Here is a 43,721-nt window from a genome sequence, read left to right on the forward strand (position 1 = left end):
TGATGTTCACGTAGACATCGGATTTGATCTGGTAGGTCTGGTTGTAGATTGGACTCCAATTATTTGTTGGGTCTATTGCTGCGTATTTTAGTGTGGTTGTTGTGTTTATTGTGATTGGTCCGTTGTAGACGGTTCTTGTGCTGCTTGTGGTTGGGTCGCTTCCGTCTGTTGTGTAGTATGTTGTTGCATTTCCACTGTCATCAGTTGTATTTAGTGTTACAGTTTGTGTGGTGTTGAACAATCCGCCAATAGGTTCAATGGTTACAGTAGGTGGTATGACGTCTATTGCTGTGATGTTCAGTGTTTTGGTGCTGTTTCCTGCTGCGTTGATTGCTGTGAGTGTTACGGTGTAGTTTCCTGGTTTGGTGTAGGTGTGTGTGGGGTTTTGTTCTGTTGATGTGGTGCTGTCTCCGAAGTCCCATATCCATGAGGTGGGGTAGTTGCTACTGGTGTCTGTGAACTGCACATTTAGAGGTGCGTTACCAGATGTGGTGTTGGCTGAGAAATCTGCAACAGGAGTCACAGGGGTGTAGTTAACTGTGTAACCGCTAGATTGTGTGTCTCCAGATATAACTTTGTTTGTCCAGCTGATTCCCTCACCATCTTTTCCGCCTACTGTCCATGCGTATGTGTTGAATGAAGCTTTTGTGTTCAGATTGTTGAAAGTGTATTCAACTTTAACAGCACCGTTATCTATGTCTGCAGTTCTTATGTTTCCAAGGTACAGATCGATGAACATAAGATATTCTGCTGTTGAGGGATCGCTGGTGTTCTGGCCGTAGTAAAGTGGAAGAGACCATACTCCTAATGTTCCAGGACCAGGTTTGTAGACATGTGGTCCGTACTGGAAGTCAGACTTTGTGAAAGTCTCATTCACCGCACCATTTAAGTAATTTATAGCGTCAGTTGTGGGTGCGGCACCTGTAAGTGTCCAGTTGTAACCACTTGAAATGATGGTTACTGAGAAATCATCCGATATAGGTCCTTTCACTGATAAAAGAAGAATTATATCATCGTTGTATCCTCTACCCCCTGTGGTGGTTATGTAAAACACACCTGATGAGGATGTACTTGTGGCGTTGATAACGTTCACCTGTCCGTAAGCATTATTTGTACTGTTAGTGATGTGGAGCTGGTTCAGTCCTCCTCCCTCTGCTGAAATGTAGTAGGTACCGTTGGGACCGGAGTAATAGACGCTGTCATTGTTGTACTTCGCTCCTTCATAGTTGGACACGTTGATGAATATGTGCCTGTTGGACGGAAGATCGGTTGTGTTCATGTCTGACTGGCTGGAAATTGTAGTCCCACTTTCACTATCTGCTGATGCGCTTCCACAAAGGGCTAATGCTACAAAAAAAAGGATTACTAATGGTATTGTGTGCTTTTTCAATTTTTCACCTCCTATCATTTTTGTTGATATGCCTATATTTGCATATCACGGTTCAAATTTGTTGAACCTTCATATAAACATTAGTATTCTAACTATTTTCATAATAAAAATAGAAAAATATTTCATTATTTGGTAGGATATATAGATAATCAGAGAGTCTAAAAGCATTCAAGAGAGTGTTAAAAGATAAAAACTCATATAGAATTAAATGATCAACTTACAGATGTAATGCTTTCAAAATGATATTAAAAAATGGAAAAAAACATTAAATAACAAGTAACTTTGATTGTTATCTAATGATCTACATTAAATATTCTATAGAATCTGCAGTAACTGGTTTAATATAAGTAAATCAAAAAAATTAGGCATTCAAAAGAAATAAAAAAGAAAAAATGGGTTTAATTTTTCCTGCTTAAGGCTAATCCACTTCCTATCATGATTAATGCGGATATTAGGGCCGTTATTGGTATTCCGGTGGTTTTCATTGGTATTGTTTGCGTGGTTGTTGCTGCGTTTACTGTTTCTGTGTTTGTTGGTGATCCTGTGTTTGCTGTACTTGTTTTTGGTGCTGCGTTTACTTGTAATGTTTCGATGTTGTTGTTAAGTCCGGGGTTGTATCCTTCTACTGTGACGGTTGGTTGTATGGTGAATGTGCCTGGGTTTAGTATGTTGAGGTTGAGCCATAGGTATGGGTCTGTGCCTGCTGTTACGTTTCCTACGTTCCAGGTTAGTGTTCTGGTTGTTGGGTCGTAGTTTACTGTTCCTTGGTCCACGTTTGCTCCTGCGTATTCTACTCCTTCGGGTATTACGTAGGTGAATACTATGTTACTTGCGTCTCCTGGTCCATTGTTTCCTAGTTTGAAGGTGTAGGTTACTTTGTCTCCTACATGTGGGTTGGAGTTTGACGGTGTGATGTTCACGTAGACATCGGATTTGATCTGGTAGGTCTGGTTGTAGATTGGACTCCAATTACCCGATGCATCCACTGCTGCAAATAGTAGTGTAGTTGTGCTTTTGATGGTTATTGGACCATTGTAAACGTTTCTTGTGCTACTTGTGGTTGGGTCGCTTCCGTCTGTTGTGTAGTATGTTGTTGCATTTCCACTGTCATCAGTTGTATTTAGTGTTACAGTTTGTGTGGTGTTGAACAATCCGCCAATAGGTTCAATGGTTACAGTAGGTGGTATGACGTCTATTGCTGTGATGTTCAGTGTTTTGGTGCTGTTTCCTGCTGCGTTGATTGCTGTGAGTGTTACGGTGTAGTTTCCTGGTTTGGTGTAGGTGTGTGTGGGGTTTTGTTCTGTTGATGTGGTGCTGTCTCCGAAGTCCCATATCCATGAGGTGGGGTAGTTGCTGCTGGTATCTGTGAACTGCACATTTAAAGGTGCGTTACCAGATGTGGTGTTGGCTGAGAAATCTGCAACAGGAGTCACAGGGGAGTAGTTAACTGTGTAACCGCTAGATTGTGTGTCTCCCAATACAACTTTGTTTGTCCAGCTGATTCCCTCACCCTGGTTTGAGGCAAGTGTCCATCCATACATGTTGAAGGATGCTGTTGTGGTAAGGTTATTGAATACGTATTGCACTTTCACAGCGCCGTTGTCTATTAAACCTGGCACACTACTTGACTTTATGTTTCCAACGTACAGATCTATGAACATCAAGTACTCCTCAGTGGAGCTTTCACTTGTGTTCTGGCCGTAGTAGAGAGGTAGGGACCATACACCCAATGCGCCTGGACCTGGCTTGTAGATCTGTGGTCCGTACTGGAAGTCAGACTTTGTGAAAGTCTCATTCACACCTGTGATGTAGTGATAGTCTGTTGGTGCGGCTGGTTGATATGCACCAGCAACTACTGGAAGTGTCCATGTGTAACCATTAGAAATGATGGTCACGGAGAAATCATCTGATATGGGCCCCTTCACTGATAACAGAAGTATGATGTTATCGGTGAATCCACGGCCCCCAGTGTTGGTGAGGTAGAACACACCTGATGGGGACACACTCGTGGAGTTAACAACAGTTACTTGACCATAAGCATAGGTTGTAGCACTACTGTTACTGACGTGAAGCTCGTTAAGTCCACCTCCATCTGCTTTGATGTAGTATGTACCGTTGGGGCCAACGTAATAGGCACTGTCATTGTTGTACTTCACTCCGCCATCGTTGGACACGTTGATGAATATGTGCCTGTTGGACGGAAGATCGGTTGTGTTCATGTCTGACTGGCTGGAAATTGTAGTCTCACTTTCACTATCTGCTGATGCGCTTCCACAAAGGGCTAATGCTACAAAAAATAGGATTATTATTGGTATTGCGTGTTTTTTCAGTTTTTCACCTCCTATCATTTTTGTTGATATGTTGAGATTTGCATATCACGGTTCAAATTTGTTGAACCTTCATATAAACCTTAAGATTCATTATTATCATCTACTAGCAATTTGGCTATAATCTAAATGCCCATATATACATATCGAATATCCAATTTTTAAAGGGTAAGAAACAATTTAATTAGCTAAAATAATATTATACTAGTAAAAACTGATTCAAATTTTATTAAAAAAAGCTGGATTTAAATCTATATATTTAAGCAATGATTTTTATTCTTTAAATTGTATCTAAATGTTTAAATAGTCTATTATTTTCTCGAAATAAGATTAGTTAAAATAGAAATTAATTTTTTGTTATGTTCCTGTCTTATTTAATTAAATTTTTTCGGAATAAAAGCCAAAAACCAGAATTATCATTGATCAAGATATAATCTTCAATACCTACCTGGTTAACCTCATTTTCAATGGTATCCATCCATATCTGGTAATGTTTTTGACGGGAACCAAACACACAATCTTTAGTTTTGGCTTCAACATGGGTTCCATCTTCATAATTCAACCTGGTGTTTTCAGTGCATCCTCCAATATAAACCGCACCACATTTTTAAGTTGTATCATATATCCCGGCTTGTCTAATCCTGACTTTAAACAGAAATAAAAAACAATTTCAAAAAAATTGCATGTACCATTTTTTAGGTGCTGGAAGTATTGGATTCTAGCGTAGTTCCTATTCATATGGTTAATGCCATTTTTGAGCAATTATCCTTAACTTTCCATATCAAAACTGGAAAAGTCTCCGTAAAATCTGTTAACCACCAGTTTAACATTTTCATTGGCGCAGGATCTGCAAATAATATTGCCGTTTAAAACGAATTCTTTCCCATCCATAACATGCTCTCCACAGATGGAGCATACTGCTATGTGGTCTGGAAGGCCAGGAATATCATTTTCAGGTATTTCCAGATGAACATTCTCAAGGGATAGGAGTTCCTCCTCAGACATTTGAGATATTATTTCAGCCACAGTTTCCAGTTCTTCTCTTTGAGTGGTGGGGTCCGTGTATTTATCAGAGGTTAGAATATTCTCCAGTAAAGTCCAGAATCCAGTAAAAGAGCTAACTTTATCGTCACGGGTAGATACTCTGATTGTTTTCCTGTTTTTTATGTCTGTGAAATTCACTACAAATTTACCGTAATCATTGTATTTCAGTCTCCGATTACCCAGGCTGCAGCCGGTTATGGCTATTATGGCATCGGATATACATCGATCTATCTCTACATAAACTATGAGGTTTTCATTTTGCTCCAGGGGGTTCATACCCAACTTCTCCATGGCAGCCATACACATTTTAGTCCCAATAACTATGCCTGGACAGAATTCACCGTGTAATTGCATGGCTTTTTCCAGGAGAACTTCGTATTTGTCCATTTATACTCACCTGTGAAGTACTTACATAAACTAAGTGATCGATAAGTATATTTAAACATGTCGTCTTAGGGGATATACGTAAAGTTTTTAAGCTAAAACCTGAGTTCCTGATTTTTAAGGTTTATTACAAAACGGGAAATAAATTAAAAATGAAGAAGGAAATGAAATGGGGATTAAATATTCTACTGATTGGAACTGTTCAACCCGGAAGAACTCAGTATATTGGAAACATCACCATCAGTTAAATTGTAATGGTAAAATTCACTGTAGAATTCCTTGGTGAGATTTTTGAGATCCATATCCTTGAATTTATCTGGATAGAGTACCTTGGCAGTCCAGGGTATCCCAATAATGGTGTTGGCTCCTGGTGGATTTTCAAACCAGTTAAATGGGGATTGTGGTACCAAGTATACTTGCTTATTTTTCACTGCGTTTATGTTCTGCCATGACTGGTTGGTGTAGACGTTCTGATAGAACTGTGAATCATTTGTAATGATAACATCAGGATTCCACTGTGAAACCAGGTCCATGGAAACTCCCATACCTCCCTTACTCACCGGGGACTGAACCACATTCACCCCACCACAGATGGTTATAAGCTGAACCTGGGGAGAACCCGGTGCAAAAGTGGTTAAACCATTGGCACCCTTGGCATAGTACACCTTCTTTTTCTCTGATTCAGGAATACTGGATACAGTGTTTTTAACCTTATCTGAAACTTTATTGTAGAAACTGACCAGTTGGTTGGATTTATTTTCTTCTCCCAGAACTTTCCCCATGAACTGGATGGCAGGCACGATACTGGTGAGGTTGTTATCTCCTTCCACATCCACAACCGGAATCTGGCCAAATTTCTCCTGAATTTCATTGACTGTTTCCTTATCCTCCCCATGACCCACAAACACCACATCTGGATTCTGGGCTATGATTGAATCATAATTGGAGTTCTGCTTACCTCCCTTCATTACAGGTAGGTTCTGGTACTCCACTGGCATGTATTGGTTCTCGGAAGAGGTGCGGTTGGAATTCCAGGCAATCATCTTTTCAGGGGCGAGCATGTAAAGGGGTACAGTAACTGATTCTGACATGGCGTAGGTTTTATTAATTTCAGCAGGTAATGCCACGCTTCTGCCAATCATATCCGTGGTATTTCCAGAGAAATTAAAACCAGAAGTTAGGATGTAAATTCCGATAACACCAATGATAATTATAACTCCAATTATGGCTGTTGCCCTGATTTTTCGATCCATTTTGTTATTCCTTAGTATGACTATTTTTAAGATGATTTTAGTTAAGCGAGATGGTTTAATAAACCTATTGATTACATTTGTAATGATTTATCGTAAATAGTTATTACTTTTTATTTTAGAATATTATAGTTTTAATGTTTGTTAAATTCTTTTTTTTTAAAAAATATCCTAGAATATGTGAGTTAATGTGGGTATTAAATTCTAGAAAATTCCTTAGAAAGTCTTATATTATAAGAATTGTAAATGTTGACGTATCGAAGTTAATGTTAACAGTATTTATTACAATGGAGTGGATGAAAATTGGGAAAGAATTATGTAATGTTTCTGGCAATCACGTGTTTTATGGCTCTAGTTATATGTGGAAGTGCAGCTGCTGATCAAACTGTTATCCCAGCATCTATGGATCAGAATTTAACAGTTTCCAATGATAATGGGGCGCGGTTTAATGCCAACGAAAACATAACTGGCCTGAACAACACTTATAATTTCTTTAATTCATCCAGTCAAAGTGCACAGCAGGGCCAGAATGCTTTGCACCTATCTGCCAATAACAGCACTGATGCGGGGGGTGTGGTGTTTGTTAACTCGTCATCTGGTGTTTTCTACATGAGTGATACTGGTGGTCGGGGATGGAATGATAACGGTATACTAATGATTGCCATAAATGGTACAATTCCTGATAATTTTTACGTTATCATAACTGCCAGTGGATACCAGTGGGTTCCTCTGGATTATAATCTGCATCCTGACCCTGCTAACATGACCTACGTGATAGGGACAGTTAATGAAACCTTTACTAAAGAAGATTTCCTATACGGTCTCCAGACCTGGAAGCCCTGCCCGACCAGTAATTATCCCATCTATGAAGGTCAGGATACATCTAACCTGACCAACACATTTAGCATAATGTTCATTGATTTATGGGCAGGGTTCGTCGGACCCAACACTCGAAGCCTGTACCCTGATTACACATTTATTGACAATGGAATGATCAAGATCACCTATGAATTTTTCAACCTTCCTGAAGGATCACTGGCAGCATTCGGTGCCTATGCCTACTGCCAGAGTTCAAAACAGGGCGAAGGTGTTCGATGGGTAAATCGAGTAGGTGGTACCGGATCCTCCGGATACTATGTTAACGGTGTGTCCAGCACCCCTGAAGCAGATTTCACTGCCAACCCCACCAAGGGTACAGTACCATTAACTGTTGAATTCAATGACCAGTCAACTGGAACTAATCCATTAACCTACGCATGGGACTTTGGAGATGGCTCAACTTCTGCCGAACAGAACCCAACACACACTTATACAACTCCCGGAACCTACACTGTCAAGTTAACAGTCACCAATGCAGTGGGCAGTTCTGAAAAAACCATGACCATCCTCACCAGTAACACTGATATTGTGGCCCCAACACCCACCGCAAACTTACCCAGTGGCTCTTACAACACAACTATAACTGTTAATTTAACTGCTAAAGATGACCTTGACCCTAATCCAAAAATATATTACACTCTGAATGGGAATGACCCTACCACCAGCAGTACACTGTACAACGGGCCACTAACCATTGCCAATGAGGGTAAAACTACTCTGAAATTCATTGCAGTTGATTCATTACGGAACACCTCCCCTGTTTCTACTTTGAATTATATCATTGACAAAACAGCACCATCTGCCAATGCTACTCCTGTTGGGGGCACATTCAACACAGTTCAAAATGTAAATTTAACTGCCACTGATAATTTGGACACCAACACCACCATATATTACACCACAGATGGAACCAACCCTACTACCAGCAGCACTCGCTACACCACTCCCATAACAATTAATGGACTGGGTAATGTCATTCTGAAATTCGCAGCCCTGGATGCTGCTGGTAACTGGAGTCCAGTTTACACGGTAACCTACAACATGGTAGATGTTAAAGCACCAGTAGCTTCAGCGGACTTACCCAGCGGTCTGTTTGACAGGGACCAGATTGTAAAGTTGACTGCAGTTGATGAACTGGATCTCCATCCTAAGATATATTACACCCTGGATGGAACTGACCCCACCATTAACAGCACACTCTACACCTGGACAATACCCATCAACCTGGTTGGAACCACACTCTTGAAATTCATTGCAGTTGATGCTGCTGGACACGTTTCCAACATCACCACCATGACCTACATACTGGACAAACCAGGGGCAAGCGGGACTTGGGTAAGCACCCTCCTGGATACCAACAGTATGTACAATTCCATTGCCGTGGATGCATCAGGAAACCCTCACATAGTCTACTATCAGAAGGCAGATTCCGCAACTGAATACCCTGAACTTAAATACGCATACTGGACCGGTACCACCTGGCATATAGAAACCCTGGAATCAACCCAATCCGGTTCTGGGTATTATGTTTCACTGGTACTGGACTCCTCCGGCAACCCCCACATAGCATACAGTCAAAGCACTCCAGACAAACTTAAATATGCTTATAAAGATTCAACAGGATGGCATTTCTTTGACTTAGTCAACAATACTGATGTTTCATACGTAAACCTGGTTTTATACAATGACAACCCTCAAATAAGCTATTTTGAAAACTCAGAAGAAAGACTCAAATACATCTACAACAACGGTACTACTTGGGTTATAGAAAACGTAACACCCACCCCAACTGGTGGTCACTGGAATTCTTTGGCACTTAACCCTAATGGAAACCCTAGAATAGCATACTATGATTATTACAGTTCAACTACAGGTATTCTGAGATACGCCAAAAGAACACCAACTGGTATATGGCAGATTGAGACTGTGGATGACTCTGGGGATGTTGGTATGTGGTGTTCCTTGGTAATTGATTCACTGGGCGCCCCACATATTAGTTATAGCGCCGGGCTCAGTGGGGGAGTTTTAAAATACGCATACTACACTGAAACAAAATGGGTCATTGAAGTCGTGGATAGTTTAGACTCATTAGCCAGCAAACTGATACTGGATCCAGCAGGCAATCCTAGAATAGTTTACCAGGATGTTGTAACCAGCAATCTGAAATACGCTTACAAGGAAGGTTCAAACTGGATCATTAACAATATAAACACTTTAGATGGTGCCGGGCACTGGCTCTCCCTCACCTGTGATTCACAGGGGGTTCCTTATGTAAGTTACATGTCTGCCAACTCAGCCATAGGTTTCGCATACTTGGTACCATTCATCTCCAGCGCCACTCCTGCTGGTGGAGTTTACAATATGACTCAAATAGTCACTCTCACCTCCAACGCGGGAACAACCATATACTACACCACAGATGGCTCAGATCCAAGAACCAGCAGCACCAAAATCAAATACACCAACCCCATTCCAATAAGTAATACTATCATCCTAAAATTCGCTGCAATAGACTCTGCAAACAACTGGGGATCTATATACACAGAAACCTACAGTATAGTACCGCTTAATTTAACCAAAGATGAGATAATTGCCGCTGCGAATACTGTGAAGGCTTATATTGAGGCCAATAAATCCTTACCTGCCACGGTGACAGTGGGTGGCGTGAGTTTGAACATGGCACAGTTCCTTTATCTGGCTACAAAAGCCACAGTTGCGTTTAACGGTGGAGCAAATAGTTATTCTATGGTTCTAGGCGATTATTCATTGCCAAGTGGTAGTTATGAAAATTTAAACACTGGTACAATGAGTTTAGTGGATTATGTGAATTTCGCGGACCGTATTGCAAGTTATATTCAGAGTAATAATGAAGCCCCTATTTATGGTTTAATCGGGCTGGGACAAATTGGCTACAAATCTCAGATTTATCTTTACAGCCGGGTTTTGAGTCTTTATGGGGCGAATGGTGTTTTACCCGCAGTTGTAACTGTTAAGTCCTGGAGTTCAGATAATATTCCTATCAGTGAGCCAGTAGTGGTCTCGGTCACTGTTAATGAGATTTTGGATGCTGCCAATACTGTGAAAGCTTATATTGAGGCCAATAAATCCTTACCGAACACGGTGACGGTTGGGGGGCATGTGCTTAATATGGCACAGTTCCTATACCTTGCAACTTCCGCAACCGTAGCGCTCAACAACGGTCAAAATACATCAACCACCATTTCTGTGGGGAGTTATTCGCTGCCCTCTAGCAGTAGTGAAAACCTGAAAACAGGAGCACTGACCACAAATACCTACGCGGATTTTGCTAATAGGATTGCGCAGTATATGGCTGAGAATAATCAGGCACCGCCTTATGGTTTGATTGGTTTGGGGCAGATTAGTTATCAGTCGCAAATTTATTTCTATAGTAGAATTTTGGCTAGTTATAAGAGTAATGGATTGCTGCCTACTGTGGTGACTATCAAGTCGTGGGGTGCTGGTAATATACCTATTACTGAGGTTATTAGTGGGACTTATACTATTGCTCAAGTGTTAGATGCGGCGAGTGTTGTTAAAGCTCAGATTGAAAGTAACAAGGCCTTGCCTGCTACGGTAACTATTGGAACTAGCACTATAAACATGGCGCAGTTCTTATTTTTGGCCACCAGTGCAACTAATCTTCTTAACAGTGGTAAACCGTTGAATACTACTTTGACTGTGGGGAGTTATTCGTTGCCCTCTAGTAGTTATGAGAGTTTGAATACTGGGGCGCTTACTGTGGGTACTTATGTGGATTTTGCTAATAGAATTGCGCAGTATATGGCTGAGAATAATCAGGCACCGCCCTATGGTTTAATGGGTTTGGGGCAGATTAGTTATCAGTCACAGATTTATCTATACAGCAGAATATTAACCAGCTATAAAAATAATGGAACACTACCAGCCACCATAACTGTCAAAGCATGGAGTGCATCCAACATTCCCATAAACAACTGAACTAAAATTTAAAGGAATCAGTCAAACTCAGTCATGATTTAAACCCTTAAAAATATGTTATATGGGATAAAACAGTGTGGAAAAGATGAAATCAGAAAAAACTCTTATTTCAGTAATTGTCTTACTGGCTATTGTATCGTCGACTATGGGATTTGCATTCGCCCCTTTTAGTGGATATTTGACTGTAGAGTTCGATAAAACCACGGCAAATGTGGGGGACACAATCACCATGACTGTAACTGCAAGTAATGAAGGATTAGACAGCTGGTATCCAGTGGAGATCTATGTACCAATACCATCAGGAACGCAATATGTCTCCCATGTTGTCCCAGATAAAACTCTCCAGAACTACGATCCTGGTAGTGGTATATGGAACGTAAATCGAATGCGACATGATGAAAGGGGACATTTAAAGACCCTGATCATAACCCTCAAAGTACTCCCCGAAGCAGCAGGTGAGCCTATAACTGGTACTGCAAGTTTCCAGACACTAATGATTGAAGGAACAGGTGAGGATTTGGTGGCTTCGGGCCAGATTTCACCTACTAGAAGTCAAATCATACACATTTCTGAAACAACACCTGTTGCAAGTTTCACTCCTTCACCACGCACTGGAAATGCACCACTTACCGTGTATTTCACTGACACATCCAGTAACAAACCAACAAGTTGGGCCTGGGACTTTGGTGACGACCACACTGACAGCAGTGAACAAAACCCCACTCACACTTACAATAATCCTGGTACTTACATGGTTACATTAACTGCATCTAACAGTGCAGGTCAGTCAACTAAAACTATTCTCATTACAGTAAAGGATGGCACTGATCCTGGTACTGGTGGAGGTACTGGTGGGGGTAATGGTAACGGCACGGGTTTAGGCAACGGATCAAGCTCTGGTTTAGGATCGGCAGCTGGCCTTCTTAATCAGCAGAGTGGTGGAGGGGGAGGAAATGGAAAAGCATACGAAGTTTTCCAAGACACCCCTAAATCCGAAATATACTATGGTCTGGCAATCATATTGATCGCAGCAGTGATCATCCTTGGATACTTGTACGGAACCAAGAGAAAACAATGAAATGCCTCATAACTAGAATTTTCCATGCAGATATCTTTTATATAAACAGAAGTAGAGAAAAACAGTAACCGTATAATCAACAACATGTACATGTTTCAAAGGTGATCCAGTGGTAGCTTCCATCAACGATATGTTCAACAGTGTAATGCATTCAATTTCCCAGAGTCTTTTAACACCAGTAATGGTTATTCTGGCAATATTCTTTATATATGCTCTCGCCAACCTTGGAATTCTTTTATCTGAATATTACAAGCGGCGAAAACTTAAATTCGATATTAAACCATTAATTGCGCAGATGTTAGCAGTGAAGGATCAGCAGAGTCCTGATGAACTGATTAACATAATTAAAGCAAGCCAACTTCCACCCAGCCATAAGGAAGTTCTGATAACTCTGGCAGAAACTTCCAACCAGAGTCCAGAATTCAGAGAGTCCCTGGCCCTTAAAATGGTTGAAGATGAAGGCATAATTGCAGCTAAAAGGTTAGAAAAAACCGATATTATTGCTAAAATCGCCCCTGCAGTGGGGTTAATGGGGACCCTGATACCATTAGGTCCAGGACTCACTGCCCTGGGTGAAGGAGACATTCAAACCCTGGCTCAGCATCTTTTAATAGCATTCGATGCAGCAGTGCTGGGTATGGCTTCTGCAGCTATTGCATTCACCATATCTAAGGTAAGGCGCCGATGGTATGAGGAGGAACTTTCCAACCTGGAAACCATAGTGGACACTTTACTGGAGATCTTGAAATAGATGCTCTGGAGATCTAAAAAGGAGATTCTAATATGATAAAGCAGAAAATGCACAGACGCAGAAAGGAACTGCTTTCCAGTGATGAAGAGATCGACCCCATGATCTACGCAGTGAACATGGTGGACTGTATGCTGGTACTGGCAGTGGGATTTCTCATATTCACCATAATGTCCATGGGCCTGCAGAGTGTGGTGTTCAGTGAAATGTCCCCTCAGGAGAAATCAGCGGTTTCCCAGGCGATAAAAGAAAAAGTTCAACTGGAAATGGGTCAGCAAATCAATGAAACCATTGCCACTGGATCCGGGGGCCCCACAGGATATGAAAATGTAGGGAAGGTGTATAAAGATCCCCAAACCGGAAAGTTGATACTGATTCAGAACACTTGATAAACACATCCATTTACATTAATAATTTTTTTAATGAAATTAATGGATGTTTATTAATGTAATGGTTTAAAAGGGGAATTATCTCCTTGTGAAATATTTTTCATACAAAAGAAAGAATTTTTCGCAAAAGAAAGAATTTTTCATGTAAATAGAATTTCATGTGAATGGGAGATTAGATGGAAGAAAACATCATTAAAATGTTTCATTCTTTCAGAATTTAAAGGAGCTTTAAAATAATGACGATTTATGTATGTATGGATGACACAGACAATCTTAACTCAAGGGGAACTGGAAGATTGGCAAGGGCAGTAGCTGCGGAGTTAGGAAAAAAGTTCCCGGTAAGAGGAGTTACCAGACACCAGTTATACGTTCACCCGGACATCCCGTACACTTCTCACAATAGTTGTGGTGTTATCCATATTACTATGGATGGTTACCAATATCTGGACGAGATATTTGAAATTGCCAGAGAGGAAATGCTCAATGATTTCATTGAAGGTAGTGACCCGGGTTTATCTGTGGCAACCTCAGAACAGATAAAACCATCCCTAATTGCCTATGGAAGAGATGCCCAGAATACGGTTTTAACCCAGGAAAAAGCTCGAACAATGGCAAAAAATTTAGGAATACGATTAGAGGGGCTTGGTGGAACTGAAGATGGGGTTATAGGGTCCATGGCAGGATTGGCCCTTGCTTCCACGTCCAATGATGGTAGATTCCTGCAGATTGGCAATATAAGAGATTTACTTGGGTCCCAAACGGTTCAATCCTTGTTGGATGCGGGTATTGATGATATTTATACCCTTGATGGTCGAAGGGTAACCAGTGGAACCATCTGGAATGAAGAAACCAAATCAGTAAAACCGTGTCCCATAAATGAGAAGGCAATTCTTTTTGTGGAAGAAGTTGATGGAGAATTAAGGGCAGTTAAAAGAAATTAATAGTTTAACCTCCGCCCACTATTTTAAACCATCTTTTCTTAATTTTAATTCATGATTCTCAGTTTTAATCCTATAATGTAACTGATAGATACTTCTCAACTCTATATAACTGACAGATACTTCTCAAACTCTATAGTTCATATGAAATTTTTTTCTTTTTCTAATTTTTCTTATAAAGTCTGTTTGGTTAATTTTAAACCTCTCTGTTCTGGTTGATTTTAAACCTCAAAAATATTCACTGCTGAAGCTTTGAACTGTAACCAGACATTTGAACCTATTGTCAATTCCATATCTGCAAATGATTTCTGAGTCATGTAGATTGAGAATACTTCACCTACATCAATTTTAAGATCTAAAATTCCTCCAGAATCCCTGATCTCTTTAATTTCTCCATTAAATTCATTAAGTGCACTGGTTCGAACTTCTGATCTGGAAAGGGTTATTTCTTCTGGCCGTATACTCAAATAAACATCTCCCTCTAAGGTGGAGGTAGCATAAACTTTGATGTTTCCAGTATTGATTACAGTGAGGTTATCTTCTACTTTACTGGAGATTCCCTTCTTAACATTCTTCACACCTACAAATTCAGCCACGAATCTATTTTTGGGTTTCCTGAAAACTTCTTCTGGTTCACCGATCTGGAAAATTTTCTTATTGAGTATGGCGATTTCATCGGAAAGGTGCTGGCCCTGAATCAGGTTGTGGGTGGCTATAATCACGGTGGTTTTCCCTGTTTCACGTAGTTGTTCCAGGAACTTCTCAATCTTCTCTGTGGACTGTGGATCCAGGTTGGCAGTGGGTTCATCTAAAAGTAAAAGCTCAGGGGCAGTGATCAGGGCCCGTGCAAGGGCCATTCTTTGGGTTTCACCCCCTGAAAGAGTGGAAGCGTCCCTTGTTTCATAGCCCTCCAGGCCGAGTGATTCCAGAAGATCTTTAATTTTATCCTGATATTCTTCCTTGTTCTCCCCTCTGATCTTCAATCCATAGCATATATTGTCATAAACAGTTCCCTTAAAAACGATGGGTTTTTGATAGACCATCCCCATCTTCCGTCTAATATCCATTTGGTCCTTCTTATTTTTAGGAATCTCCAGGCCATTGAAAATAATTTTTCCAGAAGAAGGAGTTTCAATAAGGTCAATAATACGTAACAATGTGGTTTTACCACATCCTGTAGGACCTATAAGTCCTAAAGTACTTCCTTTTTTTAAGTAAAGGTTAATATCTTCGAGGACTTTTTTCCCGTCGTATTCTTTTGATAAATTTTGAATTTCCAGTAGATTCATGTTATTTCTCCTGGACGTAGTTTAACCCCAGATTTATTAACAGGGCAATAATCAGAAGAATGATCCCCAGGGCTATGGAGAGCTCTACATTACCTTTGGATGTTTCTAAGGACATGGTGGTGGTTATAACACGGGTGTAACCTCTGATATTTCCCCCGATCATCATTGCAACTCCCACTTCGGATATAGCCCGGCCAAATCCCAGGATAAGTGCACCTAATAAGGCGTATTTAGCTTCGTGCATAATGGTCTTAATAGACTGAAATTCACTGGCCCCCAGGGATAATGAAAGATCTCTAATTTCATCCTTCACACCACTTAATGCCAGGATGGTGAAACCAGTTATAATTGGGAGTACAAGTAAAGTTTGGCCCATTATCATCCCTCCTGGTGTAAAAAGTAGGTGTAAATTACCTAATGGTCCCTGATTGGATATTAACAGGAAAACCAGTAGGCCTATCAGGACAGTGGGCATGCTGTAAAGGGTCTGTATAATATTAATAATAGTTCTTTTCCCTCGAAACCTTCGAAAATGTATGTATCCCCCTACAGGAACTGCAATTAAAGCGGCGATGACTGTGGATGTTATGGAGATATAGAGTGTTCTTAGGGTAATTTCCATCACTTCCGGATCTAAAGTTACCAGTAGATGGATTGCCTCAAAGAAAGCGTTTATTATCTCGTTCACTTAACCACCAAAAAAAGAATCATAATAGGGGATTAAGATTCCCCTAAATAAAAAATTAACTATTTTTTTATCAGGTACTATTTCGTTGGTTCGGGTTGTCCTGCCAGTGGTATGAATAACTGTTGGCCGTACTTTTCTTTACCGTAGTTCCCAACGATGGTCTGACCTTCCGTTGAAAGCACAAAGTCTACCCATTTCATTGATGCGTTGTAGTTCACATTGGAGAACTTCTCGGGGTTTACTGGGATCATGGAATAGACGTTAAGAAGGTCTTTACCCTGTGTAACATATGGTACCAGAGTTATGTTGCCTTTGTATGCCAGGTATGTGCCTGAATCGGATAAGGTGTAGGCTGATTTTTCATTGGCTATATTTAGGGTGTCTCCCATTCCTTTACCTGATTCTATGTACCAGCTTTGTCCCTGGACAGTGGTGTTGTAGTTGGCTCCGCTCTTGTTCCAGAGTTGTATTTCCCTGGTATTAGTGCCGGAATTATCTCCCCGGGACACAAATTTAACTTGGTCTGGATTTGCTGCACCAGCAGCGCTGATCTTGGAAAATGCTTCGGTAGCGTTGGTTCCATTAATCTGGGCAGGGTCACTTGCGGGTCCTACAATATAGAAGTAATTGTAGGCAAATACATAGCGCTGGGTACCATAACCATCTTTTATGAATTGTTCTTCTTGGGTTTTGGAGTGAACCATTACCAGATCCACATCACCTTTTTTCCCGTATTCCAGGGCCTGCCCAGTACCGGCTGCAATAAACTGCACATCAATATTGGGATTTTGTTTTTCAAAAGCTGCTTCTAAAACAGGTAACAGACCAGTGTCTTCTAAGCTGGTGGTGGTAGCAATCTTAAGAGTTTGCTTCTGACCAAATCCGCTGAAAACAAGGCCTGCTATTGCTACAATTGCAATAATTATAACTACTAGCAATGCTATTTTTGTATTTCGCTCCATTTTTAATCTCCTTTAATAATTATAATTGTTATATCGATTTGTATATATAATCATATCGGTATATGAATTTAGCAAATTTTAGTATGTCTAACAGATATGCTATTTTTAAAGCAGAATGAGTCATATTAGGTTATAATATGCTATTTCAATCAGCATAATGTAATATAACTCGATATAAATGATTAGAATAGATCATAAAATTTATTTGTGTGTTTTAACATATAAACTGTTGATAAAAAATATCACTTCGGGGTGAAAGATATGAAAATAAGTGCCAGAAATGGGTTGAAAGGAAAAGTAGAAAAAGTAGAGGAAGGACCAATCACTGCTAATGTGAAAATAAAAATAGAGGCTCCTACTGAAATTACAGCAGTAATTACCAAAGAATCAGTGAAAGATCTAAACATAAAAGTTGGGGATGATGTGGTGGCAATTATTAAAGCCACTGAAGTTATGGTTGGTAAAGAATAATCTCTTGATTGATGTTTCATTCAAAATATTACGTCTAGAAACATCTAATTTTTTTTTTTACTTAAATCGTCATTTTAATGCTTTTAGTGCACTCAAATTACAAGAAAACCTCAAATTTTAAGTTAACCTCAATTCTCAGATAATGTTTATGGAATATATTTAAAGATTTTTTATACATTTAAAGAATTTTTAGATTAAATTAGTTAAATTTTTAGTGCAATCTTTCTAAAAACAGGTTCAATTTTGACTAAAAAAGAAAAAAAGAAAGGAGGAAGAAATTGAATTTGTTGATTTTAGGAAGTATTGATATTTTGGGCTAATTTTCCAGAAGATCTGCCAATCTATTGGTCCATGATTTAGATTTTATATTTTCCAAATTCATGTTTTTCCTTTTAAGAACTATACCTTGTTGTGGGCATGCTTTAACACAGGCTCCGCAGAGGACGCAGAAAGTCGGATTAATAACGGATTTGCCTTCCACTATGCTGATGGCATTGCAGGGACAGACATCAGCGCATGCATGGCAAGAATCACCTTTGCAAGTGAAATCGTCTCTAACACATATCTCGCCTTCAAATGGTTTTGTAACTTCTGCAGCATCAACTGGGCATACTTCCTGGCACCATCCACATTTTATGCAAGTGTCATTGTCCAGGATTATGTCTCCTTTGATCTCTGCATTTGCAATTTCATCTCGTTCCATGCAGGTGGTACAAACGATTTTAATGGCATCAACAGGACAGGCACGTCTGCAAATACCACAGTAGATACATTTCGATTCATCGATATCAACTGAATTGGCAATGGATGGATTGATGGAGTTGATATCGTTTCGATCCATGGTGATGGCCTCTGCAGGGCACATTTCTTCACATATTCCGCACTGGATACATTTTTCCTGATCAACTTCTGTTTCACCACGAACCAGTTCCTTCACTTCTGGCAGGGATCGCTGTAGGAATATGGCATCAGTGGGACAGGCAGTACTGCAGCGTCCGCAGTAGATGCATGTTTCAGAGTCAATGGAAGCATCATGAGTCCATAATGGGTAATTGTCCATTTCTTTGATATTTTTCCCATTGATATCTAGTTCTAATGCATCGAAAGGACATGATGATGCGCATAGACCGCATAGACAGCAATCATTTTTGTTGATAGTCAAATAATCCATTTTAACTAATCCACGAGCTATGGGGAGCAATGGTCCCATTTTAATCGCGGTGGTAGGGCAGACATCTGAACATATTCCACATCCTACACATTTTTCATTTTTATGAGTGAGGGAGCGAGTTTCCTTCCCTTCTCTTTCCACCGAGCTCATGTTATCACGCTTTGCTTATGGCTTGGTTTGGGCAGTTTTGAATGCATAAATCGCAGTCATCACAGTTTTCTGGGACTAGAACTGGCTCATTGTCAACCTCTTTTATAGCGCCTTGTTCGCAAAGTTTAATACATAATCCTTCTCCAGGGCAGTCTGTGATTCCACCACATTTTTCTTTGTCAATAATTACAACCATAAATTTCACTTCCCTTAATTTGTACTAGTAATCACTTGACGATATGTATATATAAACATATGGTTTTTATTCTGTAATGTACATATATGCTGATAGTTTCTTTCAGAAACTGAAATTCGAAAAATAAAAAAAATAATGGGGGAATTTCAATGAAATTTTATTTTTTTTGAAAAGTTATAGAAAATAAATATTATTCAGCTTTGCTTATGGCTTGGTTTGGGCAGTTTTGAATGCATAAATCGCAGTCATCACAGTTTTCTGGGACTAGAACTGGCTCATTGTCAACCTCTTTTATAGCGCCTTGTTCGCAAAGTTTAATACATAATCCTTCTCCAGGGCAGTCTGTGATTCCACCACATTTTTCTTTGTCAATAATTATAACCATAAATTTCACCTCGTTATTTATTAGCATTATCACATTGACGATATGTATATATAAACATATCGTTTATTTGCTCCAAGATATGTGGATATTTGATCTCCAATATAATTTAAAAATAATGGCTTAGGTGACAGTTTAAAAACATTTTTAATTTAATCTATCTGTAAATGTTTTTAAAAACTTAGTCATCCTTTGCTTCTATGGTACAGCACATACCGTCAGGGCATTCGTGTTCCAGTTCCACCAGGAAGTCTTTCATTTTACCAACATCAATTGTGCTCAATCCTTTGATCATTTCGCTTTCTATTTCGATCTGCATAATCCCTTCATTATTGGTAACTACCTTCCCGGGGATATAACATCTTCCCAGTGATAACCTAACAGTATCGCCAGGTTTAACCTCTTCTTCAATGTAATGGCAAATTTCATCGCAAGTAGCACATATTTGTTTGTTTTCTTTCATAGTTCACCTCATTAATTCTTATAATTTGGATCTCATATCAAATCAAATTTGTGTATATGTTATAAGTATCTTACTTATTATACATTGAATACCAGTGATTATTGAATTTTAGCAACATGTGAGTTAAATTACTAGATTCTGCGCCTAAAACTTAATTGATGGATAAATTGGTTAGAAAACCATAAAAATCAACTAATATGGGTATTACCTTTTTATTTACATTCAATTTTTATTTAAATTAAGTTATTAAATGGTGATAAACCATGGGACCCGTACAGTATAATCCAATTGGAATCATATATTCTCCCTTTAAAGAACTTCATGGGATGCCAATACAACCTGTTGGTGCCAGGGGAGTTAAAGGAACCATAAAACTTGAAAAAGACTATGAAACTGGTTTAAAAGATCTGGATGGATTTTCACACATCCTTCTCATCTACCATTTTCATCTATGCAATGGTCATTCCTTGGAGGTAAAACCATTCCTGGATAAAGTAAAAAGGGGAATATTTGCTACAAGAGCTCCTAAACGGCCAAATCCCATTGGAATTTCGGTAGTTCGTCTGGAAAAGATTGAAGGGTCCACTTTACAAATCAGTAATGTGGATGTGGTTGATGGAACTCCCCTTCTGGATATAAAGCCATATATCCCTCATTTTGATATGGTTAAAGGAGAAAATATATTCATAGGATGGTTCAAGGATAAAAAGCACGAAGTTAAGGATAAAAAGTCTGATAAGCGATTTGTAGATTAAGTGGTTTGTAGATTAATGGCGAATGGGTTAATTAAAAATCAGGTAAAAATTATCAAGAAAAGATTTAAAGATGGGAGTTGTTCGAACTTAAAACTCTTCCATCTTGCTTATATCCATTAACATCTCCACTGCCTTGGCTTCTATAGATATCCCTGCTTCTTTTATGGCAGCTATGGGATTCAAACCACCGGGTGCAACTATTCCCACATGGTAACGATCTACCTTGGCGTTGTAGACCAGTTCACTTGGTTTACCTACTTTCAGGATGGAAAAACCGGCTTCTTCTGTTTCATCCAACACGTCCAGGGTTTCTGGCCGGGCAACATAGGGAATTTCCCTTAAACTGGCTAAAATTCTGCCACCCTTTTTCAAAGACTTATTAACTGAGGTTAATCCCTTTGATAGGTATATTTCGTGGGGATCCAGGGATGATCCATTGTAGGCTGTTAGTTCAATGAACCGTGGTGATTTTCCCTCAGTTTCCAGGATACCACCGTACTGTGGTGTGGAGGCTATACCATTCTTGGTCAGTATGCCGTCGATGGTGAGACTGCAAACCGTGGCCAGACCTTTCTTCCCATCGGGTCCCGGGATGATCTGGAAGTATTTGCTGGTACAGTACTCTGGACGGGAGGCCATGATTTTATCAAATATTTTGAGCCCTTCTTCCAGGTCTTCATCCTTCAGGTAGGAAACATTCACAATTACTTGTCCTTTAAGGCTTTCCGGGTCAAAATCCACTTGATGTATGAGGTTCCATGCCTTGGAAAGAAGGAATTTAACCTTCTCGCCCTGCTCAGCACCTGCTTTTTTCATCACATTCTTGGGGTTGGCTACCCGTTCCATTTCTGAGAATTCAACGGTGTTTTCAGCCATTTTAATATCAACATCATACCCTGCTTCTTTAGCAGCACATAACGGTGAAATACCACCAATTACTGCGATACCCACCATGTCTTTATCCACTGGAATGCCCAAAATCGATTCACCGGGTTTACCAATCTTCAAAAGCCCGGATACCCCTATTTTCTGGAGGTTTTTGAAAAGTTTAATTGCTTCATCACGAGCAGTGGCTGGTATCAATCTAAAATTGGCCGGAATATTTCCACTACCTGAATCTGCTAATTTTAAAACTGAAGTCATTTCCTTATCTGTGAAGGCTTCCAGTGGGGTCATGGAAGTCTTTTTATAAGCGATAAGTTCGGTAAAAGTTTTGGGAACGTGATCTATTACCTCTACCAGTCCTCCAAACTTGGGAACCACTGGAATACCTGCTTTAAGTATCATTCCATCGATGGTGGTTCCGCAGATGGTTTCCATCACCATCATGTTTTTATCATCCTCAGAGGAGGGCTCGGTTATCTTTACATGAGGACTTACTGCTAGCCCTTTATTAAAGCTCTTTTTGATTATTTCCATTACTTCTTCATCGTACTGGAAGGTTGAGGAGTTTACCACCACCTTTCCCAACCCGGTTGTGGGATTCAGGGTGGTCTGGTACATCATATCTTCAAATTTAGCGAAAATGAAATCAACCTGATCGTAGATAAGACCTTTTTCGAGTTCTTTAATACCTTCGGGTGTTATCCGTCTTCCCGCATATCCTATTCTCTCAGTGAATCCTTTTTCATCTAAGATGCGCATATGGTATCGCACTGCTCTTTCACCAAGGTCATATCCCTTTTTGCGGAGCTCTTCAGCTATGGTTTTTGCCCCTAAGACCTCGCTTCTGTCTGCCAGGATCCTCAGGATCTCCATCATCTTACGATCAGTTTCCTGTGGCATCTATTCACCCTTCTATTTTAGTATCAGTAAAATTCTTTAGTTTTAATGAAATCTTATTTCTATTTTATAATAATCCTAGTTTTTTATGAATTCTAGTATTTTAATCCAATTATTAATTTAAGAATGTTATTTTTAATTATTGGGATTGATTTTAAATAGTTATGGTTAAAATTCGGGATGTGAAACTTCTGGATATCAGTGATTTGTGAATATCAATGAGGGGGATGGTATGAAAATAAAAGAAAAAAAGAAATAATGAGAGGTTTTAGATCTGCAGGTATTTATCCAGTTCGTACTGGAATACCTGAATCCGGTAGTCGTCCCATTCTTTTCTCTTCAGATCCATGAACTGACTGTACACATGGTCTCCCAGGGATGATTTAACAACTTCATCCTTGGCCAGTGCATGGTATGCTTCCCATAGGCTAGATGGTAGGGTGTCAATACCCAGTGGTTTCAGTTCTTCTGGGCTTAGTTCGAATACATCTATTTCAGTTGGTTCTCCAGGGTGGATCTGGTTTGCCATACCATCCATACCAGCTTCTAACATGGCTGCGAAGGCAAGGTAGGGGTTACAGGATGGGTCTGGGCATCTGAATTCCACACGAGTACCGTTACCACGGGATGCAGGGATCCTGACCAGAGTGGATCTGTTCTGGAGTCCGTAGGCAATGTACACTGGTGCTTCGTATCCAGGAACCAGTCGTTTGTAAGAGTTAACTGAAGGAGCTACAATGGCAGACAGTGCTTTGGAGTGTTTGAGTAAACCTCCAGTGAAGTAAAGTGCTTCATCTGAAAGCTGAGTTTCGGAGTCAGCATCGAAGAAAACGTTTTTACCATCTTTGAATAGGCTCTGGTGGCAGTGCATTCCGCTACCGTTCACTCCGAAGAATGGTTTAGGCATGAAAGTAACCATTGAGCCTAATTTGTCGGCTATGGCTTTTATGGCCTGTTTAAAGGTTATTACTGCATCTGCAGTTTTGAGGGCGTTGTCGAATTTGAAATCGATTTCGTGCTGTCCTGGTCCGACTTCGTGGTGGCTTACTTCCACTTCGAAGTTGAGTTCTTCCAGTCCCAAAACCAGTTCCCTTCTCATGTCGGTTCCCTGGTCTACTGGTTCCACATCGAAGTAAACACCTTCATCGTGGGGGTAAACAATTCCTTCTTCATCCATATCCACTATGAAGAATTCTGGTTCTGGACCCACGTTGTATTCATAACCCATTTTTTCGGCTTTTTCCAGGGTCTTTTTCAGTATGTACCTTGGATCTCCTTCGAATGGTGTTCCATCAGGCCAGTAGATATCACATATGAATCTGCAAACACCTTTTTCTTCAGGCCTCCATGGGAGGGCGGAGAAGGTGTCTGGGTCCGGTTTTATTACCAGGTCACTGTTGTTGATATCAACGAATCCTTCTACTGATGAACCATCGAATAACAGTCCATCTTTGATAATGTCTTCTATATCGTCTGGTTTCACTAGGGGAATCGCCATGTTCTTGGGAGTCCCGTGTATGTCCACAAACTGCAGCCTAACAAATTTAGTACCGCATTTTTCGATATTTTCAATAACTTTTCCAATCTTGTCTTGCAATTTAGTAACCTCCGTGATCTTCACCGGAAGGATGTTTCCTCTTACTGGTATATAAATGTTTGTGGATAGTGACAACCATAATTATTAGATGGCAATTTCATTCAGCATTAACTGACAATTTCATTCAGCGCAATGAATTACGACATATAACATATTTGTTCCCGGCTCATGACATTATACTATTTTTGTGGCGGGGACATCTTAAAAATCCTTTTTAAATTAAATTGGAATATTTTTTTTTAAAAAATTAACCTTTGGTGCCATTTATGAATTCAACAGTGGCTGTGCTTATTTTTTCACCGCTGGATGAAGTTAACCATGCATCATAATCAGTATAATCATGTGCTGGTACTTTTGGTAGTGTTATTTTAGTTTTGGAGATTACTTCTTTTTTAGCATTGTATCCAGTAACTGTTAAGTTAACAGAGCTGTAGTTCTGGGCAGCTCTGTTTTCTACCATACCATTTACATGATAAGAATTGTTATTGCTGGAGTCAACGTTAACTGTATATTGAATTATGTCTGCCTTACTGTTATTATTCTGATTAATGAGATTTTTCATGTCGAAAGTACATCCACTGGTCATTACAATTGATATTACAATAATAAAGCTCACAAGTAGCACTGATTGTCGAGATAACATTAAAACACCTTATTCTTTATTTGAAAGTAACACATTAATTCATGTTTGAGCGTACGTTTTAACGTGGAATTAAAATTTTTAAAGAGGAATTAAAGTTATTACTCTTTAATCATGTTCTTATATATTAATTAATATTAATTAAGACATTTATACTATCAAATGTAGATTATAACTCTTGTTTTTCCACATTGCACTGGTTTTACTTGAACTGTACTGTTTCTAGGGCTATGTGGGTCAATAAATACAGGGATGTGATTAATTAAAAACGAACTACTGAAAATGCTTCTTCTTTCATTAAATCAAACATCAGCACACGAGGGGCCATAATAGGGCTTCCTTTACCAGTAATTAGTTTAACAGCTTCAAAAGCCTGGAGACATCCCACTATGTTGGGCACTGGCCCAATTACTGGTGGAACTTCTTTACTGAGGTTTGAAACCTTTGAGCGTGTTTCATCGCTTAATTCTTTGCCCTGGGAGGGTAATTTAAATAATTCTTCGTAAGACGGTGTTGAACTGTTAAAAACAGTAACCTGGCCCATGGTGCCGTGTATTGCTCCATGGATGAATGGAATGTCTAATTTTTCACTGCACCGGCTCACAATAATGCGGGTTAAAAGGTTGTCCAGTGCGTCAATGATGATTTGACTTCCGTTTAATATTTTTAAAACGTTTTTATCATTTAACTCCTGGTTAAATGCTTCAACTTCTATGGTGGGGTTGATGGATTCCAGTCTCTTTTTGGTTATTTCTGTTTTTGATCTTCCCACGCTTTCCCGACTGCTCATTAACTGCCGATTTATATTTGATAAGTCAAAAACGTCTTTATCAACTATTCGAAGCTTTCCAACTCCTATTCTGGCCAGCATTTCAGTGGTGGCTCCACCTATGCCTCCACAACCAATGACCGTAATCTGGGAGTTTAAAAGGTTCAACTGTTCTGCTTCACTGATAATTCCCTTTTGCCGGTCTAACATTTCCCAATAACTTTTTGCTTCCTGTTCATCAGGCATAAATACACCAAAATAACCATTCATAATTCTTTTTAGATACAGTTTTAGTCTGGTGTTGTTTATGTTTAATGTTTTTGGAGTTTTAATAACCAAAAACTATATATAAAAAAATGATATATCATAATTATATATATCATAATTCGATATACTATTTGGAGGTAACTCAACTCATGGAAAACATGGTAAATGGTATCAAATCATACTTTAAAGACAGGAAAAACAGGATAGTTCACGCTTTAACTGGAATTTCAATGTTAACATTAACATTGTTTGATTCAATAAACCCTTACGTCCGGGTAGGTGTTTTTGCAGGTGCAGTGGGCTTCAACCTATTGAGGATGAGATATTTGGGTTAGTATACTAAAAGAAGTAGATTTATGTGGTTGAAATTTATTTGAATTGAATTAATGCGAATATTACATTGAATCAATATTACAAGTGAATATATTACTTCATGAATTGAGGTTAATAAATTAATGAACTGAGAGGAGTTTAAAAAGCATGAATCGTGTTATTAAAGGATTAAGAGCTTATCTAACTGATTGGAAAAACCTTTTAACCCATAGTATTGTGGGCGTGGTCATATTATTAATTGCTCTTTTTGCCCCAGTGAGTCCCTACATCAGAATTGCATTTGTAGGGGTGGTAGTTGCATTCAACGTCATCAGGATGAGATACACGTAATTGGTGTGATTATAATCGATTGAGGTGATATAACTACTGATCTGTGAAGTATGAAAATACAGATCATTTAAGAAAAAAATCATTTAAGAAAAATAACAAAGAATAATATGGAATAAATCTTGATGGTCACTTTGAATAAATGGATGGTTATTTTAGTAGGAGGGATTTTATGGACCAGTTTGAATTAGCCCTGGAAAAAATGTCTCAAATGCCAGAAGAGCAGTTTAACCAATTAATTGACATGGAAAAGAAAAAGATTTGCATATGCCAAACCTGTCCAACATATAACCAGTGTATGACTGAAAATAATGAAGCATTATTTTGTATTTTAGGTAAAAGTAACTGTGAAGTTGATCAGGTAGAATGTATTTGTTCCCAGTGTCCTGCCCACAGTAATTTTGAAATGAAACATGAATTGTACTGCACTGAAGGTTCTGAAAAAGAACAACGTTTGAAATGATTATAAATAATTATTTTTTTATTTAATGGTTTTTGAGGATAGAAATAGAGTTTTGTTAATAGGATTGAGTGTTTTATAGGATACTTTGGACTGTTTTTAGTTAAAAGATTCAACTCTTTTTAGATAACAAAATATTTTTTTAGATAACAATATATTTGAAAAAATTCCTGAAAATTAGGAATACATTAAAATAGTGATAATAAAGTGCCGGGGGCGGGATTCGAACCCGCGACCTCGCGGTATCCCAGGAAAAAGTCAGAGCACTTGCTTAATACCCTATGAGCCGCGCGCTCTAACCAGCTGAGCCACCCCGGCATGGCTTATATCCTGTTCATTCTCATCTAATTTAAAGTTTTCTATAGGAAGAATGAGCATACTTATTCTATGAATTGCTTATATTTAATAATCACTTTTATGTTTTCAGTACTTATTGTGTTTTCAGGTGAATAAAAATGGATGAACATGTGATTGAAGCCCTGGGTAAAACCAGAGTTAAAATTAAAGACGGAAAAGTAGTCGAGGTGGGGGAGCCAAAAATAGAATACTGCCCTATATTTGATAAATACAGGGGTATAAAAAAGCTCACTGCTAAAGATGTAAGGGAAAACATCGAATTTAGAATAAATGATTTTGGTTTTTGCACCGGTGAGAGAACCCTGAGAATGCAGGATTTCCTCTCTTTCGGGGTTTCAGAAACCCTTAATACTGCAGTTGAAGCAGGAAAAATCGATGCTGTGGTAACGGTATGTGAAGGATGCGGTACAGTAATATTAACTGAACCTGAACTCATTCAGGGTATTGGGGGTCGAGTATCTGGCCTGGTAAGCACAACTCCTATTGGAGATGTTGTCAAGCTTTTAGGTGTCGAAAATATACTGGATCCTGAAACAGCAGAGATTAACCAGATCAAAGGTGTTAAAAAAGCAATTAAAATGGGATTTAAGAAGATAGCAGTCACTCTGGTTTCTGCAGCAGATGCAAAGAGTATCCGGGAGCTTGAAGAACAGAATCCAAATATTGAAATATACATTTTCGTGGCCCATGTAACTCAGATTTCTGAAGAAGATGCCGAAAGTTTGTTTAAATATGCTGATGTGATAACTGGCTGTGCTTCTAAATGTATCCGGGAAATAGGTGAAGATCAAGCTTATTTCAGGGCAGGAGAATCTATACCAATATATGGAGTTACTGAAGATGGTGAGAAATTCCTTAAAATGAGAATTAAAAAGATCGGAGGATTAAAAGATAAGAAAGATCCAAAGATTCCCAAACCATTACTCTAGCCCAACTCTAAATTTAGATGGGTACTTTATTAACTGGATTTTATGAAAAATAATTAAAGATTACCGAAGGATTTTATAAAAATAATTAATATGGAAAAACTGGTAGTGAAGAGTAAGAATTTATTAACAATGTTAAAAAATTAACAATGTTAAAATTATTTAAAAAAGGATATTTAAAAAAGGATTTTAGTTATTCCCCAGAATCAGCTAGTGCACGGATAAGTGAGCTCTGGGTTATGAGTCCCACCAGGTTACCATCTTCAACTACTGGAATTCTCTGGAAACCTTTATCTGCCATGATCCGGGTAATAATCATGACTGGAGTGTCTCTATTTACTACCTCGAGGTCTTTACTCATTAAATCGCCTACTTTAAGGCCCAAAGACTCCCCACCAGCCAGTAAAACATCTCGATGGGTTATTATTCCCACCAGCTGTTTTTCATTAACCACTGGCAGTCCTCCCACATTGCAGCGCATCATCTTCAGTTTGGCTGCTGCTACCAGGTCATTGGGTGAGGTAACATGCACTTCCTTGATCATGATATCTTTAGCATGCAATTTTTTTATCATAATATTTAATTTTCAACTACTTCCTAATATATGAAACGAGGGTGAGAAAAGTGACTCAGTTGTACCACGCTGGCAAGGGCCAGATCACAGACGAAATACGAAAAGTAGCAGAATATGAAGGCATAGATGTTCAAAAACTCACAAAAAGAGTTGCTAAAGGTCATGTGGTGATTCCAAGTAATAAAAACCGGAACACCAAACCCTGTGGGGTAGGCAGGGGACTCAGTACCAAGATCAACGCCAATTTGGGATCCTCCCCTGAACTTGAAAATGTGCAATTAGAAGTAAAAAAGGCTAAAATAGCAGTTGAATACGGGGCCGATGCAGTGATGGATCTTTCCACTGGACCCAAATTCCGTGAAGTGCGTAAAGCAGTAATGGAAGCTACAAATATTCCAATCGGAACTGTCCCCATATACCAGGCCGGGATAACTGCATCTCAGATGAAGGATGCTGTGGTTAACATGGATGCCGATGACATGTTCCGGGCTATTGAAGAACAGGCACTGGAAGGAGTGGACTTCATGACGGTGCACAGTGGCATCACCCTGGACACCGTGGAAAAAGTCAAAAGATCCGAGAGGATCATGGGAGTAGTAAGCAGGGGAGGGGCCTTTTTAACCGCCTGGATACTTCATAACCAGGAAGAAAACCCATTGTATAAAAATTATGATTACCTGCTGGAAATCGCCCGTGAACACGACGTGACTCTCTCGCTGGGTGATGGTCTCAGGCCAGGTTGTCTGGCTGATGCCTCGGACATACCACAAATTGGTGAGCTCCTGATCCTGGGAGATCTGGTTAAACGTGCCCGAGAGGCAGATGTGCAGGTCATGGTAGAAGGACCCGGACACGTACCCTTAAACCAGGTGGAAGCCAACATGCAAATTCAGAAAACAGTCTGTAAAGGTGCTCCATTCTATGTTTTAGGGCCAATAGTAACTGATCTTGCACCAGGATACGATCACATAACTTCTGCCATTGGAGGGGCCCTGGCAGCCCGTGCAGGTGCTGATTTCCTGTGTTACGTTACTCCTGCTGAACATCTTTCCATACCTGGATTGCAGGATGTCAAAGAGGGTGTTGTTGCGTCAAAAATAGCTGCACAGGCTGCAGATGTTGCAAATGGGCTTGAAAGTGCCTGGGCCAAAGAAATGGAAATGGCAAGTGCCCGGAAAAATTTTGACTGGGAAAAACAGTACCAACTTTCCTTTGATGCTGAAAAGGCTAGAAAATGCCGTGAAAGGAAACCCACTCCGGAAAGTGACATGTGCACCATGTGCGGAGAATTTTGTGCCCTGAGAATGGTACGAGACAATATATAACCTCTAATAATTTACATAAGGATAAATCAATCCCGAACTAGGGGACAGATAGTCAAAAACAGGAATAATCGGTTAAGAATAACTTGGTATAATATCACTTATTTTTTTATTACCAGTTTATTAATACAAGATGTAACATAATAAAAGATGGAATTATGATAAATAATGGTCAATTGATCCCGATGATGAGGGTAAACCCATCTGGAAATGAGATTATAGCTTGAAATGAGGTATATCTGGAAATAATGGTATATTCCCATTTGACATGATGGAATTCTCATCTAGAACTGTAATATTCTAAAAAGGAGGAAATCAAATGCCAATGCAACATGTTGATGGTGAAAACAAAGGTAAAACAGTCCTTTTTGCTTTAAGTACCTGTGGATGGTGTAAAAAAACTCGAATGCTCCTGGAGGATCTGGGAGTGGAATATGATTATATCTACGTGGATCTTCTGGAAGGAGAAGAAAGACAGGAAATAATCCAGCAGGTGGAAAAGTGGAACTCTCAACTTTCATTTCCTACCCTGGTTATAGATGATAAGGAAACCATTGTTGGGTTCAATGAAGATAAAGTGAGGGAGATCTTGGGATGAACCCTTATAACATCACTGCAGATGATGTAAACAGGTTTTACGAGAAATCCAAAGAAGAAGCAGAGGCTTTCGGTTATCATTTGAATCCAGATGAAGCATTCACCAAGGAACTTTTGGAAAGCATCCTCATAAATCAGGATCGTTATGGTTACGGGGCCTGTCCCTGCCGTCTGGCATCAGGAATTAAGGATGAAGACCTGGATATAATCTGTCCCTGTGACTATCGTGATCCAGACCTTGATGAATTTGGAGCATGCTACTGTGGACTGTACATCTCCAGTGAAGTCCTCCATGGAGAAAAAAAGCTAACTTCCATACCTGAGAGAAGACCAGGGCCCAGCCAAAGACAATCAGCTAAACAAACCGCACAAAAACAAACATTAAACTCTCTTCCCTTACCAGTGTGGAGATGTAAGGTTTGCGGGTATCTGTGTGCTCGTGAAGAACCCCCGGAAACATGTCCCATATGTAAAGTAGGAAAAGAAAGGTTTGAAAGGTTTATTTAAGATAAATGTTAATTAATAAACGTTAAACATTTATCCATTTTTTATAAACTCTTTTTTTCCATAATTTTTTTGGTATGGTTTTTAATAATCAATTTTACCCCTTATTAACCATCTTTAAATAGTACAGGTTAAGGGAATATTTATTAATCTCTAATACTCATATGATTAAGCAACTTAAATTAAGGTCATAAGAATCAACAATGAAATCATTGAATAAAATCATAAATTGATAGTTAAAATCCCCTTACCAAAAAAAGGTGGAAGTGAAATGGACTACATGTTTGAACTCTACGAGCAAGTTAAAGATGATATGAAGTTTTTTATAGCCTCAGATGTGAGGGCTAAGATATTAATTAGTTTAATAAGTGGATCTAAGAATTTAGCGGATTTACGTAAGGAGATCCATCTAAGTTCATCCACTATTCTACATGGAATGAATCAACTGGAACAGAAAAATTTCATTTTCCGAGAATCAGGACACTACTCACTATCACAGACTGGAGAAGTTGTAGCTAACAAATTAATTGATGTTATGAGGTCTTTCTATTCCCTGAATCTATGTGAAGGTCTTTTCTTAAACCATGATATCAGCTGCATACCTCCAGAACTTTTCAAAGACATAGGTTGCCTGGAAAAATCAGTTATAGTGAAATCCACCAGTACCAATATCATGAGGCCCCAGGAAGTTTTATCAGAATTCTTATCAAAAAGCAAAAACTTTAAACAACTCACCTCTGTTTACAACCCGTCAAGTATCAAAATTTTCCTGGAAACCCTGGAAAAGGATGGTAAAGTTGAACTTATCATGACGGAAGGAATCATTGATAAATTAGTGGAAAATGTGGGGAAAGAAAAACTGGAAAAATGGATCAATGATGGTAAACTGCAGCTAATGGAAACAGATGAAGATGTGAAGATCTCCCTGACCACCGGGGACAACTTCATTGCCCTGGGTCTTTTTTCAGCTGACGGGGCTTATGATCTGAATATTTCTTTAATCAGTCATGGTGAAGAAGCTATTTCATGGGGTAACCGGTTATTTGACCATTACTTCCAGCAATCTACTCCAGTTAAAGTGGGAGCACTGGAACTGCACGAGAAGATACTGGCCATAGAAAAATAATTCAGGGTATTATTTTTTACCCCTATTTTTCCTAACTACTTTTTATTCTAATTAGTTATTTTTCAATTACTTTTCACTCTACGAATTTTTCGTATTTTTAATTAATTATAAAGATTTTTATCAAGTTTTGACTATTTTCCATTAAATTCCAATGAAATAATCCGTTTATGGGCCTTTTTGCCCTAGATCTTTTTATTTTATAAAATAAATTTAGTTTATCAATATGAACAAGAGTCATTGGCAAATAAAAAATAACTATAAATGTGATTGATCTATACCAATAATATCTGAAATCTTAATAAATAATACTCTGTGGGATGTTATGGCCGAAGAAATAAGAGTTTTAATACTGGAAGATGTGCCATTGGACGCTGAACTAATAGAAACTCAGCTCAAAAGGGAGGGCCTCCAATTCACATCCAAGATCGTGGAAAAAGAAGGGGATTACCGGAGGGAACTGGTGGAGTTCAAGCCGAGCATCATCCTGGCAGACCATTCACTGCCTCAATTTGATGGAATTACTGCCATGAACCTGGCCAGGGAAATCACTCCCCACACACCATTCATCTTTGTAAGCGGGAAAATAGGTGAAGATTTCGCGGTTGAAATGCTTAAAGAAGGTGCAACTGATTATGTTCTTAAAAATAACCTCTCAAAACTACCTCACTCTGTTGTGAGGGCGTTGAAAGAAGCTAAAGAAAAAATTGAAAAATTAGCTGCTGAACAGGCCCTCAAGGAACGTGAGGAAAAATACAGGACTCTTTTTGAATATTTCCCCAACTACGTAGTTGTTCTGGGATTGGATGGTAAGATCGTTGATCTTAATCATGCTGCCGCCAAGTTCAGTCCATTATCCCGAGACGACACCATTGGAATGTATTTCACTGATCTCCAGTCCATCACCGGGGAAGATTCTCCCTACTATAATGAACTATTTTCCAGATATCTAAATGGAGAAGAAGTAGGGCCATTTGAGTCACGTTTGATCTCCAGGGAAGGGGAAATACGTTTAATGGAGGTTTATCCGGCACCTTTACTTAAAAATGGGGAATTGTTTGCAGTTCAGGTCATAGCTCAGGATATCACCGAACGAAAAAAGGCAGAAACCGAAATAAATGCGTCCTTAAAAGAGAAAGAAATGCTTTTAGGTGAGATCAACGGGAGAGTTAGTAATTATATGAGTATGATCTCCAGCCTTCTGGAACTCCAATCAGTTTACATGAAGGATGAAGAAAATCGGGGAGTTTTAAAGGATAGTAAAAACAGGGTTAAATCCATGTTACTCATCCACGATGGATTCTCACTGTCTGAAGATTTTGCTCTTATCGATTTTTCACAGTACATCAAAAAACTCATAGAACTCATTATCACCTCATACCACGTGGACACCGACCGGATTAAAGTGAAAACCCGTACTGATGGGCTGATGCTGGATATTGACGCAGCTATCCCCTGTGGATTAATCCTCAATGAACTTTTGACCAATGCAGTGAAACACGCATTCCCTGGAAACAGTGAAGGGGAAATTTGCGTGGAATTCGGGCTTGATAATCATGAAAATAATGTACTGATAATCAAAGATAATGGTGTGGGACTCCCCTCCAGCATTGAATTTAAAGAAAGTGGAACCATGGGCTTCCAGCTGGTGAACGCTCTGATAAACCAGTTAAAAGGCAGTGTAATACTTTCAAGGGATAAGGGAACCACTTTCCAGATTATATGGTCTGAATCTGAGTATTAATAAAATAAAAAATTGTTTTAGTTTAGAGAGTTCATTTAGAGATGAGTCCCTTTAGGTTTTTCTTGGGTTCTCTAATTTTTGATTCTCTAAAGTTTTTTAACAGAATTTTCTAGATCTCTATATAGATATTTAGATTCTCTAAAACTTTTATTTCTAGATTTCTCCTACAGTTATTTAGATTCTTTAAAACCTTTATTTCTAGATATTTCTATAGGTACTCTAAATTTCTATATGGAGTATTCTGGATCCCTTTAAGGATATTCTAACTCTTCTCATGAATTTTTTTAATGGAATTTACCTGTTCTGTATTATGAAATTCTTCCAAAAACTCAAGTGTATGACACCTTTAGAATTATCAGGGAATTTATTTATTTTAAAATCTCCTGAAAAAAATTGTAAATTTAAATAACATTGGCTTAATAATTTTTATCTGAGTAAAAAGTTTACAAATGTTGAAAACAGTTAAGTGAGTTTGAGGGTGATATTTCAATGCTTTACAATGATTTAGTGGAAGTCTACCATGATCTGGACTCCACCACCAAACGTCTGGAGAAAACAGATATACTGGCTAATTTTTTAGCTAAAGTGGGAGATGAAGAACCGGAACTCCTCCCCACAGTAACATTAATGGCTCTCGGTCGAATTTTCCCCACATGGAGTGAGGAAGAACTGGGAATTGGATCCAAACTACTGATGAAAGCTATTTCTCAGGCAGTGGGTGTTTCTCCAGAGGATGTGGAGAACCGGATGAGAGACACCGGAGATATTGGTATGGCTGCAGAGGAGCTATACCAGAAGAAAAGCCAGGTAACCTTGTTCAGCAGACCACTCACCATTGGGAAAGTTCACCGCAATCTGGTGAAAATGGCCGAGATTTCAGGTAACCGGGCTCAGTTTAAAAAAATAGACTATTTAATGGAGCTTTTATCCTCAGCAGCTCCTGCTGAGGCCAAATACATCACCAGAACCGTTCTGGAAGAACTTCGAGTGGGTGTGGGTGAAGGAACCATCAGAGATGCTATTTCCCAGGCATTTAACATACCCAAAGAAGTTACGGAAAGAGCCCACATGTTAACCAATGACATGGGACTGGTGGCTGAGGTGGCCCGGATGGAAGGAGAGGAAGGCCTGCGTAAATTAACCTTAAAACCTGGAAAACCAGTTAAACCCATGTTAGCACAGTTATCTCCTGGTATAAGGGTGAGTGTGGAGGAAATGGGATGGGCAATCTGTGAAACCAAATACGATGGTATAAGGGTTCAAATTCACAGACACGGTGATAAAATTGATATTTTCACCAGAAGGCTGGAAAATATCAGCCTGGCACTTCCTGAAATCTCTGATTACATTGAAAAATCTCTTCCTCATGAAGATTTCATTGTAGAGGGTGAAATAATTGCCAGCAGGGATGGAAAACCAATTTCATTCCAGTACATGCTTCAAAGGGTGCGTAGAAAGTATGAAATCGATAAAATGGTTTCTAAAATCCCGTTAACTGTCTATCTGTTTGATGTACTTTATTATGGTGGGCCCATCCTGGATGAACCTCTCCAGGAGAGGAGGAAAATCCTGGAGTCAATAGTTAAAGTAGAATCAGGTAAGCTGGAGCTTTCAGCCCAGGTAAAAGTAACTCCAGAAGAGATTCACAAGGCTCAAGATCTCTTTGAACGCTCAATCAAAGGAGGTCACGAGGGGATCATGATAAAAGATCCTCATGCACCCTACATGCCGGGCATAAGGGGTAAAAAGATGCTTAAATTAAAAGCAGAACCAGAAACACTGGATCTGGTGGTGGTAGGGGGAACTTATGGTAAAGGTAAACGGGCTCATTTCATTGGCTCTTACCTGATGGCTATTCAGGATGAGAATAACCAGCTCAAACCTCTGGCTTATGCTGCCACAGGGTTGGATGATAACACATTGATGGAGCTTTCCAAGATGGTAGAACCCCTTATAATAACTAAAGATGGCAGACAGGTGAAGATAGAGCCTTCAGTAATTCTTGAAATTGCTTTCAGTGAAATAGTGGAGAGTCCAGAGTCTGAAACTGGATATTCTCTCAGGTTCCCTGTGGTTAAAAGAATTCGCAATGATCTGGGTCTGGATGAAATCGATACACTGGATAGAATTGAATCTATCTTCAGAAACTCCCAGAAAAGCTGAAATATGTGCCAGCTGAATATTATGCAAGATAGGAATTATGCAAAATTAAGAAACTTCAGACCATAAATAGAAGTTTCAATCTTATTTTTTTAATTCTCTTAGTAAACTGGTTTTATCCTTTGCATGGGTCAATTTATTGTTAAGATTGTCTATTTAATCTATGGTACCCATTAATCTTTGGTCATTTATTTAATTCTGGTCACCTATTCAATCTCTGTTCACGTACAGTTTATAACCCAATTACTTATTAACAATAACTGCTAATAGTAATACTGTGGTTGTGATGGAGGACAAGAAAATCTTCAGGCTGGCTTTATTCACTGCTATTTTTGGGTTGGTGGGAATGATGGTCTCTGCCAATTATATAATGCCTCAAACAGTCCAGATTAAAGATATGAATCGGGGAATGCTTGATAAAGAGGTTTCAGTTGAGGGTCTGGTGACCAGTGTCAGTCAATCCCAGAAGGGAGGAACCTATTTTCTGGATTTGATGGATGGAACTGGAAAAACAAAGGTGGTTATATTTGAGAGTGTGGCATCTGAAATCCAGAAAACCAATATAACTCCTCAAAACTTTATTAATCGGCGTGTAAAAATTGATGGAAAAGTCACAGAATATCAGGGTAGTCTGGAAGTGGTGCTCAAGGATGCCAGCTCATTAAAGATAGTAGCATGAAAAACATGCCCTGATTTATTTAATCAGGGTAATTTATTGTTGAAAGGAATTATGTTTAATCAGGAATTTATTGTTTGAAATAATATTTTTTAGTTTAGTCCTGTTTAGACGACTTCAAACCAATGGTGTATCCTTTGATCTCATCCAAAATATCCTTGGCATAGTAAGATGCAAATATTATTCCCAATGCACTGACTACCCAGAATGAGGCTAAACGATCCACCATAGCTATACTTCCACCCACTGCACTGGAAACTCCGAAAATAACGAACAAACCGGTTAATGACAGTTCAATGGAACCAATACCTCCTGGTAGGGCAGATACTATTCCGATTATGTTGGCCAGGAGGAAGATGATTATAATGGCCACGAAGTTGATTTCAACATTGAAAGCAACAAAAACAATGTACAAACGCACACATTCCAGAAGCCAGCTAGCAGCAGTTAACACGAACACTACTGCCAAATTCTTGAAACTGCTGAAGGTTTTGGTGTACTCGATCATGCTGCGCAGCCCCTGGGTGAATTTATTGTATAAGTTCTCCACCACTTCTTCAGAGATGGGTAAAAATCGCACTATGAAATGAACACGATTATAAATCCAGATACTGGTGTCTTCTCTCCAGTTTATCAGGTAAATAACAGCTAAAAGTCCAAAAGAAGCTAAACCTCCCATAATTGCTATTATTCTTACCTTTGGAAGTAAACAAGCACATATCAATAATAAAATTGCCCCTATTGCTCCATCGAAGAACCTTTCGGTTAAACCTGCTGATAAACCCTCTGAAAGGCTTATTCCATTGATTTTTTTACCAGCAACAGCATTTAAAACCTCCCCTCCACTGCGCATAGGAGTGAAGTTACCTGCAAAAAGTCCAATGGTCTTGACAATGAAATTTTTCTTGAATTCCCAGGGTTGATTTATGATGTAACCCCAACGTAGGGAGCGGATCCAAACCACAAAAAGATGTACTCCGACTGCCAGTAGTATTAACCATGGATTGGCTGTTTTAATAACGTCCCACATTTGTTGGGGGCCAATCCAGATTATCAGAAGTGCCAGTAACAGGATACTTACCAGGAAAACATAGTACCTTTTCAAACTAGATCCTCCGCAGTAATTTGCGCACTAAAAGGCGCAGGGTGAACATCACATAATGCACAACATGTCTTGTGCGCACATAAGACTTTTCATTACCGTAAATGCACTGTATGGGTCTTTCAGACACTACCAGGTTATTTTCTGATGCCCGACAAAGTACTTCTGATTCATAAACATAATCATTGTAGGGTATATCAACAAAAAATGGGGCTGCCTTTTTGGATATTACTCTGAAACCGCACTGACTATCGGTGATGTGGTAACCAGTCACAAATCTTATCAGTCGGGTGGTTATTCCATTGGAAAGACGGCGCTGCAGGGGCATGTGTTGTGGGGGCATGTTCAGGAAACGGGAACCGATTAACAGATCAACACCTTCCATTCCATCCAGGAGGAGGGGTATGCACCGGGGGTCATGCTGACAATCACCATCCAGAAGAACCATGAGATCGTAATCATCTGAAATGGCACTTTTAAGTCCAGTTTTAATAGCCGCACCTTTTCCAATGTTTTTATTATGTTTTAAAACATTTGATTTTGCAGTTATTGCAAGTGCGGATGTCTCATCAGTGGATCCATCATCTACAACTAGAACATCCGAATATTTTTTAACACCATTAACCACATGGGCAATGGTGTTTTCTTCGTTGTAAGCAGGAATAATAGTTATGATTCTCATTTAAATATCCTGTAATCATTAATGGTAATTAACAAGTCTTAATTGAAATTAACAAAGTTAGCAATAATATTATATTATAAATTTAAATATTTTCATTCAATATAAAGTCATGGTGTCCCAATGAACTATCCTCAAATATTGCGAGAAAAACCTGTTTTATTACTATTGATCCCGGCTTTAGCCGCATTTTTCATAGCACTGATTCCTACCCTAAAGTATCAATGGCCATTGGGTGGGGATATTTTTTATCATGTTCATCTGGCTAAACTTTACATGGAACAGGGACTGGTTTACTGGGATCCCTTAACATCCGCACCATACGGGCGTCCTATTTTTTATCCCCCTATTTTTCATTTGTTATTGCTTTCAGTGGGCCTTATCTTCGGGGACATGTTCACTGCAGCCCGGGTTTTACAACCAGTACTAACTCTGTTCTTATTTTTATCCTTTGCTTATGTAGCATACAAACTTTACGAAAGTGTCTTGGTAGGGGTTACTGCAGGATTCTTTATATTTTTCAGTGTGGTTTTCCAGAGATTTATTCTACCTGGCCCTGAAAACCTGGCCCTCATACTGTTTCCCCTGGTTATCTATGGATTCTATCTTTCCACTCAAAATAAGAGCTATAAATATGCTTCAATATCGGGCATCATTGCAGGAGTGGTATTTTTAACCCACATGTTATCAGCTTCCTTTCTTGTTCTAGTATCATCTATTTACGCTATTTTAATCAGCTTAAAGGATAAATCGATTTTAAAATACTGGCTGGTATTTGTTGTTTCCACCCTCCTGGTGGCATCTATCTGGTGGGCACCATTACTACTTAAATATGGTCTTGTTTTCAATTCAGGTGGAGATTCTCCATACCTGGTGAGTTTGTTAAGTTATCCCAAGTTTTTCGGTGTTTTAACACTCCTGTTCGCATTTTTCGGTGCTATTAGAATGATTAAAAGAAGATCCAGGCAGGATATTCTGATCTTAATTTCTTTAATATCTATTTTACTGGTTAGTAACCTGAATTATCTGGGAGTACCCATCCTAAGTAATCGTTTTTTAACATTTGCCCTTTTTCCCCTGGTAGTTATGGCGGGGGTGGGAGTTAAACACTTAAAAACTGTAATTGACCAAAAAAACATCTCCCAAAATTTTTACGCTATTTTCATAGCCTGTGTATATGTTTCATCGGTTATGATTGGGTATTCCATGCTGGCTGATGTTGACAGTGGCTTTTTATGGTTAAGAGCCTCGGATGGTGAACTGGATATTGCAGAATGGTTCCAGGAAAACGGTGACAAAAAGGGCGTGGTAGTAGCCTATAACTTCAGAGATCCGTTTATAGTAGCTATAAGCAGACAACCAGTAGCAACAGGGGGTTATGGTCAGGGAATAGTACATACTCTTGATATCCAGAAGTATGCTGATGGTGGGATGAATCAATCCGATTACATAAAAGATAATGTGGGATATGTAGTTCTCCCTTCAGGTATGAATGCTCCACCGTATACTACACTGGCATATAAAAACAGCTATTATCAAATATTCACTTTCAACAGATGATAAATGGATTTAAGGAGATTAAACTTAAATCTCCCTTTTTAAGTAATCTGCCTACAGAACAATCCTTATTTAATATGATCTAGATAATCCGGAATCAGCTAATCAAGTGTCCGTTTACGTTAGATATTTTTATTTACTTTCTATTTCAAGTTACCTTACTTTAGATATTTCAAGCTACCTTAAGCTCTCTCCAGGCAGATAAGTCCATCAATTGCCCATTTTTATCATTGACATCGGTGTTCATCATCAAAAAGGATACATTCTTAAAAATATTCAGGGGTATCTTCAACACCAATATGTTGCCCTGGACTTCAGCTGTGGCATTATTTTCAGGCTGGAGGTTGTTAACAGATTTTTTTTCATAGACTGCAGTACCATTTTGAACTTTAACATCCAAGCGTTTGAATTGTCCATTTTCCAGTAATCGGAAATGGTACTGGTAAATAAGTTCCCCATTGATTTGGTGAGTGGAGTTTATTACAATGTAACAGTTTTCATTATCACGTGCTACTCTCACTGAACTCATTTCATCAGAAGTTTTTAGGGTTTTGGTATTATAATCATACCTCACATCTTCAAATGAAGATGAAGGCATTCCTGTCTTTGTAAAATTCGTAGAACTGATTATTTGGGCGTTAACTGTTTGTGGAATAATGAATAGTTCATTAGTCCTGATGAAAGATTTCAAATAACCCTTGGTGAGGGAAAGGGGAAGTCCATAGGAGTTAACGGCTTCTTCTTTTGCTTTTTCTTCATCTGAAGTTAGTGGGGTCTCAATCCAGCTAATATTCTGGCTCTGCAGTTCTTGAGGGGGTGTTAAGTTGAGGGAAGGCTGATAATTGGGAGGTGAAGGCCATTTAGTCCCTCCCTTATGAACCAGATAGGTGTAGATCGTTCCTTTGAAGTTGGTTGCAGCTGCAGAATACATTACAAATGCATTGGTGGCCCAGTGGTCACGATGTTCATCCAATCCATCTGGAACAATGATGATTGTGGGTTTAAAATCATTCATTATCTGTTTCAAGTTTTCCGCAACATTCGATCCAGTGTAAGTGACGTTTGGTTGGTAGGTGAAATTGTAAGGAGAATGATCGAAATGATTGAAGGGTGTGTTGCTTTGATATGGTTTATCAGGATCCCAGTAATCCTCAAATAGAAATCTGAGGCCAGTATCAGGATAACCCAGAAAAATGATGTTGCTGGTATTGACTCCCAATTTACTCAGGGCACTGGTAGTTTCCTGGTACCTTAATTCTGCAATTCCCGTGGAATTGCTTTTGTTACTTTTTTCAAGATACTGAGACAGTTCATCTGGTGTGGCTGCACTGCTCCCGTCAGTCATCACCACCACCATAACAGTGGCATTCAAATCTCTGGCCCTTTTAATCAAACCTCCAGCAGCAAGTGATTCATCATCGGGGTGGGGAGCAAAAACCAGGATTCTATCATTACTATGAATTTCAGGCATTTGAGCGTATCCGGGGGTATTCAGATAGGTTAAAAATAAACAGATTACACTAATAATCGCGATTAAACCTAAAACAATTAAAAAGAGTTTTTTAAGGTTTGACTTTGGAGAAGATTGAGGTGAATTGGTAGTCATATCCGGTACCTTTAATCCTTTTTCTTAGCTTTATATAATGATTGTTAATAAAATTATTTTTAAATTAATCCTGACCCAAGTTATTTATGTTTAAATCAATAACTTCCAATTAAATACTCTCTAAAGTTTACTTTACTATTGTACTGTTCATCATCCTCACAGGTGTGCTAATGGAATATGAAAAAATAACTAAAAATAAGTCTGTTCTGTTACTTTTGATTCCTGCCATTCTGGCATTCATCATTGCTCTTATTCCCACTTTAAAGTACCAGTGGCCCTTAAGCTGGGATATATATTACCATGTTCACCTGGCCAAGCTTTACATGGAACAGGGACTCACCTTCTGGGACCCTTTAACCTATGCACCATTTGGCAGGCCAATCTTCTATCCTCCCTTGTTCCATTACCTCCTTGCGGCATTAGCAGCCCTTTTGAAAGCTGATCCATTCCAGATCGCCCGTTATCTTCAACCAGTTTTTGCATTTTCCCTGGTTTTATCATTCACCTACGTTACCCGCCAGTTTTACAACTTAAGGGTGGCCCTACTGGCTGGATTTTTCCTGTTTTTTACATCAGTATTCCACCGGGCCATGTTACCATTACCTGAAACTCTGGCTTTAATCTTCTTTCCCCTGGCGGTTTACTTTTACTACCGTGCATTGGAAGGTGATGATCATAGATTTGCTGTTTTAGGGGGTATTATCGGTGGATTAATGATGTTAACCCATAACTTAACTGGATTAATAATGCTGGGGGTGGTACTGCTTTTCACATTATCACTCAAACTGCGGAAGGATAAGGTGGATTACTCCTCATTAGGAATATTCCTGGGATTTACCCTCATAGTGGCTGCGTTATGGTGGCTTCCCCTATTGATCCAGTATGGATACACTTTCCACAACCCTCAGGCAGTTTTCCAGGGTCCGGTAGAATATTTAATCATTTTGGCCAAGACATTAGGAGTTCCAGCCCTGATATTTGCTGTTTTGTGGGTAATTATTCGGATTAAAGGATTTAAAGAAAATAGTATGAAAAGATGGGCTGAAAAATTGTCCCGAAAGGATATTTTAATAATTACCTGGACTTTATTCCTGTTAATATTAAGTAATGCGTATATTTTGGGATTTTCCATACTCATAGATCGAATACTGAATTTTGCAGTCTTTCCAGTGATGATTATGGCTGCACTGGGCTTGGAATACATCCACACCTGCAGTACCAAACCAAGTTACGAAAAAATATACAAAGTTCTAATTATCATTTTAATTATCTTTGCAGTTTGTTCAGGATTATTTTATGCCCTATCTGTAAAACCAATGGTCACTGACTCTCAAAGAGATTTAGCCCAGTGGTTTGCGGACAATGGGGATGGTAAGAGTGTGGTCATGTCCATCACTGAAGGCCTTGATCCGGTGATTGTCTCGGTATCCAGGCAACCAGTTTCCACAGGGGGTTACCAGCCGGGCATGGTTAAAGTCCTTGATCGAAACCTTTACTACAGTGGAAATTTCACAGAAGAAGATGTAAAAAGGGATAATATTGGATACTTTGTAGAACAGTCTCCGATATCTCATCCGGGTTATTTCACTCTGGTTTACCAGAACAAAGATTATAAAGTCTGGAGGGTAGATATTTAGATGTAGCAGTTATGTTAATTAATCATCCCTAGATCGATTAGTTATGTTAG

The 43,721-nt window shown here is 39.1% G+C and carries 40 protein-coding genes and 1 tRNA gene (1 of these 41 only partly in view); 20 read left to right on the plus strand and 21 right to left on the minus strand.

The genetic code is table 11. The features are described 5' to 3' along the window. From A994_RS02460 to A994_RS02485, 5 genes are all read right to left on the minus strand, one after another. A protein-coding gene (locus A994_RS02460; protein ID WP_004029686.1) for a PKD domain-containing protein crosses the window boundary here: on the minus strand, positions 1-1,390 show its 5' portion. It extends 524 nt beyond the left edge of the window; only the first 1,390 of its 1,914 coding nucleotides appear in the window; it begins with the start codon at positions 1,388-1,390; the stop codon falls past the left edge of the window. A gap of 398 nt (positions 1,391-1,788) precedes the next feature. Further along, positions 1,789-3,738: a PKD domain-containing protein gene (locus tag A994_RS02465; RefSeq protein ID WP_004029687.1), complete on the minus strand. Its 1,950-nt coding sequence runs from the start codon at positions 3,736-3,738 to the stop codon at positions 1,789-1,791. Between the two features lie 349 nt (positions 3,739-4,087). Further along, positions 4,088-4,279, minus strand: a complete 192-nt coding sequence (locus tag A994_RS02470; protein WP_004029688.1) for a hypothetical protein — start codon at positions 4,277-4,279, stop codon at positions 4,088-4,090. 206 nt (positions 4,280-4,485) lie between these two features. Further along, the gene (locus A994_RS02480; RefSeq protein ID WP_004029690.1) at positions 4,486-5,148 is read right to left on the minus strand and encodes an FmdE family protein; all 663 of its coding nucleotides are present in this window, start codon (positions 5,146-5,148) and stop codon (positions 4,486-4,488) included. A gap of 182 nt (positions 5,149-5,330) precedes the next feature. Next, positions 5,331-6,398, minus strand: coding sequence for an ABC transporter substrate-binding protein (locus A994_RS02485; protein WP_004029691.1), 1,068 nt, complete (start codon positions 6,396-6,398; stop codon positions 5,331-5,333). A gap of 342 nt (positions 6,399-6,740) precedes the next feature. Here A994_RS02485 and A994_RS02490 point away from each other — a divergent pair, with 342 nt between their 5' ends. The 5 genes from A994_RS02490 (at position 6,741) to A994_RS02510 (ending at position 14,408) form a co-directional block, all read left to right on the plus strand. Further along, entirely contained in the window at positions 6,741-11,252 is a 4,512-nt protein-coding gene (locus A994_RS02490) for a chitobiase/beta-hexosaminidase C-terminal domain-containing protein (RefSeq protein WP_192812688.1), read from the plus strand. 85 nt (positions 11,253-11,337) lie between these two features. After that, on the plus strand, positions 11,338-12,330 hold the full coding sequence (locus A994_RS02495; protein WP_048204003.1) for a PKD domain-containing protein: 993 nt from the start codon (positions 11,338-11,340) through the stop codon (positions 12,328-12,330). 109 nt (positions 12,331-12,439) lie between these two features. Further along, positions 12,440-13,081 (plus strand): MotA/TolQ/ExbB proton channel family protein, encoded by a 642-nt coding sequence (locus A994_RS02500; RefSeq protein WP_004029695.1) that lies wholly within the window; start codon positions 12,440-12,442, stop codon positions 13,079-13,081. A gap of 32 nt (positions 13,082-13,113) precedes the next feature. Continuing rightward, positions 13,114-13,467, plus strand: a complete 354-nt coding sequence (locus A994_RS02505) for a DUF2149 domain-containing protein (RefSeq protein WP_004029696.1) — start codon at positions 13,114-13,116, stop codon at positions 13,465-13,467. A 236-nt stretch (positions 13,468-13,703) separates the two neighbouring features. Further along, positions 13,704-14,408 carry a hypothetical protein gene (locus A994_RS02510; RefSeq protein ID WP_004029697.1) on the plus strand — a complete coding sequence of 235 codons (705 nt, stop codon included), beginning with the start codon at positions 13,704-13,706 and terminating at the stop codon, positions 14,406-14,408. A 218-nt stretch (positions 14,409-14,626) separates the two neighbouring features. Here the strand turns inward: A994_RS02510 and A994_RS02515 are convergent, their stop codons facing one another. From A994_RS02515 to A994_RS02525, 3 genes are all read right to left on the minus strand, one after another. Continuing rightward, the gene (locus A994_RS02515; protein ID WP_004029698.1) at positions 14,627-15,694 is read right to left on the minus strand and encodes an ABC transporter ATP-binding protein; all 1,068 of its coding nucleotides are present in this window, start codon (positions 15,692-15,694) and stop codon (positions 14,627-14,629) included. Position 15,695: 1 nt separating this feature from the next. Further along, positions 15,696-16,382, minus strand: a complete 687-nt coding sequence (locus tag A994_RS02520; protein ID WP_004029699.1) for an ABC transporter permease — start codon at positions 16,380-16,382, stop codon at positions 15,696-15,698. A gap of 77 nt (positions 16,383-16,459) precedes the next feature. Further along, positions 16,460-17,344, minus strand: coding sequence for an ABC transporter substrate-binding protein (locus A994_RS02525; protein WP_004029700.1), 885 nt, complete (start codon positions 17,342-17,344; stop codon positions 16,460-16,462). A 261-nt stretch (positions 17,345-17,605) separates the two neighbouring features. On the opposite strand from A994_RS02525, the gene A994_RS02530 reads away from it, so the two are divergent. Further along, a complete protein-coding gene (locus A994_RS02530; protein ID WP_004029701.1) occupies positions 17,606-17,815 on the plus strand; it encodes a TOBE domain-containing protein in 210 nt (69 codons plus the stop codon). 316 nt (positions 17,816-18,131) lie between these two features. Here A994_RS02530 and fwdF read toward each other — a convergent pair whose 3' ends face one another. From fwdF to A994_RS02550, 4 genes are all read right to left on the minus strand, one after another. After that, positions 18,132-19,136, minus strand: a complete 1,005-nt coding sequence (gene fwdF, locus A994_RS02535) for a tungsten-dependent formylmethanofuran dehydrogenase subunit FwdF (RefSeq protein ID WP_004029702.1) — start codon at positions 19,134-19,136, stop codon at positions 18,132-18,134. Between the two features lie 4 nt (positions 19,137-19,140). Then, on the minus strand, positions 19,141-19,332 hold the full coding sequence (locus A994_RS02540) for a 4Fe-4S binding protein (protein WP_004029703.1): 192 nt from the start codon (positions 19,330-19,332) through the stop codon (positions 19,141-19,143). Positions 19,333-19,522: 190 nt separating this feature from the next. Continuing rightward, entirely contained in the window at positions 19,523-19,717 is a 195-nt protein-coding gene (locus tag A994_RS02545; RefSeq protein ID WP_004029704.1) for a 4Fe-4S binding protein, read from the minus strand. Between the two features lie 178 nt (positions 19,718-19,895). Beyond that, a complete protein-coding gene (locus tag A994_RS02550) occupies positions 19,896-20,177 on the minus strand; it encodes a DUF2097 domain-containing protein (protein ID WP_004029705.1) in 282 nt (93 codons plus the stop codon). 263 nt (positions 20,178-20,440) lie between these two features. Here A994_RS02550 and tsaA point away from each other — a divergent pair, with 263 nt between their 5' ends. Next, entirely contained in the window at positions 20,441-20,932 is a 492-nt protein-coding gene (gene tsaA / locus A994_RS02555; RefSeq protein WP_004029706.1) for a tRNA (N6-threonylcarbamoyladenosine(37)-N6)-methyltransferase TrmO, read from the plus strand. An 87-nt stretch (positions 20,933-21,019) separates the two neighbouring features. On the opposite strand, the gene A994_RS02560 is transcribed toward tsaA, so the two are convergent. The 4 genes from A994_RS02560 to A994_RS02575 all read right to left on the minus strand — a co-directional run bounded on the left by A994_RS02560 (position 21,020) and on the right by A994_RS02575 (position 25,966). Next, complete coding sequence (locus tag A994_RS02560; protein ID WP_004029707.1) at positions 21,020-22,717, minus strand: DUF128 domain-containing protein; 1,698 nt, start codon at positions 22,715-22,717, stop codon at positions 21,020-21,022. Positions 22,718-22,982: 265 nt separating this feature from the next. After that, positions 22,983-24,311, minus strand: coding sequence for a type I glutamate--ammonia ligase (gene glnA, locus A994_RS02565; protein WP_004029708.1), 1,329 nt, complete (start codon positions 24,309-24,311; stop codon positions 22,983-22,985). 247 nt (positions 24,312-24,558) lie between these two features. Further along, positions 24,559-24,954 carry a hypothetical protein gene (locus A994_RS02570; protein WP_048204004.1) on the minus strand — a complete coding sequence of 132 codons (396 nt, stop codon included), beginning with the start codon at positions 24,952-24,954 and terminating at the stop codon, positions 24,559-24,561. A gap of 259 nt (positions 24,955-25,213) precedes the next feature. After that, positions 25,214-25,966 (minus strand): HesA/MoeB/ThiF family protein, encoded by a 753-nt coding sequence (locus tag A994_RS02575; RefSeq protein ID WP_004029710.1) that lies wholly within the window; start codon positions 25,964-25,966, stop codon positions 25,214-25,216. Positions 25,967-26,136: 170 nt separating this feature from the next. Between A994_RS02575 and A994_RS02580 the strand changes: the two genes are divergently transcribed. The 3 genes from A994_RS02580 to A994_RS02590 all read left to right on the plus strand — a co-directional run bounded on the left by A994_RS02580 (position 26,137) and on the right by A994_RS02590 (position 27,110). Then, positions 26,137-26,322: a hypothetical protein gene (locus A994_RS02580; RefSeq protein ID WP_004029711.1), complete on the plus strand. Its 186-nt coding sequence runs from the start codon at positions 26,137-26,139 to the stop codon at positions 26,320-26,322. A 145-nt stretch (positions 26,323-26,467) separates the two neighbouring features. Beyond that, entirely contained in the window at positions 26,468-26,650 is a 183-nt protein-coding gene (locus tag A994_RS02585) for a hypothetical protein (protein WP_004029712.1), read from the plus strand. A gap of 169 nt (positions 26,651-26,819) precedes the next feature. Further along, positions 26,820-27,110: a DUF2769 domain-containing protein gene (locus A994_RS02590; protein ID WP_004029713.1), complete on the plus strand. Its 291-nt coding sequence runs from the start codon at positions 26,820-26,822 to the stop codon at positions 27,108-27,110. A gap of 205 nt (positions 27,111-27,315) precedes the next feature. On the opposite strand, the gene A994_RS02595 is transcribed toward A994_RS02590, so the two are convergent. Beyond that, positions 27,316-27,425 (minus strand) — tRNA-Met (locus A994_RS02595). Positions 27,426-27,562: 137 nt separating this feature from the next. Between A994_RS02595 and A994_RS02600 the strand changes: the two genes are divergently transcribed. After that, on the plus strand, positions 27,563-28,393 hold the full coding sequence (locus A994_RS02600; protein WP_004029714.1) for a methanogenesis marker 8 protein: 831 nt from the start codon (positions 27,563-27,565) through the stop codon (positions 28,391-28,393). 190 nt (positions 28,394-28,583) lie between these two features. Here A994_RS02600 and A994_RS02605 read toward each other — a convergent pair whose 3' ends face one another. Beyond that, positions 28,584-28,964 (minus strand): CBS domain-containing protein, encoded by a 381-nt coding sequence (locus A994_RS02605; protein ID WP_004029715.1) that lies wholly within the window; start codon positions 28,962-28,964, stop codon positions 28,584-28,586. A gap of 50 nt (positions 28,965-29,014) precedes the next feature. Here A994_RS02605 and thiC point away from each other — a divergent pair, with 50 nt between their 5' ends. From thiC to A994_RS02640, 7 genes are all read left to right on the plus strand, one after another. Further along, positions 29,015-30,289 (plus strand): phosphomethylpyrimidine synthase, encoded by a 1,275-nt coding sequence (gene thiC, locus A994_RS02610; protein WP_004029716.1) that lies wholly within the window; start codon positions 29,015-29,017, stop codon positions 30,287-30,289. Positions 30,290-30,605: 316 nt separating this feature from the next. Then, on the plus strand, positions 30,606-30,884 hold the full coding sequence (locus A994_RS02615) for a glutaredoxin family protein (RefSeq protein ID WP_004029717.1): 279 nt from the start codon (positions 30,606-30,608) through the stop codon (positions 30,882-30,884). After that, positions 30,881-31,390 carry a ferredoxin-thioredoxin reductase catalytic domain-containing protein gene (locus A994_RS02620; RefSeq protein WP_004029718.1) on the plus strand — a complete coding sequence of 170 codons (510 nt, stop codon included), beginning with the start codon at positions 30,881-30,883 and terminating at the stop codon, positions 31,388-31,390. The genes A994_RS02615 and A994_RS02620 overlap by 4 nt, the downstream gene beginning before the upstream one ends. A gap of 268 nt (positions 31,391-31,658) precedes the next feature. Next, positions 31,659-32,513 (plus strand): helix-turn-helix transcriptional regulator, encoded by an 855-nt coding sequence (locus tag A994_RS02625; protein WP_004029719.1) that lies wholly within the window; start codon positions 31,659-31,661, stop codon positions 32,511-32,513. Positions 32,514-32,835: 322 nt separating this feature from the next. Next, the gene (locus A994_RS02630; RefSeq protein ID WP_004029720.1) at positions 32,836-34,254 is read left to right on the plus strand and encodes a PAS domain S-box protein; all 1,419 of its coding nucleotides are present in this window, start codon (positions 32,836-32,838) and stop codon (positions 34,252-34,254) included. Between the two features lie 489 nt (positions 34,255-34,743). Next, a complete protein-coding gene (locus tag A994_RS02635) occupies positions 34,744-36,417 on the plus strand; it encodes an ATP-dependent DNA ligase (RefSeq protein ID WP_004029721.1) in 1,674 nt (557 codons plus the stop codon). A gap of 283 nt (positions 36,418-36,700) precedes the next feature. Beyond that, positions 36,701-37,093: an exodeoxyribonuclease VII large subunit gene (locus tag A994_RS02640; RefSeq protein ID WP_004029722.1), complete on the plus strand. Its 393-nt coding sequence runs from the start codon at positions 36,701-36,703 to the stop codon at positions 37,091-37,093. A 94-nt stretch (positions 37,094-37,187) separates the two neighbouring features. Here the strand turns inward: A994_RS02640 and A994_RS02645 are convergent, their stop codons facing one another. Further along, the gene (locus A994_RS02645) at positions 37,188-38,195 is read right to left on the minus strand and encodes a UPF0104 family protein (RefSeq protein ID WP_004029723.1); all 1,008 of its coding nucleotides are present in this window, start codon (positions 38,193-38,195) and stop codon (positions 37,188-37,190) included. Between the two features lies 1 nt (position 38,196). Further along, positions 38,197-38,874 (minus strand): glycosyltransferase family 2 protein, encoded by a 678-nt coding sequence (locus tag A994_RS02650; protein ID WP_004029724.1) that lies wholly within the window; start codon positions 38,872-38,874, stop codon positions 38,197-38,199. Positions 38,875-38,994: 120 nt separating this feature from the next. Between A994_RS02650 and A994_RS02655 the strand changes: the two genes are divergently transcribed. Then, complete coding sequence (locus A994_RS02655; protein ID WP_004029725.1) at positions 38,995-40,431, plus strand: 6-pyruvoyl-tetrahydropterin synthase-related protein; 1,437 nt, start codon at positions 38,995-38,997, stop codon at positions 40,429-40,431. 169 nt (positions 40,432-40,600) lie between these two features. Here A994_RS02655 and A994_RS02660 read toward each other — a convergent pair whose 3' ends face one another. Next, entirely contained in the window at positions 40,601-42,034 is a 1,434-nt protein-coding gene (locus tag A994_RS02660) for a PIG-L deacetylase family protein (RefSeq protein WP_048204005.1), read from the minus strand. A gap of 170 nt (positions 42,035-42,204) precedes the next feature. On the opposite strand from A994_RS02660, the gene A994_RS02665 reads away from it, so the two are divergent. Further along, on the plus strand, positions 42,205-43,671 hold the full coding sequence (locus A994_RS02665) for a 6-pyruvoyl-tetrahydropterin synthase-related protein (protein WP_004029727.1): 1,467 nt from the start codon (positions 42,205-42,207) through the stop codon (positions 43,669-43,671). Positions 43,672-43,721 lie beyond the last annotated feature (50 nt).

The sequence above is a fragment of the Methanobacterium formicicum DSM 3637 genome, assembly GCF_000302455.1.
GTDB classification, from domain to species: domain Archaea; phylum Methanobacteriota; class Methanobacteria; order Methanobacteriales; family Methanobacteriaceae; genus Methanobacterium; species Methanobacterium formicicum_A.

Coding starts and splice junctions, on each gene's coding strand:
- A994_RS02465 (WP_004029687.1), bottom strand. CDS start 3,738: ATGATAGGAGGTGAAAAACTGAAAAAACACGCAATACCAATAATAATC.
- A994_RS02480 (WP_004029690.1), bottom strand. CDS start 5,148: ATGGACAAATACGAAGTTCTCCTGGAAAAAGCCATGCAATTACACGGT.
- A994_RS02485 (WP_004029691.1), bottom strand. CDS start 6,398: ATGGATCGAAAAATCAGGGCAACAGCCATAATTGGAGTTATAATTATC.
- A994_RS02490 (WP_192812688.1), top strand. CDS start 6,741: ATGGCTCTAGTTATATGTGGAAGTGCAGCTGCTGATCAAACTGTTATC.
- A994_RS02495 (WP_048204003.1), top strand. CDS start 11,338: ATGAAATCAGAAAAAACTCTTATTTCAGTAATTGTCTTACTGGCTATT.
- A994_RS02505 (WP_004029696.1), top strand. CDS start 13,114: ATGATAAAGCAGAAAATGCACAGACGCAGAAAGGAACTGCTTTCCAGT.
- A994_RS02510 (WP_004029697.1), top strand. CDS start 13,704: ATGACGATTTATGTATGTATGGATGACACAGACAATCTTAACTCAAGG.
- A994_RS02515 (WP_004029698.1), bottom strand. CDS start 15,694: ATGAATCTACTGGAAATTCAAAATTTATCAAAAGAATACGACGGGAAA.
- A994_RS02525 (WP_004029700.1), bottom strand. CDS start 17,344: ATGGAGCGAAATACAAAAATAGCATTGCTAGTAGTTATAATTATTGCA.
- A994_RS02530 (WP_004029701.1), top strand. CDS start 17,606: ATGAAAATAAGTGCCAGAAATGGGTTGAAAGGAAAAGTAGAAAAAGTA.
- fwdF (WP_004029702.1), bottom strand. CDS start 19,136: ATGAGCTCGGTGGAAAGAGAAGGGAAGGAAACTCGCTCCCTCACTCAT.
- A994_RS02540 (WP_004029703.1), bottom strand. CDS start 19,332: ATGGTTGTAATTATTGACAAAGAAAAATGTGGTGGAATCACAGACTGC.
- A994_RS02545 (WP_004029704.1), bottom strand. CDS start 19,717: ATGGTTATAATTATTGACAAAGAAAAATGTGGTGGAATCACAGACTGC.
- A994_RS02550 (WP_004029705.1), bottom strand. CDS start 20,177: ATGAAAGAAAACAAACAAATATGTGCTACTTGCGATGAAATTTGCCAT.
- tsaA (WP_004029706.1), top strand. CDS start 20,441: ATGGGACCCGTACAGTATAATCCAATTGGAATCATATATTCTCCCTTT.
- A994_RS02560 (WP_004029707.1), bottom strand. CDS start 22,717: ATGCCACAGGAAACTGATCGTAAGATGATGGAGATCCTGAGGATCCTG.
- A994_RS02570 (WP_048204004.1), bottom strand. CDS start 24,954: ATGTTATCTCGACAATCAGTGCTACTTGTGAGCTTTATTATTGTAATA.
- A994_RS02575 (WP_004029710.1), bottom strand. CDS start 25,966: ATGCCTGATGAACAGGAAGCAAAAAGTTATTGGGAAATGTTAGACCGG.
- A994_RS02580 (WP_004029711.1), top strand. CDS start 26,137: ATGGAAAACATGGTAAATGGTATCAAATCATACTTTAAAGACAGGAAA.
- A994_RS02585 (WP_004029712.1), top strand. CDS start 26,468: ATGAATCGTGTTATTAAAGGATTAAGAGCTTATCTAACTGATTGGAAA.
- A994_RS02590 (WP_004029713.1), top strand. CDS start 26,820: ATGGACCAGTTTGAATTAGCCCTGGAAAAAATGTCTCAAATGCCAGAA.
- A994_RS02600 (WP_004029714.1), top strand. CDS start 27,563: ATGGATGAACATGTGATTGAAGCCCTGGGTAAAACCAGAGTTAAAATT.
- A994_RS02605 (WP_004029715.1), bottom strand. CDS start 28,964: ATGATAAAAAAATTGCATGCTAAAGATATCATGATCAAGGAAGTGCAT.
- A994_RS02615 (WP_004029717.1), top strand. CDS start 30,606: ATGCCAATGCAACATGTTGATGGTGAAAACAAAGGTAAAACAGTCCTT.
- A994_RS02620 (WP_004029718.1), top strand. CDS start 30,881: ATGAACCCTTATAACATCACTGCAGATGATGTAAACAGGTTTTACGAG.
- A994_RS02625 (WP_004029719.1), top strand. CDS start 31,659: ATGGACTACATGTTTGAACTCTACGAGCAAGTTAAAGATGATATGAAG.
- A994_RS02630 (WP_004029720.1), top strand. CDS start 32,836: ATGGCCGAAGAAATAAGAGTTTTAATACTGGAAGATGTGCCATTGGAC.
- A994_RS02635 (WP_004029721.1), top strand. CDS start 34,744: ATGCTTTACAATGATTTAGTGGAAGTCTACCATGATCTGGACTCCACC.
- A994_RS02640 (WP_004029722.1), top strand. CDS start 36,701: ATGGAGGACAAGAAAATCTTCAGGCTGGCTTTATTCACTGCTATTTTT.
- A994_RS02650 (WP_004029724.1), bottom strand. CDS start 38,874: ATGAGAATCATAACTATTATTCCTGCTTACAACGAAGAAAACACCATT.
- A994_RS02655 (WP_004029725.1), top strand. CDS start 38,995: ATGAACTATCCTCAAATATTGCGAGAAAAACCTGTTTTATTACTATTG.
- A994_RS02660 (WP_048204005.1), bottom strand. CDS start 42,034: ATGACTACCAATTCACCTCAATCTTCTCCAAAGTCAAACCTTAAAAAA.
- A994_RS02665 (WP_004029727.1), top strand. CDS start 42,205: ATGGAATATGAAAAAATAACTAAAAATAAGTCTGTTCTGTTACTTTTG.